A 57,671-nucleotide genomic window follows, 5' to 3' on the forward strand; every position below is an offset into this window, starting at 1 on the left:
GTCGCCCAGTTCGCTGATAATGCCGTAAACCCAGCCAGTAACGCCACTGATGAACATTTCCTGAGTGTTATTGGGGAGTTTTTGAGCTACAATCTGGCGATCGGCTGTGAGATTGGCTGCAAAGGTTTTCTGGGGAACGCGGGAGAGTTGGCGTTCAGTACCGGGTTGGGGCCGGAGGATGATGTTACCTTCGGAGTCTACAAAGACACTGCGATCGGTTGAGTTGGGTAAGTCTGTGCCGCTTTGCTGGTTGCTGAGTACGCGGTTTCTGACTTCGTTGAGATCGACTTGGTTCGTCATAAGTACCTCTGGGTGGGTTGCTATTGTTTAGTCGTGCAGGGTTTTGAGTTTTATGCAGCGATCGCCTGGAATTTTTGCAGGTGGTTTTGTGGCTATTTGCTGTTTGTCCCTGTTGTTGCTTTATCGGTGGGGAGGGAGAGGTTTATGCGGATGGGGGGAATTTTTTGGGGAGTGCGATCGGCGCAGCCAGCCGCAGGCATCGCTACTCGCTTTGATGATATGATCGCGGAATGGTAATCAACACTGCCTGGTTAAGCAATTTTGTGGCTATGATATGTCAGCTAAAGATATCTTTCATAATGCTGTTCGTTCAGCTTTAGAAAAAGAAGGATGGATAATTACTCACGACCCTCTATTTATCAAAGTAGAGGAACTTGATTTTTTTATCGACTTAGCAGGGGAGAAAATTCTAGCGGCAGAGAAAGATGGCTTTAAAATCGCTGTAGAGATTAAGTCTTTTATCGGTGCATCAGATTTAGCCAGCTTTTATATAGCTTTGGGTCAATTTCTCAGCTATCGTTCTGCCCTGAGAAAAAAGCAACCAAATAGAATTTTGTATTTAGCAATAAACCAAGATGTGTATAATGATTTTTTCAGCAATCGTTTTATTAAAGAATTATGGGTTTCTCCGAGTCTCCTTTATTAAACTCGACCAACTTTCTAAGAACATCAATAGCATCAGTTCCAGGTGATAAAGTAATTAACACATTACTCAAAGAACAAGGACTATTTACCATAGAAACAACGCACAAAACAGGTCGCTCCCCAACGCTCCCAGTGGTAATATATTTGAGAACACCATTTTGACTAAAATTCTCCAATCTAGTAGATACTTCTTCACAGCGTTTCTCAAGAGACCAGCCAGAAGTTAACTCCGGGTTTTTCCAGATAATTAAGGGTTTAAATCCTTTTGAAATGCGAACGAATGTTGCTGGTTGTCCCTCACTTAGACCACAATAGAATTTAGTCTGTATGTTAGTCGGTGAAAGCTGAGTAGCTAGAGGAGCAAGTGATACTAGCATATTTCTAAAAGTATTACTGGTAATACCTGCAATTAAATCTGTCCTCCCGGTTCTTGCATCTGGTTTGGCTAATCCATTAATTGCAATTAATTGTCCCTGCTCGTCTAGCACTGGACCACCACTCATACCAGGTTTAATAATATTGAGATTATAAACTAAATCATAACCATCTGTAGAAGCTCGTACATGATCTAAAATTATTCCATCAGCAGTGATAAAAAGTTGCTCGGTAAGAACCAATCCTGTATCATAACCCACTACATAAATTTTCTGCCTTTGAGATACTTTATCGGAATTTCCTAGATTGGCAATTCTGTATTTTTGATTGCTATTAAATTGCAATACTGCTAAGTCTAGTCCTGGTAGTTTTTGGATTTGGCTATAGTTAACTCCATACCGAGTACCGTCAACAGTTTGTACTTGATAGTTACCATTTTTTTGGACAATCTGCTTATTGGTAAGGACGTAGTAAATATTTCCATTACGACGAACGATTACGCCAGAACCATTACTTTTTTTGTCATCCCCAGACCAGTTAATCCTTACTGTAATCTGTTTGGCTTGAATAATCGTGTCTTTAGGATCGGATTGTTGGGATTGGGTTGGTAATGATTTTGATGCTGTTTTTTGTACTTGATATTCCCAAATCGGATAAATAGCAATAGAGATACTGAATATACAGAATCCTACAGCAATCCACTGTTGAGTTTTTAAAGCTTTAAATCTAGCAATTTTTAATTGTAACCGATGACTCTGGCAAATAATAGGCAACCAACTAGCACAAGGAAATTGACCTTCCCAACCTTGCAATCTTTCCCGCGCCTCCCTTACAGCTAAATAAAAAGACTGACCCTCAGAAAAAGAACCCAGAAAATATTTCAAAAATTCCTGTGCCACTTTGTCCTGAACAGGTTCTCGCATGATAATCATTTGAGGGAGATTCAAATCAGCTAAATCCTGAGCCAACCCCAAACCATCACAGGAGTTAAAAATAGCCAGTTGTAAACCTTTTTTGATCGCTTTTTTTAACGCATACCTTAAGTCAGGAATAGTTAAACTCTCAGTCTTATTAATATATATGATTCCTGTCTCTCCTTCCGTGCGGCTATGTCCCGCAAAAAATAGAATATCCCAAGACTGTTCCCATAGTTGATCGTTGAGTGCTTGTCGGTTTGGTTTAACTAAAAACTCAACTTTAGCCCCCGGAATAGAATTTAAGATTTTTCGATCTTCTTCAACATTAATCCCCTCATCATCGCCCAAAATTGCCAAAATATTAACTTGATTATTAGCAACTTTGGCTGATGTTACTTGTCTAAAAATGGGCGCACTGACACTAATTTCAGCTTTAGGGTAACGTTTCAATATATCCCAAAGATGCCAGGGAAGTTTCCGTAGCTGTATATTTGAAGTTTGGATAATCAACCGCACTTCATCATTTTCTGTTAAATGGGCAACTAATTCTTCCCTAACATGACTAAATTGCTGCGATTTGAGCCATTGATTAAATTTTTGGCTCAAATTCTCAGCTTTTGTATTAACATCTCGAATTGAGAAGTTAGTTTTTTGTGCTGCTGGTGGTTCTAATCTAACCTTTACCCCAATAAAGCCATAATAAGTTACCTTCCAACTGGTGTAAGACTCAACCAGTTCTGGGTTTGGCGGTAAAGATCCAATTTCCTGATTAGTCGCAGGTTTCCCCTCGTCCCCTAGTTGTAACGTTACCGGAAAACCTGCTTTGTCTAAGTCTCCCTCTGCAAAAGTCAGCACCACTAACTTTCCCACCGCTTTCTCCTGGTTAGATTAGATCACAAAACCTTCCACAATACTAGCATCCCCTAAAGCCACTTTAACACTAAACCGCTCCCCAGGCTCCCCCCGAAACTCTAATTGAATCCAATTATCAGCACTGCGCGATCGCGCTTCCAAAAACACATCACCCGCATCATCCAACACAATCAATTCCACATCTGGCGGTAAATAAGTTTTACCCCCACCCGGATGCACCTGTAACAAAATGTTACGTTTATTCTCTGATTCCTGAGTGAAATGCACAATTAGCGCCACAGAATTACCCGCCAATTGGATACCCAAGTCAATCACTCGTCCCCGACTAATTCCCGGAGTACGATCTTCATTATCTCGCGATCGCGCTCCACTTCTAACAAGGGAAAGATTGACGTTACACGCTTGCACTAACTCATCAAACATTAGCCACCCATCAGGAAAAATATTTTTACCCAATTTCACAATATTTTGTAGAAAAGGCACTTTTCCCAACCGTCGCTGATACAATTCTTGCCTTGAATTATCAGCAGCTAATAGTGCCCCCCACTGTGCAAAAGGTATTTTCAAACGTGGGGAATAAAGAGAAGGTTTACCTAATTCTGCCAATAGCCTTTCTATTTGGTTAGAAGATAAGGCGGGTAAAGATTCAATAAACGCTTTTTCTCCTTGACAAAGCTTCAAAGAAACCCACAAAGTATTGAGACGATCGAACACATCCTCTACATCGAGGGAATAAGTGCGATCGCCCGCATCATACCTTCCTTCAGTTTTCAGTTTGCGATGGGTGCTGAAACCCCACACCCGCAACCATCCATCCTCCAAATTTACCTGCACAGCCAGATAATAATCAGCCGCTAATTCAGGGATATCCACCCATTCTTGAGGCACGGATAATTCATCAGTATCGATGGTTTCACTGGGAATAATTACTAGGCGACTTTTGCCCAAATTCAAGGCAAAACCAGTCACAAATTCCCACAGGTTTTCTGAGGATGCAAGTTGGACAGAGGTTTCGGATGCGGCTGAAAATTCAGGTAACAAAACTGCCAGGGTTAGCCGATTTAAGAAAGCCCGATGATGTGCTGCTTCATAGGAGTAATCTTGGGTTACAGGCAAAGCTATTTCCTGTGCGCTTTCGGAAAACTCTAGCCAGAGTTGATCGGGACAGGCGAGGCTTAATTGTGCTAAGGTTAATGTCATTGTAATTATCTCCGTTCTAGTGTTAACAGGGCGTAGGGCGCGTTGGCTAAAAATTGTTCTACTAACAACGATGAGGAATTATTAATCGCGCTGAGAGAACAGGGTTTGAGTGCAAGATTTTGATGCAACCAATTGTGTAATTCCGTTTGCAAAGTTGTTTTAACTTGCACTAATTTTCCTTGCAATTCAGTTGGTGTTATGTTAAGATTGTGGGCGATCGCTCTTTCGTCTACTTTCTCACATCCATAGTAGCGGCACAACAGGGTAATTTCCAACTTCAGAGCTGGATGCAGCTTTAAAGTGGTTTGCAAGAACTTGTACAGAATTGCATTTTGGCAATACCAAGTCAGCCATTCATCAAGCAGAATTGATAGGCGATCGACAGTTTCTACACTCAAGGTAACATTTGCTTGGGTTTGACTCCACTTCACCAAACTTGTTAACAGATATTTTTTGTAGCTAGTTAACTGTCGCGAAATTTTATATTGCTTGATGCCAAATTCTTTACCGATGTAACTTTGGTTAAATCCAGTAAAGCCATGTTCCAAGATTAACATTTTTCTGGCATTAGGAAAGTCACGAGAGAGGGAGACGATCGCACTTGCTAATTCAGTTGTCATCTGTTGCAGGCGATCGCATTGCTCCATGTCTTGCTGTCTGTTCGATGCTTGCTGCTCGGATTGCTCAGCGGTTTCTAATTCTAACTCCGGGTTTTCTGCATTCAGGGAATCAAATTGAATGTGAGTAGATGCTCGCAGCGCGTTAACACAAGTTTGCAAGAATGCTTTGATTTCCGGCACTGTGAATGGTTGAATGGAGTGGGGGAATCGTTGTTCGGTGCAAAAAAGGGCGATCGCCTCCCATTGTTCCGCCGTTGGCTTCGGTAATCGCTGATTTGTGCCTGCTTTAACTGGGGCATAAACTTCTAAAAAAGCTTGCCAAGTTAGGAAGCAACAGGATAATTGAGGATCTCGAATTGCGAAGTTCTGTAAAGCAGTTTTCAGACCTTTTTTCGAGGTGCTCCGTAGCAGTCCCCAGTCACTTTGCCTTTGTGTTGGTTCATTTTTACGCACTTCGCTCATAATAGCGTCGCGCAGAGGACGACTGAGATAGGTTTCGATTTTGCTTTGGGTGCGATCGAACTTAGTGCACAATTCTACCACTCTGTCAACCATATAAAGTTTGGCAATTTGCAAATAATCTGCAAAAGTCAGATCCGGTGTTTGGAAGGCTTCGTAAGTGGATTTCGCCGCCGAATAGCAAGCAACATCCACATAAGCAAGTAGATGGCTGAGTGCTAAGGAATCTGAGTTATTCTTAGCAGCTTGGTTGCAGAAATATTTCAGCAAAACTGTTTCATTATTTAGCTTTGGATCGGCATCGAGCAAGTCTTTTACATTTTGTCTTAGCCGAGGATACTGCACTTTACGAGGGTAGGGATTGACTTCATAAGAAGTCGAAAATCGAGCAATAATTATCTCTGTCATTCTATCTGTCATTCTAGTGACTACTCCCAGATCATTTTTGAGTGGCTGAAGTTATATCGATCGCGATCGGGCAAATTATGCGATGAGGAATTAGCCGAGGTTTTTGGCGGCGACTTCAGTTTGAGTAAGGATGGGGAGTTGGGGATTGGGAGGGGTATTTGGAGCAGGGGTTTTCCAGAAACCGGGCTATCTGGAGTAGGGTGGCGCATGAGTACCTCGTTGGGGGGCTGTATGGCTTGCTATATATGTATCGTGGGGATTTGGGAAATTTATGCAGTTTGGTTGGGAAGTTGTTTTTTGGGAGGTGTTAGGGATTTTGGGGGCTAGTACCAGCTTGGGACACCTCGGCAGGGTTTTGACAGATAGGTTGCTATAATTAATTCAGTTGATGAACGCTACCATGAATCACTCACTTTTGCAGCGAGTTACTATCGATCTAAATATCTGTCATGGCAAACCCTGCATTCGGGGATTGCGTTATCCTGTAGAGTTTATTTTAGAGTTACTGAGCTCTGGGATGAGTATGGAAGAGATTTTAGCAGACTATGATGATTTAGAACGGGATGATATTTTGGCGGCTTTACTATTTGCTACTCGGTTAACTCAGGTGAAAAGTATTTATAAAATTGCCCGATGAAGTTTATTGTAGATGCTCAATTACCACTGCGTTTAGCTCGTTTTTTACAAGGGGCTAGTTATGATACGATTCATACCAGGGATTTACCCTTAAAAAACGCAACATCTGATACAGAAATTAATACTATCTCTATTCAGGATTCAAGAGTCGTTATTACTAAAGATTCAGATTTTTTTGATACTTTTTTGATTCGCCAAGAACCTTATAAGTTACTGTTGGTGACTACTGGCAATATCACAAATGCAGAGCTTGAGGCACTGTTTCAAAGTAATTTGCCTCAGTTGGTTCAATTGTTTAGTCAGCACTCGCTGATTGAAATGAGCCGAGACGCGATTATTGTACATCAATAGTTTTACTTGGATCTGACATTATAAAAAGCTTTGTAAGCAACATCGAGCATTAAGATTTATGGCGTAAAGAGTGCCATGTTGGGGGCACTTCGGCGGGGTTTTGACAGATAACCGGCAGCCACGAAGCACAAGGAAAGTGATTTTCTAGACTTTGCAACCTCTCCCGCGCTTCTCTGACTGCTAGATAAAAAGATTTACCGCTGGCGAAGGCGGTGAGGAAGTTTTTCAAGAATTCCTGTGCAACTACATCCGGCACCGGTTCTCGGAAAACAATAATTTGCGGAATGTGCAATTGGGCCAGTTGATTCGCTAATCCTAAACCGTCGCAAGAGTTGAAAATGGCGATTTGCAAGCCCCTTTCAATGGCTGTGCTGAGAGCATTTTTTAGATCGGTAATGCTTAGCTTATCCGTATCGTTGATATCAATATAACCAGTGCTACCATCCATTTCGCTCGAACTGTGACCGGAAAAACAGAGAATATCCCAACCTTTTTCATCCCACAATTGTTCATCTAATTCTTGGCGGCTGGGCTTGACAATAAAAGATGTTTCTGCATCTAAGTGTGTTAGTAACTCTTGGTCTTTATTCAGATTAATTCCTTTATCGTCGCCCAAAATTGATAAGATTCTGATTCTGTCTCTGGTAACAGCAGTTTTTAAAGGTCGATCGTAAAAAGGTGAACTTAAAGCAATTTCAGCTTTGCGGTAAGGCTTGAGAAAATCCCACAAATGCCAGGGTAGTTTCCGCACTTCAGAGCTTTGAGATTGAATGATGATTCGCACTTCATCAGAACGGTTGAATTTTTCGCGCAAGATGCGATCGATGGGTATAAATTGCTCGGCATTGAGCCATTTATTTAGTTTTTCCTCTAACTCTTCAGCTAATTTATGAATTTCTACTTGAGAAAAATTGGTTAGATTACCTTGCTTTCTCTCCATACGACTCGATTGGAGAGGTTCTATAAAACGGTTATATTGTGAATGCCAAAGATGATAAAATTCTACTAGATCTGGTGCTGGTGGCAACTGACCGGAATGTTGAGTAGGCAATCTTTCACCCTCAGTCCAAATTTGAGCGATGACAAAGGGAAATCCTGTTTCAAAATCACCAGATACCAGTGTGAGAATAACTAAATTAACCGCTGTTGGGCCTTCGGCTATAGCTTGAACTTCAGACTCGTTAACGGGAACATTAAGGGCTGGTTTCGCCAGGATATCAATAATTTTTTCCATATTGGAACTTTGCTGAATCTCTCTCTGACGAGAGTCTTCTAGCTGCTGGCGATAAACCGTAATCTGCTCATCTTTACTTTCTAGTTTAGCCTGATATTTTTCCTCTATGGCTTTGAGTGCAACTTCGTAGTTTTGAGTAAATTCCCTATGAATCTTTTCTTTGTTAGTATCTGGGGGAACGCTGACTCTAACAACCACAACTCCATCACCTTTGTTTTCGATGCTTTGGATAGTGAGTTCGGTGTCTTCATTCTCAACTTGCACTTGTTGGAAGGCGGGGATAAAGGCTTTCCAGTCAACGCCGTTGCGGAAAATTAAATCAACAGTAGTTAGGACTTCTTGGAATAATTTGGTAAATTCTCCCGGTGCGAATTCGCCACTGCTGGGACGACGTTCGCGGTCATCTGTTCCAGCTTTGGGAGATTCTAAAAGATAAATATATCGACAATCGACATTATCCAAATTAGTATTACTTTCTATATTCCAGGCTTCAACGGAAGCACCTGTCATTTGAGCGCTGGTGAAGTCAGTGCTAATTGCTTCAGTGAGCGTTAAATTTGCCGCTTCTAAATTAGCGGCTTGGAAATTAGCCTCACTGATATTAGCTCCTTTTAGATTAGCGCTATTTAGGTGAGCGCCTATCAAATTTGCTCCTTTGAGATTAGCGCCAATATAAGATTTTCCAGCGCCATTGCCAGTGACCAGTAAGTCTCGAATCAATGGCTTGGCTAAAATAGTGTTATCTGCTTTAGCCCGATCTAATTTTTGTGCGTTATGAAACCAAGCGCGCGTCAAATTTGCGTTGCTAAAATCAGTATTATTGAGAATTGCTTGAGTAAAATTAGCATGAGTTAAATCGCTTCCTTGAAAGTGAGTACCTTTGATAGCTGCATATTCAACTGCTAGATTTTTTAGCCATAAAAATCTGATATCTTCAGCTTTAGCTCTCCAGCTAATATAAGTGGATATAAAAGTAACACTATAAGTACCAAATAGCATCCCAATTGCAGCCCCAGCCCTCACGTCTGCAAATTTGGGAGCAAAAGTTACAAGTAAAAGCCCGATCGCCGAGCCACACAAGGTCAAAGTCACAGCAAAAGTAAACTTTTCAGCTACAACTTCTGCAAAAGTTAAAGCTAATGCTAAAGCAAAGATAAAAGCCAAAATTAAAATTAAAACTAAAGCAAAACCTACAGGCCCAGCTACTTCTACGGACAAACCAAAACTAAATGTTAAAACCAAAACAAAGGTAAAAGCTATGCCCATAGATAAAGTAAAAACTGATTTAACCTCCTTAAAGACAAGAAGGCTGATAAAACCGATGCAGGCTATAAAATAAAATATGCCCGGATAGGTGAAAAACTTTTCATATTTAGTGGCTAGAAAAGAGCCGACAAAAGCGCCCCCAACGGCTGCGGCAAATCCTGCTAAAAATGCGACAACTAATGAAAATGCTAGTAGTAAAAATTTCCATTGGCTTGGTAATCCTGCTTTAGCATGGCTAAAATTCGCACCTATCAAGATAGAATCAGTAAAATTTGCTCCTCGGATATCTGCATAGGAGAAGTTTGCACCGGTAAAGTCTTGACTTTTGAAATTGCGTCCTCGGAGATTTTGACCAGAAAAGTCTTGAGTCATATTTAGTTACAAATAGGTAAAGAAAACAAGCAGTTATAGAAAACATTAAGTATCATCGCGATCGCACTCGGCTAAGATGCTAAAAACCTCATTAGGACTAATATCTTCTCGGTCTGATTTAGAGTAAATAGTTAGGAGAAGTATGCTCATTTGTGACTCAACTTGATAGATAAGTCGATAACCCGCACTTTTCCCTTTTTGGATGTCGCTATTTTTTACTCTCACCTTGAAGATGACATAATTTTCACCCATCCCAGAAAGGCGATCGCCTGTAAAGTTGCCACCTTGAAATTGTTCAATAATTGGCTGAGTATCTAACCGGATATTGCGATATTTTTTGGATAATTCCCGTAAATTCCGTTTATACTCAGGCGTTAAATCAATCTGGACAAAAGGCGTGTTATTCGACATCTATTCCCTCCCACATTTCAGAAAGGGGGATGCGTTGTCCTGATTTAGCTTCCTTTAATGCTCGTCGGAGACTCGCTTTTACTTCTGCAATGGGAGTATCATCAGGATCGGTTTCAACTTCCTCAGTTACTTCGGGAAAAAGTACGATCACTCGCACTCGACTAGGAGAGAAATTTTCAATGGGGTAGTCAAGGGATAAATGGCCTTTTTCATCCAGGGTTCCTGTGACTTCAACGGCTTTCATTTGGTTGTCCTCAATTTTGGATCTATTCTATCACATCAAGTCAGGAAAAATATCTGCAAGCTGGTTAACCAATCGAGGAGATAGATTATAATAGAACAGTAGTTTCATAGCTCAAAAAAGCTAAAATATCCTCTTGAGTCAGATAAGGAAAATCATCAAGAATCTCTTGGTAAGTCATTCCTGATGTTAGATAAGACAACACATCGTAAACTGTAATCCGCATTCCACGAATGCAAGGTTTACCACTTCGCTTACCTGGTTCGATTGTAATCCGTTCGTGATAGTTCATGGTAAATCTTCCGTTGGTGGTGGCGAAGGGCGATCGGGATTAAGTGATTTTGGAGCAAAAGTTAATAACGCAATCCCAGCCAAGAACGAAAGTACAAACAATGCTACCATTAAGTAAATTCTGATAGAAATATTTGTCCAAACACTTCGATTATAAGTCTTTTTGGTTGAAGGTGTCTGTGTAGGCACAGGAGAAGCTAATACCGTTCCACGCAAGCTCGTCAAATCCTGTAGCACTTCTGTCGCTGACTGATATCTTTCCCTGAAGTTGGAACGCACCATTTTATCTAAAATTCTCGCTAGTTTAGGGCTAACTTGTGTTTGGGTACGCCAATTAATTTCACCTGTAGCAGCGTCTTCTGGTAGGTTATAAGGGTAAAATCCTGTGAGTGCTTGGATACCAATCATTCCTAATCCATAGATATCGCTATTCATTCTTGGTTGACCTCTCATCTGCTCAGGTGCGTAGTAACCTTGTGTGCCAATTGCTACAGTCATCGGCTGATTTTCTGTATTAGCAGCTAGATTTGTAATTTCTTTTGCCGCGCCAAAGTCAATTAGAACTAACTTGCCATCTGGCTTACGTCTAATTAAATTTGATGGCTTAATATCGCGGTGAATTACATTATGCTGATGTACAAATTCTAGTAGATTTAATACATCTCGCAAAAGCTCAATAACGTAGCTTTCAATCATTAGTTTTCCTGGTATAATTTCTTGGCTCAAATCCTCACCATCAATAAATTCCTGAACTAGATAAAATTCTTGATTTTCCTCAAAGTGAGCAAAGAGTCTAGGTATCTGATCGTGTTCTCCTAATTGATGTAAAATTTTTGCTTCAGTATTAAATAGTCGTCTGGCTGTCTGCAAATGCTCTGGATTTTCATAGGGAAGTTTAAGTTTCTTAATAACACAATTGGGATGACCTGGTAGATGTAAATCCTGAGCTAAATAAGTTTCACTAAACCCTCCTTGTCCTAATATCTTTATGATCTGATAACGTCCTTGTAACGTGCCTCCAATACCTATGCTTCCAAAATTTCTGGGAGCAATAATCTTATTACATTGCATATTGGCACTCCATACAGGAGGTGGTTCTACAGGTAGGGATGAATTACCATTTCCTGTCTCTTGCTCTTTCAAAGTAATACCACAGTGAATGCAAAAACGGTTGCCAACAGGATTTTGATGACCGTGACTACAAGTAATCAAAAAACCAGAACCCTTATTCACAACAGTTGAGGGTGGCTGTTGACCTTGATAAGGATTACCAACATTAGTAGGCAACCACAATATCTGACTCTGATCTCCCACTTCTGGCACTTCATAGATTGGATTTGCCTGATTGGAATTTACTCCTGTTGCAATCCGACGAAAATCTTGCCCAGTTAACGGTAATTCTGCGGGATTCTGGAAAACTATTGGCAACCAAGTAACCCCTGGAAATTTTGGCTCCAAAGAATGTATCTTTTCTCTGGCTCGTCGCACAGCAAGACAGACCGATCTTTCCCCAACAAATGCCTCCAGAAAACGCTGCAAAAACTTCTGGGCAACTACATCTGGTATAGGTTCGCGCATCACAATAATTTGCGGAATGTGCAAGTCAGCTAATTCCCGCGCTATGCCCAAACCATCACAAGAATTGAAAATTGCTAACTGTAAACCGCCCTCCACAGCTTGTCTCAAAGCAGGTTTTAAATCATCAATTGTAATGGCCTCATCTTGATTCAGTTCGATTAGCCCTCTTGTCGAATTATCCTCACTTGAACTATGACCGGCAAAGAAAAATAAATCAGGGCTTTTTTCTTCAAGCTGCTCATATAACTCCTCTAATGGAGGCTCGACCATACGAATAAGTTCGGCATCCGATAAATGCTGTTTGAGCAATTCCCAGTCTTTCTCAGTATTAATTTTAGTAGTATTTCCAAAAGCTTCTGTTTTTCCAAAGACTGCTAATATTCGTGTTTTCTCTCTAGTATTTACTCTTTGCTTTTTTTGCACTGGGAGACTCAAAGCTACTTCAGCGCGACGGTAATGCTGAAAAAAATCATTCCAGAGATGCCAAGGTAATCTCTGTAACTCTGGAATTTTAGTTTTAATAATGACTCTAATTTCCTCCGAATCATCCTTCAGATTTCGCGATATACTTTTTGAAATCGAGTGCATTTCTGGAGATTCCAGCCAGTTATTTAGGCTTGATTTCAGTTTTTGGCTCGCAGTTTTAGCTTCTGATATCCTTGAAGAAGGCGTATAACCTGTACCACTAATTCGAGAAGACCTCAAGCTCGATACTATACTGCTATAAGGTTTTTGCCAATCTTCATAGTGTTTGAGCAACTGGGGGGCTGAGGGAAGTTTGCCATCTGCTTCTGCGAAGCGGTAATCGCCGTCATTGGCAATTTCCAGAAATACCGGAAAACCATTCTCAAAATCACCATCTACTATATTGAGAACAACCAATTTGCCCATTGCAACCCCCTTTATATAGAAATTAAATGATAAAATCCTTTGTAATACTAGCTGTTCCCAACTCTACCTTGAGCCTGAACTGTTCTCCCGGTTCACCCTGAATATCTAATTGCATCCAAGGATCGGCATTGTTGGGTTGGACTTCGCAAATAGTTTTGCCAAATGTATCCAACGCAACACTTTTTAGCCCAAGGGGGAAAGATGTCTTCTCAAGAGGATACAATTGTAGCTTAATTTGCCTTTCCTGAGAAGATCCTTGCGTCACAACAACGACCAAGGCAAGATAAATGCTTGTTGGTTTTATTGGAAACTCAATTGATTTAGCTCGTATAACTCCCTCAAAACTACCGCTACGCCTACTTTCCAAAGGTAGCAAGCTTTTTGTATCCAAAATTTCTGTAACTACCTGCCAATCAGCTTCAATGATGTTCTCAAGCCATTGACCTAAATTCACAAGTTTTTCACAATTTTCTCTTGGTATTACTTGTGTATCTTGAACCTCAATCTTACTTTGCTCTCTACCCACAAGTTCTAGCCAACTCACAGGCTCCTCAGCGGGATTTTGACAAAGAACCGGCAACCAAGTTGCACAAGGAAATTCACGCTGCACGATTTCCAACCTTTCCCGCGCTTCTCGTACTGCTAAATATAGCGATTCACCGCCAGCAAACGCCTCAAGAAAACGCTTTAAAAATTCTTGAGCCACTACATCCGGCACCGGTTCTCGCATCACAATTACCTGGGGTATATTCAACTCAGCTAACTGCTTGGCAATTCCTAATCCATCGCAAGAGTTAAAAATTGCCAACTTTAATCCTCTGCCGATTGCCTTTCTCAAAGCAGCTTTCATATCCTTAACTTCTAAACTTTCCCCTTGTTTAATAAAAAGTTTTCCTGTAGTAGCATCAGATGCACTCAGACTATGACCTGCAAAAAACAAAATATCCCATCCGCGTGCATCCCAAATTGCATCGTAAACTTCTTGGCGTTCTGGTTGCGTTACAAACACAATCTCGGCATTGGGTAAATTTCTTTTTAATTCGCCCTTATCCCTCTCTAAATTAATTCCCGTACTGTCACCAATAATTGCCAAAACTCTCACTTGATTTCTATTTCTCTGTGAGTCTATTTGCTGATAAGCAGTAGAACTCAAAGCTACTTGCGCTTTCTGGTAGTCGTCGAAAAACTCCCACAAATGCCAAGGTAAGCGCCGTAAGTTCAAGTCTTCAGTTTGAATAATTACTCGCACTTCTTCATTTTGCGAGACTGTCCTCCCTAAAATATTTATCGCACGAGAAAATCCAGGAGATGTGAGCCAATCATTAAGCTCCTGTTTTAAAGCATCGCTGTCCGCTTCTAAATCGCAAATAGAATAATTTGTTATCTGTCCTGACTTCGGTTCAATTCGCACCCTTGACCCCATTTGACGGTATTTTGACTGCCAAGTATTGTATAGCTGCGGAATCTGCGGTGCCGATGGCAATTTGCCATCAATTTTTTTTAGCGGGCGGTGGTTATCTTCCTTAATTTCCAAGCTGACGTGCTGAAATCCTTGCTCACAATCACCCGCTGTAAAACTCAAGACAACTATTTTACCCATTCCCATTCCCTAGAGATTTTGACTTAAAATTAGATAGCAAAATGTTCAGTAATTTCGGCATCTTCCAGCGCTATCTTAATGCTAAAAGGCTCTCCTACTTCACCGCTGAATTCCAATTGAATCCAATTATCGGCACTGCGCGCTTGAGCCTCCAAAAAAATCTCTCCCGATTCACTATCAATTACAATCAGTTTTATCCCCGCTGGCAGATAGGTTTGTGCAGCAGATAGGGGATACAATCTAATCAGAACTTCGGTTTTTTCGGTATTTTTTTGGCAATTGACAATCAATACAACAGGATTACCCGCCAAGGAGATTTCTCTCACCTTACTTGCGCTAAGGGTTGGCGATTCGGTGTCAGCAGTGCGGGAACGGGGGGCGCTGGCAAATCTAAAAATTAGATTTCCTTCTTGGTTGCTTAAAAATGATTCCAGACTCTGCCAGTTGTATTGAGAATTACTTTCAGATTTTTGCAACCATTCATTTAAACTGATTAGACCAGTAGTAGTTGGGGATGGGGGAACCATTGCAGCTTGTGGAATTTGCCCTGGAGTATCACTGCTTTGATTAGTTGAAGACTCGGAATTAACCGATTCATCTGAGTCATCACCACCCCAGATTTCATCCAACTTTTCTAGCAACTCTTCTGCTAAATCTTGGAGTTCGGTTTGTTGTGAATCATCAAACTCTTCTCGATCTGCAACAGGTGTACTACCTCTGAAAGAAACGCCTTTTGTTGTTGGCAAATAACTCGCTAAAAACTCCCCGCCGGCATACCGTCGCTCGTATTTATTATAGGTGCGATAGATGCGTTCTAATTGAGTGATAATTTCTGAAATTGACTGAATTGCTAATCTGTCTCTAACCTTAATTGCTACCTCTTCGTTTGGTAAAAAAAAATGTGCTGATTCCAAGCGATCTATATAATCAATCAATGTTTCTATCGGTTGCAGACTGGCAATTTCTATTTCGCCCGGTGGTGCTTGTGGATCTATTGTCGGATAAAATCCTAATAATTGCACCTCATTTAACTGTTCTTGGAATTGCACCCCAATATAGGCAATTCTATCCTCTGTCACTTCTGGAGGTAGAGAAATAACTGTTTGTCCTGGTAAAACTGGACGACATTCGAGTTTACCTAAATTGGGAATTACTAAATCCGCTACGTCTTGGAAACATCGGACAACAGAATGCCAACTATCGCCAGCGTTTAAATCAGTTTCAATTCCCAGCCAGTCTAAAAAACTGCGAACGCCTAAAATAGCAAGAGTATTTAAGTAAACTTGCTCACCTTTCTCAACTGTATCTTGTTGTACAGAGAATTTCCGCGCAGTTTCATGGTTTTCTCTGCTTAAAGGCATCGTCAAAAAGTTGATTTGTGTGGTATCCATAAGATTCTCCTTTTAGTCCTCGTATCCTAATTCTCTAGCAATTATTCTAAGTAAAGGAAGACAGTAATTTCGCCAGCGATCGTACACTGTTTGTTCGGGAATTGTTTTTTCGGGAGTCGTTAACTCCCTAGCAACTTGCCTGGGGTTAAGAGGCGGTTCTTCAAGCAGTAGTTTTTGACTCAAAAGTTGGCAGTCAAGATTGGCATTGTTACGCGGGTGACAGTTTCTCAGTCTCATTTCTGGGTCTTCTTCAATATAGCACTTCATTTGTCTAGCAAGAGAACGACGTTCTCGTTCCAGAATCAGCTTGATGCCAGATAGAGTTAAATCATCGGCTATGGTTTCTTCAATTGTTAAGCTGTCTTCTCCTCCAATGGTCTCGCTCGTACTAACAATTCTAGGTCGATTGACACGCCTTTTTACGTCGTAGCAATCTCGTCTTAGAATCATCATTACCCAGCTAATAAAGCATCTCCGAACATTAGCAGCCTCAGAAGGGTTTTGACAGTTAACGCTTTCCAAGTTCAAACGATACATTTGAGGAAATCGGTTAATATTGCGATTAACGTCCCTTTCTGTCATTGGGAGAGCTTCATCATAATAGGGTTGCCAACCTTTATCGAGATATCTCTTAATTTCCGGCAAATGGTCGATCGCGAGTGCTAGTGTCTCTGCCTTTTGAGGAGAGTGCAAGGCTTCTCGGATCAGTTGACATAACGACGCATCATCCATAGGGGCGTGAATCAGAGCAAAAAAGGGATGCCCTCAATTATACTCAGAAAGTACCCCCCACCTCACCCAATCCCGATTCTCTTAAGCCGCGTCGCCCAAGTCGCCCCCAAATTCCTCATGGCCTTCCTTCCAGTTGCGGTAGGCTTCGTCCTACCGATATTATCGATGCCCGTTGCATAAGTCTTGCTTACAAATCTTCCCCTTAATCTCCTCCAAATCCACATAAGAATCCGCCACATCAATCAACGCCTCACTCGTCATCGATCGCAAACTCACCACCTCCACCCTTGCCCTCTGAGCACTTACCTTGTCCAGCGCGCAAGCTAAGTCTCCATCGCCACTCACTAAAACAACTGTGTCGTATTGCCCTGCTAAACTAACAATATCCATTGCCATTTCTACATCCAAATTTGCTTTTTTTGATCCATCGGGCCGCTGCAACACTGGTTTAGAAACCACGCGGAACCCGTGATGCCGCATCCACAACAAAAAGCCCCGCTGTTTCTCATCCGCAGCTTCTACTCCAGTATAGTAAATAGCCCGAAATAAAGTATCGTCTCCTACTAAATATTTCAGGAATTTGGTATAATCAATTCTGATTCCCAATTCCCCGATCGCATAAAACAGGTTAGCGCCATCAATAAATATGGCAACTCGCCCGCGACCTGTTTTTGCCGGTACGGATGTTAACCGTTTGAGTGCGGCTAGTTGCTGCTGCATTTCATCGAGTTTCTGAGTTCGATCGCCCAATTCTTCCACGCGATCGTCCAAATCAGTTACCCACTGTTGCAATTGCGTAATTTGCTGCTGCAACTGTGCTTTTTCTAAGGTCAAAATTCGTTCTTGAATCGAACCGATCGCGATCGCATCCAGCCGATTTTCCATTGTGCGAACAGTCGCTATTTCTGCTGTCGCAGCCGCCAGACGCTGCTGCAAAACTTCCTCAAAACGGCGGCGGTTAATTAAACTCAACCCACAGCACAAAGATAAGGGAATTGCAACCATTGTCTGTTGAGAAACCGCCGCGATCGTCGCTGTGGCCACAGTTCCCCAAAACGCCGTCTGTTCCGCGATTTTGAGCTGCTGGGAGCCGATCGCCCGCAACAGTTGTTTACCCCAAAATTCATTTTCCGACAGTCGCAGCCCCTCAGACGGGGCGGTAACAGATGGGCGGCGAAGTGCGATCGAATTAGCCATTTTTCACAATCCTCAGTAGTTGACAGTTGGTAGGGGCGATGCCCCCGCGATCGCCCTCATAGTTGAAAGTTGACAGTTGTCCTTAGTCAAAAGAGATCCCCCCCAGCCCCCCTTAAAAAGGGGGGAGCAAGAGTCTTAAAGTCCGCCTTTTCAAGGGGTTGAGACTTCTTCAAAGTCCCCCTTCTTAAGGGGGATTTAGGGGGATCGAATTTAATGGGAAATCCCAGAAAAACCCCTAAGTATCGTGTTGCCGGCGATGGGCGATCGCCTCTCCCAGCAAATTCAACAATTCATCTGGCATCCCATCTAACCAATGTGCGGCTAAGCTTTTGGGCCCCGGATCGACTCCCGTGGCTAACACCGCCTTTAATCTAGGCATGGCGATCGAGTCTACCAACTCAATCAAACCACTCAAACACCGATTAAACAAACGTTCCGTTAACTGAGAATCCTCGATCGGCAACTCAATAGAAGCACGAACTTCGCCATCTGTAGGGTCATATTCAAACCGCAGCATCTTGACTTCCCAACTAATAGCTAGCATAGTTTGAAACAGGACACCCTTATGAAGGCAATCTTTCACCGCCAGCAATTGCGGCGCAACAAATTGCAGAAATTCGCCATTTTCGCTAAGCTGGATGCAGATGCCAAAATCATCGACATTTTCGGCTTTGACACCAGTAATAATCCGACATTTATCAGCATCGAAATTGTATTTCCAGCCGCGTTGTTCCAGACAGTGGGCAATAAAAGCAAGGGTGGTAGCCATGAGTTTCGGGTTCCTAATTTATAGTAGATTTTCGGGTGGATAGCAGCGCCTTTTTCCGCTGCTATTTGTATATCGCTCCAGCAATCAAGAATTATGCGATCGATTGCTGTTATTTGCCTGGTGGAGTTTTGGGACATTCGCATTGGGCTGTGGTGGGGATGAGAAGTCGATCGCCCGGTGCGGCCAAAGCAGCGCTCGTTTTCGGCTCTAAGTAGATAGTGCCGATCAAATTGGCAACTAACAGCGAAATCAAGGCTGTTTCTAAGACGGTAAATGGCCTTTGCATAATTGACTCCTACTTCAACAGGGGTAAACAAGCTTGAGGTTTTGCTTCCCTCTGTTTATTTATCGGGAGTGTTTGGAGTTTTTTATGCAAAGATGAGCCTCGCGCCCTGATTTTTCCGTCTATAATCCATATTCCTGGACGCAAAAAACCCGGTTTCTTCCAAAAATCGTCGGTTTTTTCGACAAATATTCAGGCAGAAACCGGGTTTTTGGTCTCCTGTGCGTCCAGGACCGATCCATACAAATCTTTGTCTCTCAAGGTTTTTGGGTAATTGTCACCCCATCAATTCCCTGAACTTCCAAGCGCTTTTTCGTTTCAATCAGCCAATTTTCCACTTCGGGTTGATATTTTTCCTTGGGAGCATATCTCAGACAGTTGCGCCAAGCCCTTAATGCGCCGCTGTTATCTTGTTTAGCTTCTCGCACCCGCCCCAACAGACAGTACGCAGCAGCCCGATCGCCCAAAAGTGCGATCGCGGCATTTAGTTGTATTTCCGCTTGTTCATAATCCCCCAATTCCAACAAAGCCCAGCCCATATTCTTGTGCAAAACCGACTTTAGATCCACTTCTTTAACAAGTTGCAATCCTGTTTCCAATCGGGGAATAGCAGCGGCATATTGTTTATCCAAAATATCCAACCTTGCCAAATTATTCAGAGATTTTTCAGGCAAATCTTTGAGAGATTTTTTATAGCTATTTCGCGCTGAATCAAAGTCCCTATTTATTTCAAAAATCAAGCCTTGAGTATAATGAGCTTCCCCCAAGTCCGGCTCTAAAAAAAGTGCTAAATTTAGATAAAACTGAGCATCTCCTAACCTATCGGCTGTATAATTATCATGAGCGCAATTATTCAAATAAACAGCCCACTGAGGGGCCAAAAATTTAAAACCCATAGCAAAAAATAGCGATACACCTAGCCCTAGGGAAGCCAGACGATAATTAATCCGAGTCGATCTAATATAACGCTTAAAAAAATTAAGTTTACTTCCAGCTTGACTAAAGAAATTACCAACAGTTAAATGACTGCACTCAATTTCAGCTAAACGCTGCAAAACCGTGCTGGGATTTTGGGGGCGACGGTGAGATTCAACGGCCATCATCTCATCTATTAAATCGGCAAACTTTACTGAAATTTGTGTTGCTAAGTCTCGCCACATTAACTTTCCTGTTGCTGTTGTCGCTAAATTATCTGGGCAATACCCAGTTAGTAAATATACAAAAGTCCGCCCCAAAGCAAACAAGTCAGATTTGGGAATTGCAGCGCCATTTTCTTGTTCTGGAGCTGTATAACCTAATGATAAAATCAGCGTAGTATCTCTATTTTCATATTTATCGATATAGGTATCAGAATTTATTTGGCGGGCAGTACCAAAGTCAATCAATACTAGACTACCGTCAGGACGGCACATAATATTACTCGGTTTAATGTCTCGGTGAAAAAAACCTTTTATGTGAACTGATTCTAAAATTTTAGCGCTTTGTCTCAGCCAATCGATCCCTCGTTCTTCAGAAATTGTCCCGTTTTGTTTCAGCCATTGTTCGAGATTTTTGCCTTCTATTTGCTCCATTGCTAAACAGTGGAGATTATTACCATTACTGGTTTCAAAAGTAAAGTAGGCTCCCGGAAAAACTTGAGGTACTGCGATAGATTTCAGATACCGTAATATCATTTCTTCTTCCTGAAACAAGCGAATTACATTGGGATCGCTATTGTGGGTTAGCACTTTCAAAATTTTGGGAATATAGCAACCATACTCGCCATCTTCCAAGTCTTGTAATTCAAAAATTTCGGTGCTATCGCTTCGATGTTGTAGCTTTCTCACCGCTCGATAGCGATTGTTGATTAACAATGAGGTGTTGCAAGCAAGACAATTATCCAAGCCATCAGGGTTTTGACGATGTTTGCACCTAGGATTGATGCAGTATTTAACACTCTCTTCTCCCAACATTGGTTCATCAAAACAGTTCATTTTTGCCTCATCATCAATTTGCTTAAAACAACTAAACCAAGACTTATACCATTTCTCTAAAATCCTGCAACAATCTTTGACCCCCCCTAACCCCCAGGGCTGTTTCATTCTCTTGTAGGGGCAATCCCCCCGTGGTTGCCCTGATGCCTGAAACAACTACAAAATCGTGGATGAGGAGGGTAGGCACGCACCATCCACTACCCCTACAAAACGATGATTTGTTTGAGAATGAAACAGCCCTGCCCTAACCCCCCCTTACAAAGGGGAGGGAGAAGACTACTGTTGCATTCTTTTTTAAAATTGGTATTAGACACTGCCTAAATCTTAGGTAATGGGTAATTGGTAATTGGTCATTAATCATTAATTTACAAGTCATTTTTAGCAGTTTGTAGTTTGCAACCATTACCCATTACCCACCTAACTGAGAAAGGCTATATTATACCATTTTCATAAAGTTCTTACAGATGTAGTTCAAAGCCCCCCCGCGAGTTCGGGGGGGTTGGGGGGGTAGCATTGGTGTCAACTTAAGGTCAAAGGTAGCCACAGACTGCTGTTTGACTATTAAATCTAGATCCCCCCTAGCCCCCCTTAAGAAGGGGGGGATAAGAGTCCGATCTTTCGTCCCCCTTCCCCCATCCCCCCTTGGGGGGGGCAGGGGGGGGTGGGGGGGCTAGGGGGGGGTGGGGATTTAGGGGGATCTAGACTTGGCTATGAACGAGAGATACCAAGGCTTTCAGGCTTAAGTTGACACCAATGGGGGGGTAGATATGTAGCGCTACTTTATGAAATTGGTATTACACAGGTAAGTTTTCCTCTTGTTTGCGATCGCCCGGTGGGAGATTTTTTTCCTCTGGCTGCATCACTGCTAGCAAATTTTGGAAATTCTCTTCAGTGTATCCTCTTTCTAGCCAATCCTGATTTTGGAGCACAGCATAAACTTTATTTAACTGCTCGTAAGCTTTGCTATTAGTTTTAAACAACTTGGTCAAATGCTCCTTGAGAGTAATAGCAATGGAGTCTTCTACCCTAGCAGCTTTGGTATTTGGATTTAGCTGCGGATTTTTAAACACCAGATGACTTTTGAGTATTTCAATTTTATTTCCATCTGGTTTTTGAGTTTTGAGCATCCCCAAAATTTCCCTGCAAGCCTTAGTTGTCAATTGCTCCGTGACGTACTGCATTAAGACTTGGTGCAGCACAAACTCAGTTTGACCTTTGCCCGCGTTTTTATCAATCAACTCCCGGCGCAGCAGGGAAGATAGGGATTCTAAAATTTCCGATTTAGATACCGGGAATAACAGATATTCCACTAACTGTTCTAAGGAAACGGGGGAACCTTGGAGCGCCAACCAATATAAAATTGCTTTTTCTAAATCTTCCAATCGTTCAAATTGGTCGTTTAATAAAGCCTTGATTCCTCCAAATACAAAAGTTTGGCGTTTGAGAAAGTCGGAAACTTTGCCGTTAAACAATTCCCGAATGGCGGGAGCTACAAGTTTTAACTCTAAGGGATTTCCTTGATATATCTTAATGAGTTCTGTCCATTTGTTCTCATCAGACAAGCCTTGAGCTTTAAAAAGTTCTCGTGCTTCTATCTCGTTCAAACCTCCCAATTTTAAAGCTCGCACCGGCGAACGATCGCCCACGAGCAGATCGATCGCCTCCGGTACTTCCCGCGTGACGACGACTAAGCAGCTTTGATGCTGTTGTTCTGCAATTCTTTGGATTAATTCCCCATACTTCTCATAGCCTTCTCGATAATGTCCGGCTAACTTAGTCGGTTCTAAGATTGTTTCCCACCCATCAAACACCATCAGACATCGGAACTCTCGCAACTTTTCTATGAGTTGGGAGATTCTTTGATCTACATCAACAGGTAAGTTAATTTGGGGCGATCGCTCAAAATCTGGCATCAAGGAAGTTAACAAATGAGCGATAGTTGGTGCTTGACGGAGCGATCGCCAAATCACGAACTGAAATTTTCCCTGAATTTGTTGGGCTAACTTTACCGAGAGACTTGTCTTCCCAATCCCACCGACTCCACTCAAAACTACCAACCGACATTGTTCTGCGAGAATCCACGTCGCCAGGGAGTTGAACTCTTTAGTGCGGCCGCAAAAAACGGGAATATCTGGAGCTTCACCCCAATCAACCAGGGTGCTCTGAGGAATTCCCCCAGACATCGAGCCAGAGTCAGACAGCCGTTGTGCTGGAGGTGACATCATGTGGGCTGGTAGTTTGACGAAGGGCGATCGTAAATGTCGCCCCAAAGCGGCACGGAAATTGGTTTTGCTGACTTCTTCTCGAAAAATTTCCGAAAGCAATTTCCAGAACTTGGGCCCGACATCTCGCATCAGGTAATTCATCTTATATTGAGAATTTTCAGCCATTTGCTCGTAGGTCATCCCCAGACACGCCCCGCGCAGAATCGTTACTTCCGGGTCGCTGAGGTGTCTTTCGGTTTCCGCAAAAACCACTATATCCATAAGTTTGAGAGTTTCTTCAAAATCCATTGCTTTATTAGAGGTTGTGCTTTAGTGTCCTGACTGACTTCACCATAACCCTAAGTTAACAATGAGGATTATTGAAGTTTTGTTAAATTCTACGAATACAGTATGCTAAAGTATTCTATTATGGTTATATAGCCCTTCTTACAAAAATGAAGCAGACAAAATTCTCTGAATATCGCAACTTTCACGCCTTATTACATACCTCACGTACCTGAGAAAGGCTATATATAAGTGAAGTATAGCAGTCGCCAAGGGGCTTTAGTCATTGCTCCCTTCGACTTCTCTCAGGGAGCAATGACTAAAGCCCCTTAACAGCCTTGGCGGTTGCTATACGTCCTTTGAAACAGTCACTTAAGGGGTTTCCAGTTGCCCTGAGACTCCTTGCCTGCGATCGCATTATTAACATTCTCTCAAAGCCTGCGGAAAAATGATGAACGACTTGTTGCGGGAAAGTTTATGCAAAATCATTGAACAAGATCCATCTCTGAACGCCGATGCAGGTCGCTGTCGGGGCACGCTCTCCGATGACCTCCGAGGAAAGTATCCTAAAGAGATTCAACTTATAGTTGAAGCTATTAACTATGGTATTCCCGCTAAACTGCTGGCATTAAAAGGTAAAACCTTAACCCAAGTACAGCTAGACAGTTTTAAACAGGAGTTGCAGGACAAGTTGTATCTAGAAAAAGCCGTGGCTCAATGGATAATAGAATCTTGGGCATTGGCACTAGGAGTAATTTTAAATAAAGAGGCTTCTTCCCAGACATCAGGCACTCCTCTTCCACCTACATCAACTATTCGCAAAAAAACATTATTAGGTATCTTAGGATCGGTTACTGCTTTAACATTAATAGCTGTAATTATAGGCTATGCGGCAAACAGAGACAGAGAAACACCCGAGCGTTCTGTACCACAACTAACTTCTACCCCGCCGAGCTCTGTTTCTGTTCCCGAGCCAGTTGTAAAACCTCCACCCACAAAACAATCTAAACCGATCGAAACTCCCACGCCGCCAACCTCTATTTCTGCCGCACCTACTACCGTTCCCACATCTGAACCTACAGCAACAAAAGAAACTCCTAAACCGATTATAAATTCCGCGCCATCAACCTCTGTTTCTGTCGCACCTACTACCGTTCCCACACCTGAATCTACAGCAACAAAGGAAACTCCTAAACCAATTGAAACCCCCACCTCCCCAACCCCTATTTCTATCACCCCTATTCCCCCTCATACCACTCAACCTACAAAAATCAAAAATACTCCTAAATCGACAGGAGTTCGACCATCAACCAGTTCTCCCACTGTCTCGCCTGCTCCCAGTCCCAGCCCTTCAAGAGTCGTTAAATTACCCGCACCACTTCCTACCTCTGATGAAATTAACCAGGCAATCTCTAAATTACAGGCAATGAACCCTAATGAGGTATTGGAGTTCCCTGTAGAAGAAGACCCCAACTACAGGGTAATAGGATTTAGAGATAAAAGTGGTAAATATTACGGTTTGAGTGCAAAAACTGTGGAGGAATTTCTTCAAGATAGCTTGGAGGGCAACGGCCAATTCTCAGAAGCAGATCGGATGACTCTTATTGTCCGCAATCAGTCAACTAATCAGCGATTAATTTTGAAGCCGATTTCTAAAAATAGTCCCCTCGGGCTATTTGTCAGGTCGCTCAATACGAGTTAAGTTCAATCCTTAACTAACTTTGTCCTTGACCATTGGCAACTATAAAAAACACGAAACAAACTAGGAGAATCTCCCGTGAACAAGCTCAAATCGTTTAGAATATTAGGATTGCTGGGGCTGATAATTACAGCTTTTTCTTTATCAGTTTTCTTAGCTCAACCCTCAGATGCGACAATGACCAAGTATCAAAAACTTATAGAGCTAGGCATAGTCGATGCAGTTGTAACGCCCCAAGAGATAGCGCTCGACTATTTACAGCAGGAACCAATTGAGCTTAGTGCAAACCCGGAACTTTTGAACGCAATTAAGCAAGCAGAGGAATCTGTGTCTGTCATGCCTGAAAATATAGCTTTAGAAATTGATGGAGGAACAAACTCACCTATTGGGATTGGACAAATACCAGATGATACTGGTACGCCATCAGACGCAAGAAATGTTGTATTTGAAGGTATTGTTTCTCAAGATGGACAACCTCGCAATCTTACTCCCGGCAATATTTCTCCTATGTTTAACACCGAGCGTAACAACGGCGGAAACTTACCTAGGATAGCCTCAGCGGAACAGATTTTGTTAGCAGATGCTAGCGGAACATTTTTACAAGCAAAAAGAATTCCTGTTCTCGATTTAATCGTTCGCAGAAATAATCGGCGGTATGTAGTCCCCAATGTGAATGCAAATGCAGTATGTCGAGATGCTCTAAATGCAGTTTTTAACGGTAAGCTAAGGAGAGCCAGCCAAGTATTTAGAAGCTAACTCTGAATTCGATATCGAGCATTAATGCGAAATTCAGATGAGATTGCAGCAAAATAATGAAGTGGAAAAAGCGAGCATTTCAGTCTTAAATTATACATGGCTCCTTTAATGATTCAAAACTCCCTCCTCTCTTTGGGAGGATGGGAGTTTTTTATCCAAAAACAAAGCATTTAAAGGATAATTTATCGTGAGAAATATGAAGAAATTCAAAAATATTTTTCTAGTGATAATAGCAGGGCTAGCACTCTCACTATCAGTTGTGTTGGCTCAACCATCAGATGCCACAGGTGCTAAATATCAGACGCTAATCGATCGAGGTTTAGTCAATGGAGTCAGAACCCCTCAAGAGCTAGGTCTAGCCTATTTGCAACAAGAGCCTGTCCAACTTATTGCTGATAATAGTATTCTGAATTCAATATATCTAGCAGAAGAAACAGTAGCAATTTTACCTGAAGATATTCCTCTGCGATTTGATTTAGGCACTAATTACCCAATTCGGACTCGACAATTACAAGATGGGGGCGAACTAACAACTAAAACTGGTTATGACGCCGTGGGATATGTCGATCGCTCTGAAAACGTAAAAAGTTTCAATGCCCCTGTTCTGAGGGCCATGTTTGCGGTTGAAGCTCGCAATGGCGGTAATTTGGCAATGACACCAAAAGCACAGCACATTTTAGTTGCTGATGCTAGCAGGAGATTTTGGCAAGCAAGTAGAATACCTACAATTGATTTAATTGTTCATTCAAAGCAAGCAAACCAACTTTTTGTATTGCGTAATGCGAATGCAAATGCTGTTTGTAGAGACGCCGTTAATTCAGTTCTTAACCGGACTTTGCAGCAAAATAGAGTGTAAAACATTAAAAAACACAGTTTTCAATGGTACTCTCAGGAGAAGCAACGACAGATGAAGCGAGTCCAAGTGAAGTTTAGTTGCGTTTGGTTGCTGATTATAGTATTTTGTCTGAGCAACAGTCATTCAGTTTATGCAGAGACTTTGGATCGATTCTCGTCTTCCAATTCCTTCCAAATTCAAGACTTGTCTTCAATTATAAAAATAGGATATCCGATAACATTGGAAGAACTAGGATTAGAAGATTGGAATCAAACTCCCAAATCTCTACCAACTCAAAATCAATTAATTAGATTGAGCATCCGGTTGCGAGATATAGCCAGATACCTGGGGCCGACGTGGCCGATTGTCGTTGCAATTCCTGATGCTAACACTGAAAATAACGGGACAGAATCTGACAGTCATGCACGACGGAAAATTACTGATTTCAGAACAATTGACGGGAATTGGATAACTCTAACATCCGGTCATGCTTTGAGAATGGTTGCACGGGAACTAGAAATTTTAAAAACCTCTAGCAAGCAGCCATCAGTCGATCTTTTAGTGAACGATGAAGTCACTGACAGCTATCGCCCGCTGCTAAGTGTACCTTTAGTTCAATACTGCTCGGCAATTTTAAAATTGTTTGAGTTGTAAATAATCTGGTTATGATTTGGGTCGCTCCTTAGTTGCTGACTAATACCTGCCATGACACAAGAAAGCGGAAAGGATGAGTTTTGGAAGCATATTAGAGGATATGTAATTAGCCTAGTTCTGACATTGCTTCTAGGTTCTTTATTTTCCTGTTCAATTTATAAATTTTTGCTCGGCTCGGAATTTAGGTTTGCTAAAGGTTTAGCAGAAGCAATTAAAAATGTATTCGGGAACTCTGGTATCTGCTATGTGGAAGATCCTCAAACCTGCGAAAGTTTCAAAGCTCCGAAGCCAAGTCGCGAAAAAGTTTTCAGCGCCATTTCTCAATTGAGAAAGTTAGAAAAACGCCAAACTCTCTCGATCGACTTACAAAATTGTCCTTATAGAGCGATCGGAACTTTTGAAAATTCCAATCGTTACTATGCCCTCTCGGTGGAAAAAACCATAGGGATTTTGAATGAGTATCAAAAAGGTAATTCAAACTTGACAGTCCGACTGATTGTCAAAAACAATACATCCAATCGAAGACTGATTCTCAAACCTTTACCAATCGATGAAATCGTTCCCGAATTAATTAACTCTATCGACCGAGAATACTACACAACGGATTAATCATGAAACTCACAAATTACGTTCAAAAAATTTTATTAATGACAGCGATCGCTGTTTTATTTACCTTTAGCGGAACAGGTTTTGCTTTGGCTCAAAACCAATTAGCAGATGATGCCATTCCTTACCTCAGCACTCGCCTGAAACAACAAGTGAGATTGGCAGCACCCTACGGTCAGGGGCTAGAGTATTTTACCTTACCTGAGTCATTTGATTTAGATAAAATTCCAGCCGAGCCACAAAATCCGCTAACACCTGAAAAAGTGCGTCTAGGACAACTGTTATTCCATGAAACTGCATTAACGATTAATCCTATAAATCTCCAACATTGGCAACAAGGAAGCTGTGCTTCCTGTCATTTTGCACAAGCAGGATTTCGCTCAAATTTAGCACAAGGACTAGGAGTGGGAGGTTTAGGAGCCAATAAATCTAGGCATAGAGATCCTAAAACACCTCCAACAGAAATTGACAAGCTGGATATTCTCGTGCCTTCTGTACTGAATAGCGCCTATCTAGAAGCAGTACCTTGGAATGGTCGAGCTGGTGTAAAAGGTCTCAATGCAAAAGAACCTATAATTCAAGAATTTGATATTAATAGATTTCAGGTTCAAGGTTTAGAAGCTCAAGCGATCGAAGGATTGAATGTTCACCGGATGGGAACAGCCGCGATCGCCACCATACCAGAATACCAAGAATTATTTGCTCAGGCGTTTCCAGACCGTCCTTATGTTGGCGCTGAGGTAGAAGATATCAAGAGGGCAGGTCTAGCGATCGCTGCATACAATCGCACCCTACTCGCCGATCAAGCTCCTTTTCAGAAGTGGTTGAAAGGCGATGAAAATGCTATGTCAGCAAAAGAAATCAGAGGAGGAATTGTGTTTTTTAGTTCCTCTTGTGTTAAGTGCCATACAGGGCCAAACTTAGCCAAGGCTGAATTTCATGCAGTGGGATTTGCCGATCATCCTAACGATCTCAGCGGGTTGAATTTAGGCAGAGGAAGCGCAACCAGACGAGCTAAGGATGACTTTAAATTTAAGGTTCCTCAACTTTACAACCTAGCAGATAGCTCTCCCTACGGGCATGGAGCCTCCTTTAATACTTTGCGAGAGGTGGTCGAGTATTTTAATCGGGGAGAACCCCAGAATTTTGCTGCAAAATATTCAGGAAATCTCAGTAGAATGTTTCGACCGCTAAACTTGACAGAAAAACAGATCGATGACCTTACGGCTTTTTTGGAAACCGGACTGCGCGACCCCAACTTGACTCGTTATACACCAGAGCGCTTACCTAGTGGACTCTGCTTCCCTAACAACGACCCCTTGTCTCGAAAACAACTGAACTGCGATTGAACTTGCTTGAGTCTCGCAGAACCAGCACCACCTTGAAACGGCTGCGCTCAACACCTCGCATCAGCTTATTCACAATTTAGGTAAACAATTATTAAAACTTAAGGTATGTTATCAAGTTATGCTATTAAGTATGTTATGCTATACTACAAGTTAAGTATGGCGTTTAAGGTCGCAAGTCTAGCAACTCGCGATCGCCCATATCTTCTTTGTTGGAGTCGATCGCAGTAGCGATCGCGTCTGTGGCTGTTAGGGTGCGATCGAGCTGATTTATCAGAGAATCGAGCGCGATTTTTGCGATCGGGTTCCCAAACAACCTTTTTAATCAAGCTCTTGTAATTAAAAATTCAATATCAACCTCAGACTGAAATTCTCAAACTATACCCCCTTTCAACTCAACAGGAGAGTTTCTGATATGCAGCTAACAAATGTAGTCGAACCATTCGGTGAAGTCAATGTCTACAAACAAAATAACGGTGAAATTAAAATAGTTACTACCATTCTCACAGTACCTGATATTGAAGGAGCCAGAATGGGTCTAGCACTTGACGGTTCTGCATCAATGAAAAAGATGTACGGAATTAGTGGTGTTGTTGGTGGAGTTTTTGGCAATGCAGCAGGCGCTCCTAACGTTGTCGAACCCGTTACCAGAACGATGGTTAATTATTTAGCTAATTTTTCTTCTAATGGCAAAGTCGATCTAATTTATTGGGCTTGCAGTCCCGATGGATCGCAAGTAGAAGCAGTAGGAGAATTTAGCGATCGCGATATCCAAAATGTAGCAATTATTGGACCAAAAAAACTTGCTTGGGGGAGAGGTACTAAATTACTGCCCCCCTTAAAATACTTCATTGACAAGTTTAAAGGAGCTGAGGCGCTGGGAGTCAAAAAGCCTGCTGCTCTTTGCGTATTTGTCACGGATGGGATTATCGAAGATTTAGCAGACCTCAAACAATATTGCTTTCAGTATGCTCAAGAAATCACCCAGAAACAAAAACCTTTTATGAAGCTGATCCTAATCGGCATCGGAGACGAAGTAGACGAAGGGCAGATGGAAGAGCTTGACAATATGTTTGAAGATAGTGGCATCAAGGATAGCTTTGGGCAAGATATCGATCTTTGGGATCACCAGTTAGCCAGCGATATGAATAAACTGGAACAGGTATTTAAAGAACTTGTGTCAGAAGACATGATTGTAATTGGGTCAGGTCGCATCTTAAATCAAGCTGGAAAAGTTTGTAAAGAATATGCCGATGGAGTACCTGCCTTGCTCCGATTTACTCTGCCAAATAGCTCAACTTCATTTACTTTAGAGTTTCCAGGCGGAAGTGTAACTCAAGATATTTCTGAAGCAATATCAAAACTCTAACTATTTTTACAGCAATGGGTGATAAACATGACTGCACAAAGCCAAAAACACGGGTCATTTAACAAACCTCGAAGCCAGCAGTTACCTAGCAGTATTGTTGCCAAAGAATTTGGTGAGGTAAACGTTTGGAATACTGGTCAGGAACTTCAGATAGTATTTACCATCCTAATGGAACCTCAAGGTGCTGTTGCTGAAGGCTGGAAAACAGGTGTAGCTTTAGATGCCAGTGCATCTATGAAAAGCTCTTATGGGCGAAGGTTAGAAGGAAAAGTCCCTCCAGATGTGATGGAAGATTACGAAAAAAAAGGATGGGTTGAATCTCGTGTTGAAGACGGAAACCGCGTCAAATCATTTCAAAAAGCAGGCTATGAAGATGCTATTAAGCAAGGGTATTTCAAACCTACTACTAATATTGTTCAACCCCTTGCTCGAAATTTTATGGCTTACTTAGCAAGTAATTTAGATGCAGATGGGGGAACCACAGTCATTTATTGGGCTTGCGGTAAAGGAACAGAAATCGAATTTTTAGGAGATTTTACCGAAACCCAATGCCACACCTTAGATGTGAGTGGTCCGGCCAGTGTTTGTTTGGGAACGATCACAAGACTCATGCCAGCAGTTAAATACTTTGTCGATCGCTTTGTAAATGCCAAGCGAGGTATGTATATTTTCATTACTGACGGTCGAATAGATGATTTAGATGATGTCAAAAAATATACAGTGCAGCTTGCCAAAGAGATAGCATTTGGGAAGCGGAATTATGTTAAATGCGTTCTCATTGGCATCGGGGATGGAATTGACGCTCACCAATTGGAAGAGTTAGACGATCTCGATACCGGAAGTAATGTTGATATTTGGGATTATAAAATAGCTAGCGAAATGCAAGGATTAGTACAAATCTTTGCCGAGGTAGTTGATGAAAATCAGATCGTAGCACCGACAGGAATTATTTACGATTCAGATGGAAATGCCGTCAAAAAATATACAGATGGGCTGCCCGCCAAAGTATCTGTTTCTCTCCCTTCTACTTGCCAGTGGTTTGAACTGGAAGTTTACGGTCAAAAAATTCGTCAAACAGTCATTTTTCCCCAAGGATAAAGAGAGGTAATTATGGACGAGCAGGAAGATATGTATGTGATGGCAGATCCGCCGACTACTACTAACATTACACCGATCGCACCGCCGAATCGCGGTTTTAAATTGATCGGTTTGGCAGTAGCCGGCATCATCATTATTGTTGGAGGTATAGCTACTTATGTTGCGATCGCTAGAAAGCCAATCTCAAATCAAGCAACTGTTTCTGTTCCTGCTGCTGTAGTTTCTGCACCCCCAGTATCTCCAACACCAACTCAGCCCGTTCAAAAGGAGAAAACAAGCTCGACATCAAAGCCCCAACCAGCCCAAAGTAATACTATAAGCCCTACTCAAGCTAGGGCAGAAAAAATTATTATCTACTTTCCTTATGATGATACCGAAATTACTCCGCAGCAAACTTCTCAGATCAGTTCATTCTGGTCAAAAATTCAGGGAAAAACAGGGACAATCACAGTCGAAGGACACACCGATGATTTAGGGGAAAAAGATTACAACGTCAATCTTTCTCAAGACAGAGCAGTGGCAGTAGTTAAAATATTAGAAACAATGGGTTTGAATAATCAATCTCAAATTTACCTGAAGGCGAGGGGGGAAACAATACCAGTGGCCAACAACAATACAGAAACGGGAAGAGCCTTAAATCGACGCGCTGTAATTTATTTTAGTATTGACAAGTAGTTCCATAAAAACCGAGTGTAAATATTTCGTAAATTAGGGTTTAATTCAATGAAAGTCTGGAATAAAATTGCTATATTTATTATCTGGGGGGGCGTTGGTGCTTTTATAGGTTCCCTCTTAGGATATCCCATCGGACATAATCCGCGTGGCCTAATCCCAACTTTTATGGGTGTAGGAATATGGGATGCGATCATCGGGATTGGCATAGGACTGGCTTTGGCACTTTCACAAAACTGGTATCTCAGAAGAATTAACGCCGGATACAAAGATATAGCCAAATCAACATTGCGATGTGCCGGAGCGGGATTTGCTGGAGGGATAGCCCTTGTTACTTGCAAAATCATTCTAGGTCAATCCAACTTTGCTACCACTATAGCTTGGGGATTCGAGGGATTAATGATGGGATATTTTATTGCTCCTATCATTCCCAACTTACCCCAAAAAATCGCCTTAATTGCAGGGGGTACATCAGGGATAATCGGCGCAACTTTGATGATTTTATTGACCTCGGGTTTCGGCGTACAAGCTATTATTAGCGTAGCGATCGGCGATTCTTTAAAAGGAATGCTTTTAGGAGCTATGTTGGCTGTTGCAGAAACCTTAGTCAAAGAAGCGTGGCTGGTAGTCCATTGGGCACCCAAGGAAGAATCAATTATTCTTTTAGGACAGCAACCTATCCTTATAGGCAGTTCTTCTGAATGTCAAATATATTTGAAAAAGTCTCTAGGCTTCCCCCCTGTTGCGGCAACTATAGCCTTAATACAAGGTCAGATCGTATTGGAGGATAAGACATCAGGCAGCCACCGCCCTTTGGCAGATGGAAACAAAGTTCAGATGGGCAATTTATCTATTGAAGTTCGAGCTAAAAAAACTTAATATTTTTTAGCATAAAACAGTGTTGCCTGTACTGAGCAATTTACAACCTTGCCCAATCAACAAACGGAGTTTTCAGATGGTTGGTCTATTTAATCGCTTTTGGAATATTGCCCCCAAGCCTTTGTTATTTGGCTTGTTAGCATCGATTGGATGCTTAATTGGTGCTATTTTAGGAGAAGTATGGCTCGCTGCTACCCAACCTCCACCTCCACCGTCGCCACCATCTAATGCAGTGTCCTTACTCATCGATACTTCTAGCAGCATGAACGGTGCAAAATTACAAGAAGTAAAATCAGCGGCTATGCAGTTCATTCAACGCCGCAATTCTTCTAATTTGTCTAACTTGTCGCAAGACAGTATTGCTGTGGTAGGATTTGGAGATAAGGCTTATGTGGTAACGGCGCTAACAAGCAATCTAACAGAACTTGAACAACCGATTAATCAGTTGACAACTAATGGAGGGACAAGAATGGATCTTGGGTTGCAGGCTGCTTCCCAACAACTTCCTTCTAGTAGTGCTGGAATCGATCGCACCATTCTTTTATTTACTGACGGTCAACCTGACGAGCGCAAATTAACCTTAGATGCCGGACAATCAGCGAAAAGCGAAGGCATACGCATTGTAGCCGTAGCTACTGGCGATGCTGACATAAATTTGCTCTCTCAAATAGCCGATAATTCTTCTTTAGTTTTCTCAACTAGCGTTGGCAGCTTTGAACAAGCTTTTCAGAAAGCTGAGGCAGCAATTTACGGCGATGTTGTCACTGGTGTTGCTCCTATCGATCCTAGCAAAAAGCCTTCTCAAGAAGACTCCGTGCGGCGTATCGGCGTATGGACAGCCCTGTTATCCTTGGGGACTGGATTAGCCCTCATCATCAGTCAAAATCTTTACTTGCGGAGCCGTCTTTTAAAATTTATCCGACAAGGAACTATTGGCTTTATAGGCTGCTTGGCTGTTGGTTTTGTAGCAGGTTCTGGCGGCCAGTTGCTTTACGCGGTCGCGCCTAATTTATTAATTTTAGCCCCTGGAGAAACCAGCAGAATCATTATATCTTGGACTATTTTAGGTGCATTGCTAGGCTTGGGATTGGCTTTCTTCGTGCCGAATCTCAACCCAGCTAAAGCACTCTTAGGCGGTAGTTTGGGCGGTATTCTTGGCGCTATTAGTTTTTGGTTGGCAGTAGCAGCATATGGCGCGTTTGTCGCTCGACTGCTTGGTGCCACCATCTTAGGATTTTTTATCGGTTTAATGATTGCCTTCTTCGAGTTAGTTCGAGAAGCGTCGCTGGTTGTCCATTGGGGGCCAAAAGAAAAAAGTATTATTGGATTGGGAGGGCAGCCTATTATACTCGGCAGTTCAGATCGAGCAGATATCTACTTACCCAAAGAGCAGAACTTTCCATCCATCTATGCCACAATCTGTTTGAAACGAGGCAAGATAGAGTTTGAAAACAAACTGAATGGGCAACAACAAACTTTAAAAAATGGCAACAAGTTGCAAATAGGTAATTTAACAATTGAAATCAAATCTAGTAAGTAAAAATAGATGTAATGTTATTTTACATAATATAAAATTTATTTCCAAAAAAATACAAATATTTACGCTAGCGAGGTAATAAAGTGAAACAAGACGATCGAGTCATACTATCTATATCCGGTACAGAATACGAAATTCATCAAGTAATTAATCAACAGAGGCAAAAGTATGGATTAGCAAAATTATCCTTTGATGCAAAATTGTCTGAAATAGCAAGGGAGCATAGCAAAGATATGGCCCAAAGAAAATTTTTCAGCCATGAAAGTCCCGAAGGTAAAACTCCTACAAACAGAGGAGCGATCGCAGGTTATAATTGTCGTAAGAATTATGGCAGTTACTATACTGAAGGGTTGGCTGAGAACATCTTTAAAAGCCATCTTTACAAGTCAATCACCTACTACAATGGCGTGCCTTCCTATGACTGGATGATTCAAAGTGAAATCGCTCAGTCTACAGTTAGCGGGTGGATGTCCAGCCCCGGACACCGGAAGAACATACTCACAGCAACTTATGACAAGGAGGGAATCGGTGTAGCAATATCTTTAGAGCGAAATGAAATTTACGTTACTCAAAACTTCTGTTGAAGTCAAAAGTGTATTTGGCTGACCGCACGGTTAATATTAGGGTTAATCGGTCGCCTTCCTTGGCACAGTTAAAACCCTTAGAATCATCAACAAATTTGTCCATTTCTTTCAGGAGAAAAACTATGTCATCCCGTCGTTTACCCGTTTATCTCGTATTGGATACCTCTGGGTCAATGTCGGGCGAGCCAATTCAAATGGTTAACCAAGTAGTCAAAGCACTCTTAGCAGAGTTGAAAAGCGATCCTCAAGCAATAGAGACAGCCTACCTTTCAGTAATCACCTTTGGTGATTGCGCTCAACAGGTGTCTCCGCTCACAGAACTTTGTGCATTTCAGCAACCTAACCTTGTAGCAGGTGGAGGCGTTGTTCTAGGTGCCGCACTGAGACTTTTAGCAGAGTGCATCGATCGGGAAGTTCAAAAGCCAACTGCTACATCGAAAGGTGACTGGAAACCATTAATGTTCCTCTTTATCAGTCAGCAGCCTACCGATAGTTGGCAGCAAGCGGCAGCCGAACTTAAGCAAAAAAAGCTATGTAGTATTATTGCCTGTGCGCTTGGCGATGGTGCAGACGAGTTTATGCTCAAACAGATTACCGAAATCGTTGTCAAACTCAAAACCCTACAACCAGATGACCTAAAAAGATTCTTCGAGTGGGTATCTCAGTCAATTAATAACCAAATATTCCAGACTGTAGATATGTCCCGAAGTGTGGATTGGGTGAGGACAGAAAACCAATCAATCAATCTGTCACTACCACTATCAATGTTTAAATCATCAACAGATTTGTCCATTTCTTTCAGGAGAAAAACTATGTCATCCCGTCGTTTACCTGTTTATCTCGTACTAGATACCTCTGGCTCAATGTCGGGCGAGCCAATTCAAATGGTAAATCAAGGAGTCAAAGCACTCTTAGCAGAGTTGAAAAGCGATCCTCAAGCCATAGAGACAGCCTACCTCTCAATAATCACCTTTGAAAGTACGCCTAAACAGGTATCTCCGCTCACAGAACTTGGTGCATTTCAACCGCCTAATCTTTCCGCTGGCGGAGGTACTTCTTTGGGAGCAGCACTCAAACTCTTAGCGCAGTGCATTGACAAAGAAGTTCTGAAAGCAGGCGAAACCCAGAAAGGTGATTGGAAGCCTTTAGTATTTTTAATGACTGACGGCCAGCCTACCGACAATTGGCAGCAAGCGGCAGCAGATCTAAAGAATAAAAAACCAGCACCCGCTAACATTATTGCTTGTGCTGCTGGTGACGGTGCAGACGAATTTATGCTGAAGCAGGTAACAGAGATTGTTGTCAAACTCAAGAGTCTTCAGCCAGACGATCTGAAGGCATTTTTCAAGTGGGTAACGCAGTCAATTAAACAGACATCGCAGAGTGTAGCTCAGGTTATGGCAGACAATCAACCAATTAATCTGCCACCGCCACCACCTCAGATTACCATTATTCCTTAAGGGATGTCCGCTCAAAAATTAGTGTGGTTTAGCTCAAATATTTCTTTTCTTAAGATTGTATTTAAAGGAGCTATAATACACGCTAATTTTTGAGCAGTTACTAGATCATTGCTATCCCCAATCTACCAGTTGATTGTTTAGCAATGTTTAGATTTTTTTCAGAAACACTCTCAATCGAAACAATAGGAAAAATCATGAACAATGAAAGAGACTTGGAAGAATTGGCAAAAGCTATTTCTTGGAAACTTTATGTTGAACACGATCTTGATGATTATAAACAAAAATGGAAAGATTTTGCCCGCGAACAAACTCATCAAGATGTTATGAGGACTCTCTGCCAACATTTGGGAAAAATTTTTTCTCAAATGTTGGCAGAGCGGTTGAATATAAATTCGATTGATGAAATATGTGAAAAACAACGCGAAAACATTAAATTTTTTGAAGAATTGTGGCAGCGTTTTGTGAGGGTTGGGTCTAGTATTGAACCTCGTCAACAAGATAAGTTTCGTCAACTTATCCGGGAGTTGATAAAGGAGCTTTTATCGTCTGAAATCTCCTCTGATTCAGATTTGGCTGCTCCTACGGGTTCGGGAACTCAAGAAAGAAACGATGAAATTGTGACTGACAATCAGCAACAGCGAGAAGCTAAGCCTACATCAGTTAGCGATGAAGGCAATAGGAATACTGAGTCTGTGAATCAAGAGGTTAGCCAAAGAGATATACTTCTACCTCCCTCTCTGTGGAAGTATCAGTCGGTGTCAGATAAGCTTGAGCCGCATTCTGAATATGATTGTAACAACTCTGATAAACCCCCAGATGGGATGAAGCTAATCGGCGCAAGAGTGCGTGGAAAATCACACAAACATAATGGAACTAACTGTGATGATTGGTTCGAGTTTGCTGTGAGCAATAATTGGACAATTATTGCGGTATCGGATGGTGCAGGTTCCAAAAAGTTTTCTCGTGTTGGAGCTAAGGTGTCTTGCCAAGCAGCAGTCAATTATTTGGCAGACTTTCTCAAGGATTGTAAGATAAACGATCGAGAGATTTGGTCTGTAGATAGTTTTAAACGTGACGAACTCACAGGTGCCTTTTCTGAATCGGATTTAGAGCAGGTTCAAAAGGCGTTACACGAAGCTATGAAAGTAGCTTACAATGCTATAAAAGAAAAGGCAGATGAATGTTACAAATTGGCAGATTACTTGGAGGCTTTGGGTAGGAGAGTCGATATTAACGATTTTTCGGCAACTCTGCTACTCACCGTACACACAACTGTCAAATACAAAGAAGCTGACTATAGTTTTGTTCTTACTTGTCAGGTTGGTGATGGCATGATAGCTGCTGTGAATCAAGATACTGTCCTTAATTTGTTAGGTCAGCCAGATAGGGGAGAATACAGTGGTCAGACTGAGTTTATAACGTCTCAGAAAAAACTAGAGAAACACAATCTTATGCGAAAGACATTTCCATTCTTTAGCCCTATAAAAGCTTTAATGGTGATGACAGATGGCGTGGCGGACGATTACTTTCCTAATGACCCAGGAATGTTGCAACTGTATGGCGATCTGATTCTCAATCAGGTGATTGAAATTAAAAAACCAGAAGATAGCGAGATTAAGAAACAGTTAGAACAGACAAAACTGCTTGATAGCGATGGTGTAAAAGAAGCTAAACCCAAGTTTCTGATACCGGAAGAAGTAATTACCAAAGATGATACTAAACAAGTACGCATCAGCTATGTTGAGCGTTACGCACAAGAACTTGAGCGCCCAATGTTAGAGTTTATAGCTTCTCCTGCCCTGTTGTGGGCTGGCGCTTATCTGGGAGAAGGAATGTGCAATGAAGCCGATTCTATGCAGCCGGAAGAAAAATTACAACTTTGGCTTGATTCCTATTATCGGAGAGGTTCATTTGACGATCGCACCCTAGTTGTCCTTTATCGGGAGGAAGTTTAATGAATACACTGACAGCAACTCTCGCCGATGGCAGCACTGTTGACTATCTCCCGCAAGTAATTGGGGAAGGTGGCATGAAGCAAGTTTACTTTACCACTGACAAATCATCGGTCATTTGCTTCTACAAAGATGCGAATGCAAGCTTCGATGCTAATCGACGGGAACGATTAGAAAAAATTTTGAAGGGCTACAATCCCACAATCGGTAAAACTGGCGACTATTTTAAGCAGTTATTCTGCTGGCCGACGGGTATTGTAGTTAAACCTCAATTAGGAATCATCACACCTACTTATCCAGGAAACTTCTTTTTTGCAACCGGCTCATTTGCAGGTAAGGAGAAGGAAAGTACCTGGTTTGTCAGACCAAAACTCCGTCCTATGTTGCCGGAATCCGAACGTGGCAGATGGATTAATTATTTTCAAATTTGCATTCGTTTAGCCCGTGCAATTGGGTGGATGCACAAAGCCGGTCTAGCTCATTCCGACTTATCGAATAAAAATGTCTTGATCGATCCCACATCCGGACAATGTGTTGTTATTGATATCGACTCATTAGTGGTGCCAGGATTGTACCCCCCAGATGTTTTGGGAACCAGGGGATACATCGCACCAGAAGTGCTGGCGACAATTCATTTACCCCTCGATAATCCGCACCGACAGAATCCATCTGCCGCTACAGACCAACACGCCTTAGCAGTTCTCATCTATCAATATTTACTGGGCAGGCATCCCCTTGAAGGGCCTAAAATCCATCCAGCAAAATCTGCTGAAGAACAGGAGTGTCTGGAAATGGGGTCGATGGCTCTTTTTGTCGAACATCCTATTGACTTCTCTAATCGACCTTTAGATTTAAAAATACCATATACGACGCTCGGACCAGACCTAAGCAATCTATTTCAGAGGGCATTTGTTAAAAGCTTACACTCACCTAACGACCGCCCCATAGCACAAGAATGGGAGCGCGCTCTCGTCAAAACTTGGGATTTACTTATCCCCTGTCACAACAATTATTGTCCCAGTCATTGGTTCATTTTACATGACACTAATAATGTACAATGTCCCTTCTGTGGAGCTAAACCCAAGGGTACAATACCGATTCTGAGGCTGCGTTCAGAACGTCGCCCCGGTCAGTGGACTCTGGATAAGCAATTGGTTGTATACAACAATTTATTCCTGTATAAATGGCACGCCTTTGATAATGTATTTCCGGGTGAAGAAGCTGATAAAACTACTCAAGCTTATTTTGTATTGTTTAATGGACAATGGCTGCTGATCAACCAAAATCTTACTTCGCTAACTTCTCCAGGCGGTAATAAAGTTGCACCGAGTTCTCAGTCAGGACAGCCCGGGCAAGCTATTGAGTTAAAAGATGGAGTTACATTCAAACTTTCTCAAGAGCCTCACGGGAGGATGGTCGAGGTACAGATGATTAATTTGTCTAGCTGAATGGTGTTGAGTTTTTTTAGAGGCACGGGATTCACTACTGCTAATCTATGCTAATCTCTGTTAAAAAATATACTTGCGATCGCGTAAAAAACGTAAGGTGACTGTCAATGGTAAAAGTGGTTGTTCTCAAAATAGGAAATGGTGATTTTGAACGCGGTTTTCCAGTCTCTCTACAAATTGGAGAAGATGGTTTTCATCCTTTTACTGAACCCAGGGGTCAATTACCCCCGGCTCCAGATATTGTCGCGCATTACACCTGTTGGCAGTCAACTTATCGGCGGATAGTAGATCCTTTTGGAGTAAGACTTGGGGCTAAAGAGGGACAACCAACTAATCCTCAAGAGCTTAACAAACAGAACGCCACAGCTAGCGAACAGTTGGGAGGCAGCATCAATAAATGGCTAAAATCTTGGGAGTTTAGCTCCATCAGGGAAAAACTAAAACAAGTATTAAAAACAGATGAAGAAGTTCGGTTTATTGTTGAAACTGACGATATTAGATTACAGCGTTTGCCCTGGCATCTTTGGGATTTTTGGGAACAATATCATCAGTCAGAAGTGGCTTTGTGTTTACCAGAATATAACCCCATATCAAGAATAGCAAAAACAACTATTAAAGAGCAAGTAAGGATTCTAGTTATTTTTGGAGAGCCTTCAAATAAGAATTTTTCACAAATCAATACTGATGCTGATTGGGAAATTCTGAAAGCACATTTCCCCGATGCCGACATGATGCGGTTGAATCAGCCAAAATTCGAGGATTTAGGCAATCTCCTTTGGCAAGAACAACTGGATATCATCTTTTATTCAGGTCACAGTTCTAGTCTAGCCGACGGCTCAAAAAGTTGGCTGGTGATTAATGAGGAAGAAAATATAGAAATTCGAGATTTAAAGTACGCTTTTCAAAAGGTAGTTCGGCGAGGATTACAACTAGCAATTTTCAACTCTTGTGACGGCTTGGGAATAGGAAGACAACTGGCTGATTGGCACATTCCACAAGTAATTGTAATGCGGGAGCCTGTACCAGATTATGTTGCTCATAAATTTTTACAGTATTTTCTTGAGGCATACGCCCGTGAGGGAAAATCTCTCTATCTAGCAGTAAGAGTGGCACGGGAAAAGTTATCGTTTTTAAAGTACCAATGTCCTAGTGCAACTTGGTTGCCTGTCATTTTTCATAATCCAGCAGAACGCCTTCTAAGTTGGCAAGAAATTTGCAGTGTCAGCATGAGCAGTCAATCCAAGACTTCATCTCCATCGGCTGTGGAGAGTGACATAACGAATCAGGCGATACAAGAGCGATCGCCCAAAGATATTAGTATTGTAGATGATACTCAGGTAGTTGCTCCTACAGGATTGTTCGCAGTATTCACCAGCGTACTTGCAGGCTGCTATAAATTTCTCAAAAACTTCACCCAAACAGGATATAAATTAATGTTTAAAATTATCGACAAAGTAAAAGATTTTTTTGGCAACACGCGGGAACATAAAAATGAGGAAGAAGTCCCAAAATTGAATTCAGAAGTTCCTGCGCCAACAAAACAAGTTACTAACCCTCAGCAACAACTTGATTCTCAATTAGATAACGCAACGCTGACAGCACAAAAAATAAAAGTTACTAGCCTCCAGCAAGAAATTGATTCCCAACCCGATAACGCAACGCTGACGTTGCGACCTCGCGGTTTTGAATGCGAAGGACCGCTTGTTATTAACCGTTCGATTATTTTAGACGGACAGGGCGCAACTATTTGGGTGCTTAAAGGGCCTGTGGTATCAATTCAGTCCGATGGAGTTAGCCTGAGAAATCTGAGAATTGAAGTTACAGGAGAAGAAGGCAGTAGTAATCCTGAAGAGAATTGTGCCATTCTGGTTAAATCAGGAGAAAACTTACAGTTTGATGATGTTGAAGTGCGAGGAACAGTCATGGGATTACCAGCAGAAGAAGGCGAGTGGAAGTATCCAAACCCACTGCATATCGGGCAACTTGCTCACGGCAGCGAACACGATTTACTCCTGCGAATTATAGTTCCAGTTGCTTGTAAAATCGTGTCAGATGTATCGGGAATAGAAATTGAACCGCGCAATCTTACTCCAGGACTTAATGAGATTCGGATTCATATAGAAAAACTTCCTAAAGATACCTTTATCGATGGCAGTATTTTTCTGGTTTCAGCATCTTTGAAGCGACGCATCGCTTTAACTGCCCATATTCTCTCTTTGCCGAACAGTCAAATTTTGCCCATTCCGAATATTGTTTGGGAACCGGAAGATTGGTCAAATTTTGTAGCGGGTCAACTAACTCAATCTTTTGATTCTGAGCCGATTATGGTTGTATCGCAGCCATTAACCTCTCCTTTGCCATCCGCTGATATTACAATACCCCCAACATATCCTGAATCCGAAGAGGAAGTGCTCTCGAGCCAGCCTTCAGATATGCGACAACCTAAAATACGTAGGGGCGATCGACCTAATCCTGAGATTTTTAAGTCGCCGGAGCAAAATAGGGCTTCTGTAGATATCGATCGGGATGTAATCGATACCCCTAGCTTCGAGAAACCGCAAATTTCTGACATATTTATTCAAAATCAAAAAAATATCGAGAGTCAGCCTTTTTCTTCAGACTCTCCCAGTATTTCAAAGCCTACTTCATCTTCATCTCGTCGGGCGCGGTCGCAACCGATAAACCCTATATTTAACTCAACTCCTACCTCTAGCCTTCCTCTGGAAAAGTCAGAAAGTGATTCGGATGCATCTGTTGAAGGGCGATAGACACTCAGACACTATCACTCGCCCTAGAAAATTGTGCCCCTATATAAGCCCTTTAACTGAGCTGGTAATTGCAGTCTAATTCTCAGGGCGATCGCGAATTGCTACGCTGGGCATATCCTTGTCTAATTATCGCCTTAGATAGAGCAGTAATTACTCAACAAGCGCGAGATATAGAGCGACGCACCCAAGAGTTTATTACTCAGGTTCCTGACAGCAGTTTTGCCTGGGGTTTTATAGGCTGGAAACAAGCTTTGCAGGGGCTATGGACTGATGCTATTCCTAATTTTGAAAAAGCGGCGCGCTATCCACAAGCCGCTGCTTGGGTATTGAAAAATTTAGGCATTGCTCGCGAACAAGTCCAAAATATTCCTGGTGCTATCCAAGCTTATGAAGCTTACAATCAGAAATTTCCACCCCATGCTTTTATCCAATTTCGTTTAGGTACATTGTTGGGGCGGCAGGGACAGTGGCGGCCAGCGCAGTCCTATTTGGAAAAAGCGGTTCAGCTACAACCGGATTATGCTGAGGCTCATCATAATTTAGCTTGGGTTTTGTTCAATCTTAAAGATAGAAAAGGTCAAATTGAGAATTTGCGGGAGATGCGATCGGCTTATCGGACAAGTTTTGAACTCTATAGCCAACAACAAAAATTTGCTTTAGCTCAGGGGATTAAACAAGCTTTTCAAGTAATCGACGTTGAGATGTAGTGCTATTAAGGGCTATATCGCAATCCTTCTAGACACCAAAAAAGAATTTTCCTCTAAACACTTGACAAAGTGACGCATATACCATAAATTAGTAAATCGTGGTTGATGCGGAACTGGCGGAATTGGTAGACGCGCATGATTCAGGTTCATGTGGTGCAAGCCTTCCGGGTTCAAGTCCCGGGTTCCGCATTCTCAAGGCAGGCAGTAGTTTGGGGTGATGCCGAGGCAGGCAATAACCCCATCCACTCTGCTAAATTAAACAATGCTGACAAGTATTCAAAATCCCCTAGTCAAGGAAATCCGCAAGCTCCATAGCTCGAAGGGACGCAGGGAACAACAATTATTTTTACTGGAAGGGACTCATCTGCTGGAGGAAGCTTGTGGGGTGAATTACCCCCTGGCTACGGTTTGCAGCACTCCTGAGTGGGTTGAGCAACATGGGAAATTGTGGGAGCTGGCTTGTAGTTTGGCCGATCGCACAGAATTAGTCAATAGGAAGGTGTTGGAGTCGATCGCCACTACAGTCCAACCCGATGGTATAGTCGCCACCGCACGTCGCACCGCTACTCCACCAGCAGAATTCTCCACTTTGGGGATAGCTTTAGAAACCATTCAAGATCCTGGTAACTTGGGGGCGATCGTCCGCACGGCTGCGGCTGCTAACGCTGACGGTTTGTTACTGAGTGCAGATAGTGCGGATCTGGATCATCCCAAGGTGCTGCGAGCTTCCGCAGGAGCCTGGTTTAAGCTACCCATGACAGTTACTCCCGATTTAATGGCGTCCGTTTCTCGATCGAAAAATCGAGGGATGCAAATTTTAGCCACAGTCCCTGATGCGACTTTAACTTATTGGGAAGTAGATTTGCGGTTGCCGACTCTGATCGTTTTGGGCAATGAAGGCTCTGGTTTGTCGGGCCAATTGAGGAATTTGGCCGATCGACAAATCCAAATTCCTTTGAGTCGGGGCGTAGAATCCTTGAATGTGTCGATCGCTAGTGCCCTGATTTTGTACGAAGCTCAAAGACAAAGAAGTTATTAGTCAACAGTCCACTCTCAACCGTCAACTCTCCTCAGTCCAAAAATTCTGCCATTTTGTACACTTTGATGCAATTTTTCAGCTAGGAAAGCCGATACTCTCCTAGCATTGCAACTCATGCTCAGAGAAAATAAATGTAAAGAAATATAGCCAACCACTCTCAGAAATGTTAAGATTCTTAACATAAGTAGCATTGTTAACCCCCCAAGCAAAACCCAACCTGAGACGGGGGCGGCAGGGAGTAGCAGCTAGCTACCATAAAACGAAGCCTGTTTAAGTCCAAGGAAAGCGCAAGTCCCCGCCCGCTTTCCGTACCAGAAGAAACTAGGGGTTTGCCGCACAGCAAACCCTTAGAGGCACTGATCCTCAGCGGGAAAAGCTCATGAAAACTCTTAAGTCCTCAGATACAGATTCTGTTCGCGCTTACTTGCGAGAAATTGGCCGCGTTCCCCTGTTGACCCATGAGCAAGAAATACTCTATGGGAAACAGGTACAGCGATCGACTGCACTGAATCAGGAGAAATATATTCTCGCCGAAGAGTTAGGCCGCGACCCAACGACGGCCGAATGGGCACAGGCAGTTGGGCTGTCTGAGGCACAGTTGCAGCGGACAATCGAGCACGGGGAAAGAGCCAAGCGGCAAATGGTGGAAGCCAATCTGCGGCTGGTGGTGTCTGTTGCTAAGAAATATATCAAGCGCAACGTAGACTTACTCGATCTAATTCAGGAAGGCACTATTGGAATGCAGCGAGGAGTTGAAAAATTTGACCCGACTAAGGGTTATAGATTTTCTACTTATGCCTATTGGTGGATTCGTCAAGCGATTACGCGGGCGATCGCCGAAAAAGGCCGCACCATCCGCTTACCAATCCACATCACCGAAAAGCTCAACAAAATTAAAAAAGCCCAACGCCAACTTGCTCAACAGCTAGGCCGGGCTGCCACTGCTGCGGAGTTGTCCCAGGAGTTAGATTTAACTCCCAAACAAATTCGCGAATATCTCGATCGCGCCCGTTTACCACTTTCCCTTGACTTGCGCGTGGGAGACAATCAAGATACTGAGTTGGGCGATTTGTTGGAAGATACTGGTACTTCCCCGGAAGATTTTGCTCTGCAATCTTCCCTGCGGACGGATTTGGATCATCTGATGGCAGAATTGACTCCCCAACAGCGGCAAGTGCTGGCCTTGCGGTTTGGTTTGGAAGATGGGCAAACTCTCACCTTGGCAAAAATAGGCGATCGGCTTAACATCAGCCGGGAACGAGTGCGGCAAATAGAACGAGAAGCTTTGACTAAACTCCGCAAACGAAAGCAAGATATCAACGATTATCTAGCCAGCTAGGTAGATTGGGGACTGGCGATCGGCTTAGACTTTCGCCATCCCCAATCTAACATCGTAAAAACCGTCTCCTTGAATTCGGTTGTACCCACTTCGTTATGATCACCGTCCTGCTACATTAGTAATTACTTGGTAAGAAAGATAAGCAGCCAGTAAATAAGGTTATTGAAATTAACCGGGCTGTCTGTAAAATCAACAACTGTCTCTGAAACGGAGGTTCTCGTGAGTAATTCATCTAACAAATCCCCAGAATTTTTTGAAGAAGACGGAGAAAATTCTAATTTACTTTGGCAATACGTGCAGTCCATGGCTCCAGACACCGTTTCTCAGTTGTCTAAGCCAAATTCTCACGAAGTTTTTCAAGTAATGGAGCGAAATATTGTCGGACTATTGGGCAATTTACCTTCGGAACACTTCGGGGTTACAGTCACTACCAGTCGCGAGCATTTGGGTAGATTGTTGGCTTCGGCGATGATTAGCGGTTATTTTCTCAAGAATGCCGAACAACGAATGACTTTTGAAAAGTCTATGCAAGCTAGTGAAATACACGGTTCTGATGATTAAATTGTTAACAGTTAAATAGTCGAAGACTCAAGCCCCCCATCACCAGATGGGGGGCTATTGTTAGTTGTTATTTGTTATTTTTTACAAATAACAACTAATATCAAATCCGGTAACATCGTCCTGTATTCATCTCTCTTATCTCCCTCTGTGTTCTCTGCGTTCTAGGTCCGGTTAAATCATTCCGATGCAGCCGGAAACGATATAACAAATAACCATTAACCATTAAATTAATATGTCTCTTTCTTCTTTACCTCACAAAGTCATCGGCGTTGCTGTCATCTGGAACGAACAAGGAAAAATTTTGATTGACAAAAGACGCGCACAAGGACTACACGGCGGTTTTTGGGAGTTTCCCGGTGGTAAAATAGAGCCTGGGGAAACCATGGAAGCTTGTATTGAACGGGAAATTATGGAGGAGTTGGGGATCGTCATCGCAGTTGGTGCGAGCTTGATGACGATCGAACACGACTACACTAATTTTACAGTGACGCTTTGCGTACACAACTGCCGCTACCTCAGCGGTGAACTGCAAACCCTCGAATGTGATGAAATTCGCTGGGTGACACTAGAGGAGATTGACCAATTTACTTTCCCCAAAGCCAACGAACAAATTATTGCTGTTCTCCGTAAAAATTATGGTGTTAACTGAAAACTAATAACTGATAACTGTTAACTAACTTTTATTTTTGAACGGGCAAAGTAAAGTGAAAACAACTGCCTTTGTCGGGGACTGAATCTACCCAAATTTGACCGTAGTGGGCGCGGATGATGCCCTGACAAAGAGACAGTCCAATGCCGTAACCGTCTTGTGATTTGTCTCGCTGCAAGCGGAAGCTGTCTTCAAAAATGCTTTCGCAATTTTCTTCAGGAATTCCCGGCCCGCTGTTACCAATGCTGACTTGGACTTTGTAAGCAGTGCGGTGGAGCATGGAAATAGTCACAGTTCCTTGCTCTGGGGTATACTTGCTGGCGTTGTCGAGGAGGTTGGCTATCACTTGTTTGATGCGATCGGGATCGGCATAAACCAAGGGCAAATCTGGAGGAATGTCTGTCTCCAAGTTGAGACTTTTAGCTTGAAATTTGTCTTGAAACTGAAGCAGTACATCTTGACAAATTTTCCCCAGTTCGATTTTTTTGGGTGCCATGTGCAGTTGGGCGTTGGTACCCCTAGCTGCTTGCAGGATATCTGTAATCATGCGATCGACAATCCGAATTTGCCGCCGAGCTTGTTTCATCAAATGAGTCGCCAGAGTGGGTGTCAAACGTGATATTTCCCCCTTTTTCACCTTCTGATGCGACTCCAAAGTTTCCAAAGCCAAAGAAGCAGCCGTCAAAGGATTGCGGAGATCGTGAGCGAGCATGGCAATAATGCGGTCTTTCAACTGCAACTGTTCTTGCAGGTGTTCTGTTTCCTGTTTGAGGCGAAAAACTTCATCCGAAAGTTGCACCAGTTCCACGGCGCAAGCAACCGAATAAATCGGTTTTGGCTCTGCCCCAGTGTCAGGCGGAGATGTTGGAGACTGTTGCTGAGCGGTGTATTCTTCTACAGACAACAACCAACGGGGCCACCAGTGCTCCAATTGGGCGCTCAAATTACTGCCGGTGAGGGTTTGTCGCGGAGTGGGATGGATTTTGAGCAGGGAAGGAGTGGCTAGGACTTTAAAGTGTTCCGCCAAATCAGGCTGTTCCCCGACGTCGATGATTTGAAGTTCAAAGTCCCACTCTGCCTTCAAATCTGTTAGGGATTTGCGGATGTGTCTGGTTTGTTCCTTGGAAGAGGGACGCTTGTCTACAAACAGCAGAAGCTGTAGCACCGATTCGGAAGTGGCAGACTGTTCACGAGAAGAGTCTGTGTCACTTGTGCCGATGGTCGGAGGAACGCTATGGATCTTTTTAATCGGGTGAAAATAATTGACCATTGCCGAGCCGAGTTATTTCACTTCTACTTTAATTTAATACCTCCTTTAGATTTATGCTAATCTCCGATAATTTGATGAGGGCGGATGGATGATATTTTTGAGTGGCAAGCAAAATTCGTCGCTGCATCAGGTGATGAAGGTGGCGGCGGGGTTTTTTGTGCTGTGCTTATTACTGACGCTGCACCGCTACTACAGCTTTTATGCCACTTACGACCAAGGCATTTTTAATCAACTGTTTTGGAATGGTAGTCACGGTCGCTTGTTTGAGAGTTCTCTCTCTTCGGCTTTGTCTACTAACGTGGTTCACCAAAATCAGCTCCCTGAAGTATTTTACTACCGGTTAGGGCAGCACTTCACTCCGGCGCTGATGCTGTGGCTGCCAATTTACTCCCTGTTTCCCTCTCCTGTGACTTTGACGGTGTTGCAGGTGACTTTGATTACGGCGGCTGGTTTAGTGCTCTACGCTCTTGCCAGACACTATTTAGAGCGCCGGCTATCGGCTGCAATTGTGGTCAGCTATTACTGTGCTAATGCGGTAATTGGCCCGACTTTGGGCAATTTTCACGATGTTTGCCAAATTCCGCTTTATGTTTTTAGCTTGCTACTGGCGATGGAAAAGCGCTGGTGGCCGCTGTTTGGGATTTTGGCAACTTTAATTTTGGCCGTGCGGGAAGATGGGGGTGTGGTGTTATTTGGGGTGGGAGTTTACCTGATTTTGAGTCGGCGCTATCCCCGGACTGGCTTGGCTGTCTGCCTTCTGAGTTTTGGTTACATGATTGTGTTGACCAATGCGATTATGCCCTTATTTTCTGCTGATATTTCCCAGCGGTTTATGATAGAACGCTTCGGTCAATATGCCGATGGAGAAGAAGCTTCGACTCTTGACATTATTTGGGGAATGGTGAGCAATCCTTGGCGGTTGGTTGAACAATTATTTACGCCGTTTTTTGGTAAAATCAAATACCTGCTTGGTCAGTGGTTGCCCTTAGCTTTGGTTCCTGCTTTCGCACCCGCTTCTTGGACGATCGCTGGATTCCCCCTGCTGAAGCTATTTTTAGCTAAAGGAGAGTCGGTATTGGCGATCAATATTCGCTATGCGATGACTGTGGTGCCTGGGCTGTTTTATGGGACTATCCTCTGGTGGGCTAGTCGCCAACAGGAAGAAGATAAAATTAGAAGGGGAGAACAAACCATCTTGCGTTTTCCTTCTGCGGTGTTGCCTTTCCCTTCCTCTGCAAAATTTCGCCGATTTTGGGCGTTTTGTATCTCTTTGTCACTATTTTTCACCTTCACCTCTAACCCAAATCGGACTTTTTCGTTTATTTTGCCCGATGCGATCGCTCCTTGGGTGCAGGTTCCTTTGTTCAGACAGTGGCAACACGTTTTTGAGGTGCGCCCTCTGTTGGCTCAAATTCCTGCGGATGCTAGTGTGTCAGCCACTAACACGATTGTGCCGATTTTGTCAAGCCGTCGAGAAATTCTTAGGTTTCCGATGTTGGAATTGCGGAATGATGCCAGGGAGATAGTGAAGATGGAATATGCGATCGCGGATATGTGGCAGTTACAACAGTATCAGGCGGCATTTCGCGCGGAACGGGGACAGTTGCAGGCGATCGTTCCTCAAATCGATCGAATGTCCAACTCTGGAGAGTACGGCATTATTGGCTTTGAAGACGGCACGATTTTGATGCAAAAGGGTGCTGCTTCTAACTCTGCATCGGTGACGGCTTGGGCTACTTTTCGTGGCCAATTGGAGCCGATTTTGAACAAAAAGTAGGCACGGACTGGTGCTCGCCATGGCTGTGTCTGTGGCAAAAATCTGGCATCAACCTGTTTTTTAGTCCTGGACCCATAAATGCCAAATCAACCTGGTTTTTCACGAGCATTAAAGGCTCAAAAGCAGTATTTCCGTAAAAAACCAGGTTTTTGAGTCCAGGATGATTGTTCAGGTCATGGGTAGGGCGATCGACCAACCAATCAAAGCTTAAAATTATACAATAAATTAGTCAACCATAAACATTAAGATCTATAAAGTAAAGTATGTGGAGGGAAGAGAGATGAAAATTTTGGTATTGGCGTGGGAGTTTCCTCCCAGAATCGTAGGTGGGATCGCCCGCCACGTATCCGAATTGTATCCAGAATTGGTGGAGCTGGGCCACTCCATTCACTTGATTACTGTAGAGTTCGGCAACGCGCCGATGTATGAAGTGGTGGAAGGAATACAGGTACATCGGGTGGTGGTGGGACACGCCCGCGACTTTTTCCACTGGGTAGCCAACCTCAACCAAAGCATGGGCCATCAAGGTGGCAAACTGATGCTAGAAGAAGGGCGTTTCGATCTGATTCACGCTCACGATTGGCTAGTGGGAGATGCCGCGATCGCCCTCAAGCATACTTTTAAAGTACCCCTAATTGCCACCATCCACGCCACCGAATACGGACGCTTCAACGGTCTCCACAATGACGGACAGCGCTACATCAACGCCAAAGAAAATAGCCTCGCTTACAATGCTTGGCGGGTAATTGTGTGCAGCGATTATATGCGGCGAGAAGCCGAACGGGTACTATCTACCCCATGGAACAAAATAGAAGTAATTTATAACGGAATTAGGTCAGAAAAAAAGCCACGCTTGCACGAATTCGATGCCAGAGATTTTCGGCGAAAATTTGCAGCAGATGATGAAAAAATTGTCTATTATGTGGGCAGAATCAGCTACGAAAAGGGCATAGCTGTATTTTTGAGTGCTGCACCAAAAGTAATTTGGGAAATGGGGGGAAAGACCAAGATTATAATTGTGGGTGGTGGCAATACTGACCATCTCAAAGATCTGGCTTGGAACTTAGGAATTTGGAATAAATGTTATTTTACTGGCTTCATGTTTGAAGACGACCTCGATAAATTTCAAACGGTGGCTGACTGTGCTGTTTTTCCTAGTCTTTACGAACCTTTTGGGATTGTAGCTTTAGAAAGTTTTGCAGCCAGAGTACCTGTGGTAGTTTCTGATGCCGGTGGACTTCCCGAAGTGGTACAACACACGAAAACCGGCGTTGTTACTCAGGCAAATAATTCTGATTCTTTAGCCTGGGGGATTTTGGAGGTGTTGAAAAATCCGGGTTATGGACAGTGGTTAGTTGATAATGCTTACTCAGACTTGGAACGCCGATTTAGCTGGCCGAAGTTGGCCATGGAAACAGAGTGGGTTTATCAACGGGTGATGGCAGAAAGAACCGAGGTTGATTGGTAAGAATGTTGAGAGTTGACTGTGAGTCAAATATTAACTTTTTTAGTTGCAGATGTTAAAAATTTGTAACACAATGTATTGTAAAACTTCATTGAGTTTATAAGCAATTATAAACAATAATGGTATTATATTGTTGTGAGTGTTGAATCAGGAATACGCATAACCCAAAAAACGCAAGTCTCAAATGCAACTAACAGAGAGGCACATCATTAAATCAACGTCACACCGTTTCGCCCAAATTGACGAACTAGCTTTCAAGTCCAAAAACCTCTACAATGCCGCCAATTACGTCATTCGTCAGAGTTTTATTTATGGGTGGGGCTATGTCAACTACAACGAAATGAACCGATTGATGAAGTCTCACGAAGCATATAAGGCAATGCCAGCTAAAGTAAGTCAGCAAATCTTGATGGTGCTAGACAAGAATTGGAAATCGTTTTTTGAAGCCGTTAAAGCTTACAAAGTTGATTCTTCAAAATTCACGGGTCGCCCAAAATTGCCAAAGTACAAAGATAAGACTAAAGGGCGAAATCTTCTCGTCTACACGATTCAAGCAATTAGCAGCAAACAGTTGAAAAAAGGAATCATTAAACCTTCCGGCACTGAGCTTTCAATTAAAACCCAACTCAATCCCAACCAGATTTGTCAAGTTAGAGTGGTTCCGAAATGTGATTCCTATGTAATTGAGGTGATTTATGATGCTTGTACTGCCCTTCGACTACGCTCAGGAACCGCGATTCGAAGTGAACCGGAGTCCACCCTTGGCAATGCCAACTCTGTAGCTAGTATTGATTTGGGACTAGATAATTTAGTGGCGTTAACTTCAAATCAGCCGGGATTTATCCCTTTGTTGATTAACGGGCGACCATTAAAATCGATTAACCAGTTCTATAACAAACGCAAATCCCGATTACAATCCCAATTGAAAGGGAATCGTCAAACCTCACCCAGAATTCAGCGATTAACTCGCTGTCGTAATCAGAAAGTTGATAATTACTTGCATCATGCTAGTCGTGTGATTGTTGCGATTTTAAATACCAAACAAATTGGGACGCTAGTAATTGGCAAGAATGCACAGTGGAAAACTGAAATTGCTCTCGGTTCGCAAACCAATCAAAACTTTGTTAGTATTCCTCACTCTCGATTAATTGAGATGTTGGAATACAAAGCTGGGTTGGTGGGAATCACAGTAATTGTGCAGGAAGAATCCTTTACATCGCGGGCAAGTTTTTTGGGTTTAGACTCAATCCCTGTCTACGGGAAAACAGAAAAAGAGCCAATGTTTACAGGGAAGCGTATTCAGCGAGGTTTGTACAAAACATCGACTGGTCAGTTAATCAATTCTGATATCAACGCTTCGTACAACATCCTCAGAAAAGCAATCCCAAATGCCTTCAGCGATGGGATAGGGAGCTGTGTAGTTCAGCTTAAGAAGGGTTAATCCGCTCAAAGTAAAAGTGAAGAGGGAGGGACTTGAAGCCTCCCATGCCTATAAATGACTATACTTTTACCAGCTATAGATACACTCGACCTTAGCTTGAGTGGACTTGGAATATTGATTTCACGGAATTAGCATCTTGAATATTTTTAGGGATATCGAACCCCAACCCAAACGCAACTTGCTGACTTTGTTCGCAACAGGTTTGCTATTCTGGTCTAGTTTGGCTTCACTGCTGCCGACTTTGCCACTGTATGTCCAATTTGTAGGTGGTACAAAACAGCAAATTGGCTTTGTCATGGGTGCATTTGCGATCGGGCTTTTGTTTTCGAGACCGCAATTAGGTAAAATGGCTGATAGCAAGGGTCGAAAACAAGTTTTGCTTTTAGGTACTTTGGTAGCTGCGATTGCACCTCTCTGCTACTTATTTGCTAAATCTATTCCTTTACTGTTATTGATCCGGGCTTTTCATGGCATTAGCATCGCCGCTTTTACCACAGCTTACAGCGCTTTGGTAATAGATTTGTCGCCACCAGGAAAGCGGGGTGAATTAATTGGTTACATGAGTTTAGTCAGTCCGATTGGGATGGCAGTTGGCCCGGCGATGGGCGGATTTTTGCAAGCATGGGTGGGGTATACTCCTTTGTTTTTAATGTCTGCATCTTTCGCTACAATGGCTCTATTTTGTACCAGACAAATTGTGGAACCTAGTTGGGGAGATTTAGCAAAGCAAAAGTTATTATCTGAGGATAAAGACCAAAAAAAATATTGGCAAATGCTGTGGAATCCCCGCGTTCGGATTCCCGCTTTAGTCTTATTTTTGGTAGGTTTAGTTTTCGGAACTTTAAGCACTTTTATGCCTTTGTTTGTGCAAGAAACTGAGGCTAGTTTTAATCCGGGATTATTTTACTCTACGGCAGCCATTGCTAGTTTTAGTATGCGATTAGTCACGGGAAGGGCTTCCGATAAATACGGACGAGGCTTGTTTATTTCTGGTGGTTTAATCTGTTACTGCTTTTCTATGTTTTTGTTGTATTCTGCTAACAACAGCGCTGCTTTTTTAATTGCAGCTTTGGTGGAAGGTTGTGCTGGTGGTACTGTTTTACCGATGATGGTAACGCTGATGTCTGACAGGTGCGAACCTCAAGAAAGGGGCCGATTGTTTTCGCTTTGTATTGGCGGGTTTGATTTGGGAATCGCGATCGCAGGGCCGAGTTTAGGTTTTGTGGCTGAACAAGTTGGCTATAGAAATATGTTTGGTTTTGCGGCTGGACTTGCTTGTTTGGCTTTGGTAATTTTTGTTACTCAGTGTAGTAAAGATTTATCTCATTCGGTCAGGTTTGCGATCGGTCGAGGCAAAGATGTTTATGCTTTGAATGGTTGAATGAAGAAATTAAAAAAGTTATGAGTTTTGAATCCTGATTTGGAATCCAAAACTCATAACTTTTGATGATGGGCTTGGAGGGATTCGAACCCCCGACCTCATGGTTCGTAGCCATGCACTCTATCCAACTAAGCTACAAGCCCCTGTTAAGTCCAGATTTAATCTAAGATTGATTAAGTTCTTTTCCCACAGAATCTAACAGTAACACCATTTTCAAAATAATGCAAGACCTTTCGCAAACTTTTTCTAAATTGCCCGATCGCCCACAGCTAACTCACCTTAATAATAGCGGTGAAGCCCAAATGGTGGACGTTTCAGCTAAGGTGGCTACAGCCCGTCAAGCGGTGGCGGCTGCGAGGGTGCGGATGTTACCGGAGACTTTCGCGGCGATTGAAGCTGGGAATGCACCCAAGGGTGATGTGTTGGGTACTGCAAGGTTGGCCGGAATTATGGCGGCGAAGCAGACGGCGAATTTGATTCCTCTATGTCATCCTCTACCGCTGAGTAGTGTGGAGGTGGTGGTGATACCGGATGCTGAGTTGCCGGGGTATGAAATTCGGGCTACGGTGAAAATTAAGGCGGAAACTGGGGTGGAAATGGAGGCGCTGACGGCGGTTTCGGTGGCGGCGCTGACTTTGTATGATATGGCGAAAGGTTTAGAAAAGTCGATCGTCATTGAATCAATTCGACTTGTGAGTAAAACTGGTGGCAAATCTGGCGATTATCAGAATTTAGAGGCATGAATTTTCTGTCGGGAGAGGGATGCAGCATTCAAAATGCTGCATTTATGCTTAAAATAGGCACAGAACTACTAACATAAAGTGAAAAACTATGCCTCCTCGTTGGCCCCGTAAACCCGATCGCCAAGACCCAGAATACCGTCGTTTAGATGACCGGATGAATTTTGCGATTCATGTAGGTCTTTTTTCGGCTTTAAATTCTGGTTTGTGGTTTGTTCACAATTTGCAGAAGGCTGATTGGCCTTGGGCGGTTTCGGTAACGGGTGGGTGGGCACTGTTAGTCTTAGCCCACGGAATTTACATTTTTGCGATCGCCGATTATTCGCCCCTAACTAAAGATTCTGGTTGAAGGGAGTTGTCGGCGATTTGTTAACTGTTGTGAATGATAACAAATTAAGTTTTGGGTTTTTAATATGGCTAATACTACGACAAGGGCGATCGAATCCTTAGCAGCCGAAATCGGCGAAAATGTCTATATTGACATTGCTAAGTGGCATTTATATCTGAAAGATGCCCACCTCGATAAGGTGGTTGCTGAACAACTTTATTCCTTGCTGGAAGATGGCAATTTAGATGCCGACAGAGTTGCACAAGTTTTGCAAAGTATTCCCGTTAAGTTAGGTGCTGGGAAGCGGGAAGTGCCGTTAGCTGATTTGATTCCGATGCAGTGTCAAGTTCAGTTAATGGATGTTTTGGAGGAATTTCAGCGGAAGATGTGATATCAATTCTGGTGCAACCGGAATGATATAGAGGAGACGGCACTGCCGTCTCCTCATGTCGGGTAATATTAATTTCGATGCTATCGAAATTGATGTGATTTAAGTGCGATCGCTCTTTTTTACTAAAGGGCGATCGTCATTTTTTTATGTCGCGCAAGTATGCTAGGATTAGTTTATAAAATAAATTTTAATTTATATGACGCGATTTATTCACGATCGCTTTGCCAAAGAATTCCTGGAAGAACTGCTGTCCCCCATCGGCACGGTTAATATCGGTCGTGATGTGACTTCGGAAGTCCGAGAAATCGATGTTTATTTCATTCCAGGTGTCGAAATTCCTGAATACTCAATCAGTCTGGGATTGTTGGGAAAAATGGCTGGTACAACAGCAATTTTTGAGCCGTTTCGCAATCCCGTAACCATCAAGGAAGTATGGAGCTGTATGAGTAAGTTATGGGGTTTGCAAAATGAATTAGAACGACAGGCGAGAAGAGAAAATACTCGATTCAATGACGGGAAGTTACCAAAACTATGGATTTTGACACCCACGGCATCAAAATCACTGCTAGAAGGTTTTGGTGGGGTAGAAAATCTGGAAAATTGGATGGAAGGAATCTATGTTTTCTCGGAGCACTGGCGAGGGGCAATTGTAGTCATCCACCAGTTACCGGAAATCCCAGAAACCCTGTGGTTGAGGATTTTGGGGAAAGGGAAAGTCCAGGAAAGGGCGATCGGCGAATTAGGCGCTTTAGCAATGGACGATCCATTGCGGATGATTGCGCTAGAATTATTGTATCGTCTACAGTCACATTTAGTAGTCGAAAACCAACGGGAACCTGAACCAGAAGAGCGGGAGTTAATTATGGCGATCGCACCACTTTTTCAACAACAATTACAAGCAGCAGAGCAACAAGGACTGGAACGAGGACTGGAACGAGGACTTGAGCGAGGACTTGAACGAGGACTCGAACGAGGACTTGAGCAAGGACTTGAAAAAGGACTTGAAAAAGGACTTGAGCAAGGTAGACAAGCACAACAACGCTTAATCTTAGAAAACTTTTTGCAAGTTAGATTTGGAGAATTAACCCAGAGAATGGCAGTGTTTATATCTCCAATATCCACATTGCCTGCTGCGGATTTCACGGTTCTGCTGCTGGCAATCTCGATGCTAACAGTTGATGAATTAGGGCGGGAACAAGCGGTAAGATTATTGGTAGAAAAAGTCTTGACAATGCGCCAAAGTGAATTGGGTGATATTCTGTCTACAGCCATTACCAATTTGCTAGCATTGCCCGTGACAGAATTGACCTTGTTGGTAGAACAAATGCCACAGTTATCGGCTGGTGAATTGAGGGAAAGGTTAGGGTGAATCCCTGAATGAAGACTGTTTGAGTATCCATAAGATCAATTCCGGTTGC

The 57,671-nt window shown here is 42.7% G+C and carries 50 protein-coding genes, 2 tRNA genes and 2 pseudogenes (1 of these 54 cut by a window edge); 34 read left to right on the plus strand and 20 right to left on the minus strand.

Translation table 11 applies throughout. From position 1 onward, the window contains the following. On the minus strand, positions 1-300 hold the 5' portion of the coding sequence (locus tag AAFP11_RS01000; protein WP_341735327.1) for a hypothetical protein. The gene continues 243 nt to the left of window position 1, outside the view; the window shows 300 of its 543 coding nt (coding positions 1-300); its start codon is at positions 298-300; its stop codon lies off the left edge, out of view. On the opposite strand from AAFP11_RS01000, the gene AAFP11_RS01005 reads away from it, so the two are divergent. Then, entirely contained in the window at positions 289-537 is a 249-nt protein-coding gene (locus AAFP11_RS01005; protein WP_341735328.1) for a hypothetical protein, read from the plus strand. The two genes, AAFP11_RS01000 and AAFP11_RS01005, sit on opposite strands and share 12 nt — an antisense overlap. A gap of 37 nt (positions 538-574) precedes the next feature. Further along, entirely contained in the window at positions 575-946 is a 372-nt protein-coding gene (locus tag AAFP11_RS01010; protein WP_341735329.1) for a XisH family protein, read from the plus strand. On the opposite strand, the gene AAFP11_RS01015 is transcribed toward AAFP11_RS01010, so the two are convergent. From AAFP11_RS01015 to AAFP11_RS01025, 3 genes are read right to left on the minus strand one after another with little or no spacing between them, the layout of a single operon-like run. Further along, a complete protein-coding gene (locus tag AAFP11_RS01015; RefSeq protein ID WP_341735330.1) occupies positions 909-3,107 on the minus strand; it encodes a COP23 domain-containing protein in 2,199 nt (732 codons plus the stop codon). The two genes, AAFP11_RS01010 and AAFP11_RS01015, sit on opposite strands and share 38 nt — an antisense overlap. An 18-nt stretch (positions 3,108-3,125) precedes the next feature. Beyond that, positions 3,126-4,310, minus strand: coding sequence for a DUF1822 family protein (locus AAFP11_RS01020; RefSeq protein ID WP_341735331.1), 1,185 nt, complete (start codon positions 4,308-4,310; stop codon positions 3,126-3,128). 5 nt (positions 4,311-4,315) lie between these two features. Next, complete coding sequence (locus AAFP11_RS01025) at positions 4,316-5,809, minus strand: hypothetical protein (protein ID WP_341735332.1); 1,494 nt, start codon at positions 5,807-5,809, stop codon at positions 4,316-4,318. 388 nt (positions 5,810-6,197) lie between these two features. Between AAFP11_RS01025 and AAFP11_RS01030 the strand changes: the two genes are divergently transcribed. Next, entirely contained in the window at positions 6,198-6,434 is a 237-nt protein-coding gene (locus AAFP11_RS01030; RefSeq protein WP_341735333.1) for a DUF433 domain-containing protein, read from the plus strand. Beyond that, positions 6,431-6,784 (plus strand): DUF5615 family PIN-like protein, encoded by a 354-nt coding sequence (locus AAFP11_RS01035; RefSeq protein ID WP_341735334.1) that lies wholly within the window; start codon positions 6,431-6,433, stop codon positions 6,782-6,784. Before AAFP11_RS01030 ends, AAFP11_RS01035 begins: the two co-directional genes overlap by 4 nt. A 49-nt stretch (positions 6,785-6,833) precedes the next feature. On the opposite strand, the gene AAFP11_RS01040 is transcribed toward AAFP11_RS01035, so the two are convergent. The 13 genes and pseudogenes from AAFP11_RS01040 to AAFP11_RS01100 form a co-directional block, all read right to left on the minus strand. Then, positions 6,834-9,656: a pentapeptide repeat-containing protein gene (locus AAFP11_RS01040; protein WP_341735335.1), complete on the minus strand. Its 2,823-nt coding sequence runs from the start codon at positions 9,654-9,656 to the stop codon at positions 6,834-6,836. Between the two features lie 45 nt (positions 9,657-9,701). Then, the gene (locus AAFP11_RS01045) at positions 9,702-10,067 is read right to left on the minus strand and encodes a type II toxin-antitoxin system RelE/ParE family toxin (protein WP_341735336.1); all 366 of its coding nucleotides are present in this window, start codon (positions 10,065-10,067) and stop codon (positions 9,702-9,704) included. Continuing rightward, entirely contained in the window at positions 10,057-10,311 is a 255-nt protein-coding gene (locus AAFP11_RS01050; protein ID WP_341735337.1) for a hypothetical protein, read from the minus strand. The genes AAFP11_RS01045 and AAFP11_RS01050 overlap by 11 nt, the downstream gene beginning before the upstream one ends. An 85-nt stretch (positions 10,312-10,396) precedes the next feature. Further along, the gene (locus AAFP11_RS01055) at positions 10,397-10,600 is read right to left on the minus strand and encodes a DUF433 domain-containing protein (RefSeq protein WP_341735338.1); all 204 of its coding nucleotides are present in this window, start codon (positions 10,598-10,600) and stop codon (positions 10,397-10,399) included. Beyond that, a complete protein-coding gene (locus tag AAFP11_RS01060) occupies positions 10,597-13,068 on the minus strand; it encodes a protein kinase (RefSeq protein WP_341735339.1) in 2,472 nt (823 codons plus the stop codon). The genes AAFP11_RS01055 and AAFP11_RS01060 overlap by 4 nt, the downstream gene beginning before the upstream one ends. 22 nt (positions 13,069-13,090) lie before the next feature. Further along, positions 13,091-14,668, minus strand: a complete 1,578-nt coding sequence (locus tag AAFP11_RS01065) for a DUF1822 family protein (RefSeq protein ID WP_341735340.1) — start codon at positions 14,666-14,668, stop codon at positions 13,091-13,093. 29 nt (positions 14,669-14,697) lie between these two features. Then, positions 14,698-16,059: a DUF1822 family protein gene (locus AAFP11_RS01070; RefSeq protein WP_341735341.1), complete on the minus strand. Its 1,362-nt coding sequence runs from the start codon at positions 16,057-16,059 to the stop codon at positions 14,698-14,700. 12 nt (positions 16,060-16,071) lie between these two features. Next, a complete protein-coding gene (locus AAFP11_RS01075; RefSeq protein WP_341735342.1) occupies positions 16,072-16,791 on the minus strand; it encodes a hypothetical protein in 720 nt (239 codons plus the stop codon). Between the two features lie 201 nt (positions 16,792-16,992). Continuing rightward, positions 16,993-17,511, minus strand: a pseudogene (locus AAFP11_RS01080) (NYN domain-containing protein); the annotation flags it as partial. A 712-nt stretch (positions 17,512-18,223) separates the two neighbouring features. Further along, a complete protein-coding gene (locus AAFP11_RS01085) occupies positions 18,224-18,757 on the minus strand; it encodes a hypothetical protein (protein WP_341735343.1) in 534 nt (177 codons plus the stop codon). 109 nt (positions 18,758-18,866) lie between these two features. Next, a complete protein-coding gene (locus AAFP11_RS01090) occupies positions 18,867-19,043 on the minus strand; it encodes a hypothetical protein (RefSeq protein ID WP_341735344.1) in 177 nt (58 codons plus the stop codon). A gap of 254 nt (positions 19,044-19,297) precedes the next feature. Next, positions 19,298-21,013, minus strand: coding sequence for a serine/threonine-protein kinase (locus tag AAFP11_RS01095; protein WP_341735345.1), 1,716 nt, complete (start codon positions 21,011-21,013; stop codon positions 19,298-19,300). Between the two features lie 794 nt (positions 21,014-21,807). After that, a complete protein-coding gene (locus AAFP11_RS01100; RefSeq protein WP_341735346.1) occupies positions 21,808-23,526 on the minus strand; it encodes an NB-ARC domain-containing protein in 1,719 nt (572 codons plus the stop codon). A 424-nt stretch (positions 23,527-23,950) separates the two neighbouring features. On the opposite strand from AAFP11_RS01100, the gene AAFP11_RS01105 reads away from it, so the two are divergent. The 6 genes from AAFP11_RS01105 to AAFP11_RS01130 all read left to right on the plus strand — a co-directional run bounded on the left by AAFP11_RS01105 (position 23,951) and on the right by AAFP11_RS01130 (position 29,401). Continuing rightward, positions 23,951-25,204: a hypothetical protein gene (locus AAFP11_RS01105; protein ID WP_341735347.1), complete on the plus strand. Its 1,254-nt coding sequence runs from the start codon at positions 23,951-23,953 to the stop codon at positions 25,202-25,204. A gap of 75 nt (positions 25,205-25,279) precedes the next feature. Continuing rightward, complete coding sequence (locus AAFP11_RS01110) at positions 25,280-25,957, plus strand: hypothetical protein (protein ID WP_341735348.1); 678 nt, start codon at positions 25,280-25,282, stop codon at positions 25,955-25,957. Between the two features lie 196 nt (positions 25,958-26,153). After that, positions 26,154-26,813 (plus strand): hypothetical protein, encoded by a 660-nt coding sequence (locus AAFP11_RS01115; protein WP_341735349.1) that lies wholly within the window; start codon positions 26,154-26,156, stop codon positions 26,811-26,813. A gap of 51 nt (positions 26,814-26,864) precedes the next feature. Then, entirely contained in the window at positions 26,865-27,446 is a 582-nt protein-coding gene (locus AAFP11_RS01120) for a hypothetical protein (protein WP_341735350.1), read from the plus strand. Positions 27,447-27,497: 51 nt separating this feature from the next. Further along, positions 27,498-28,055 (plus strand): hypothetical protein, encoded by a 558-nt coding sequence (locus AAFP11_RS01125; RefSeq protein WP_341735351.1) that lies wholly within the window; start codon positions 27,498-27,500, stop codon positions 28,053-28,055. A gap of 2 nt (positions 28,056-28,057) precedes the next feature. Then, entirely contained in the window at positions 28,058-29,401 is a 1,344-nt protein-coding gene (locus tag AAFP11_RS01130; RefSeq protein ID WP_341735352.1) for a cytochrome c peroxidase, read from the plus strand. 163 nt (positions 29,402-29,564) lie between these two features. Here the strand turns inward: AAFP11_RS01130 and AAFP11_RS01135 are convergent, their stop codons facing one another. Then, the gene (locus AAFP11_RS01135) at positions 29,565-29,714 is read right to left on the minus strand and encodes a hypothetical protein (RefSeq protein ID WP_341735353.1); all 150 of its coding nucleotides are present in this window, start codon (positions 29,712-29,714) and stop codon (positions 29,565-29,567) included. 99 nt (positions 29,715-29,813) lie between these two features. Here AAFP11_RS01135 and AAFP11_RS01140 point away from each other — a divergent pair, with 99 nt between their 5' ends. From AAFP11_RS01140 to mutT, 16 genes are all read left to right on the plus strand, one after another. After that, positions 29,814-30,767 carry a vWA domain-containing protein gene (locus AAFP11_RS01140; RefSeq protein ID WP_341735354.1) on the plus strand — a complete coding sequence of 318 codons (954 nt, stop codon included), beginning with the start codon at positions 29,814-29,816 and terminating at the stop codon, positions 30,765-30,767. A gap of 27 nt (positions 30,768-30,794) precedes the next feature. After that, on the plus strand, positions 30,795-31,865 hold the full coding sequence (locus tag AAFP11_RS01145; protein WP_341735355.1) for a vWA domain-containing protein: 1,071 nt from the start codon (positions 30,795-30,797) through the stop codon (positions 31,863-31,865). 12 nt (positions 31,866-31,877) lie between these two features. Further along, entirely contained in the window at positions 31,878-32,540 is a 663-nt protein-coding gene (locus AAFP11_RS01150; RefSeq protein WP_341735356.1) for an OmpA family protein, read from the plus strand. A 48-nt stretch (positions 32,541-32,588) separates the two neighbouring features. Continuing rightward, positions 32,589-33,416: an FHA domain-containing protein gene (locus AAFP11_RS01155; protein ID WP_340550153.1), complete on the plus strand. Its 828-nt coding sequence runs from the start codon at positions 32,589-32,591 to the stop codon at positions 33,414-33,416. 76 nt (positions 33,417-33,492) lie between these two features. Then, entirely contained in the window at positions 33,493-34,956 is a 1,464-nt protein-coding gene (locus AAFP11_RS01160; RefSeq protein WP_340550152.1) for a VWA domain-containing protein, read from the plus strand. 80 nt (positions 34,957-35,036) lie between these two features. Next, positions 35,037-35,537 carry a CAP domain-containing protein gene (locus AAFP11_RS01165; protein ID WP_341735357.1) on the plus strand — a complete coding sequence of 167 codons (501 nt, stop codon included), beginning with the start codon at positions 35,037-35,039 and terminating at the stop codon, positions 35,535-35,537. 122 nt (positions 35,538-35,659) lie between these two features. Continuing rightward, positions 35,660-36,997, plus strand: coding sequence for a VWA domain-containing protein (locus tag AAFP11_RS01170; RefSeq protein WP_340550150.1), 1,338 nt, complete (start codon positions 35,660-35,662; stop codon positions 36,995-36,997). 194 nt (positions 36,998-37,191) lie between these two features. Beyond that, on the plus strand, positions 37,192-38,952 hold the full coding sequence (locus tag AAFP11_RS01175) for a PP2C family serine/threonine-protein phosphatase (protein ID WP_341735358.1): 1,761 nt from the start codon (positions 37,192-37,194) through the stop codon (positions 38,950-38,952). Beyond that, complete coding sequence (locus AAFP11_RS01180) at positions 38,952-40,397, plus strand: serine/threonine protein kinase (protein ID WP_341735359.1); 1,446 nt, start codon at positions 38,952-38,954, stop codon at positions 40,395-40,397. The genes AAFP11_RS01175 and AAFP11_RS01180 overlap by 1 nt, the downstream gene beginning before the upstream one ends. A 107-nt stretch (positions 40,398-40,504) precedes the next feature. After that, complete coding sequence (locus AAFP11_RS01185; RefSeq protein ID WP_341735360.1) at positions 40,505-43,165, plus strand: CHAT domain-containing protein; 2,661 nt, start codon at positions 40,505-40,507, stop codon at positions 43,163-43,165. A 68-nt stretch (positions 43,166-43,233) separates the two neighbouring features. Then, the gene (locus AAFP11_RS01190; RefSeq protein ID WP_341735361.1) at positions 43,234-43,872 is read left to right on the plus strand and encodes a tetratricopeptide repeat protein; all 639 of its coding nucleotides are present in this window, start codon (positions 43,234-43,236) and stop codon (positions 43,870-43,872) included. Positions 43,873-43,979: 107 nt separating this feature from the next. Beyond that, positions 43,980-44,061 (plus strand) — tRNA-Leu (locus AAFP11_RS01195). A gap of 73 nt (positions 44,062-44,134) precedes the next feature. After that, a complete protein-coding gene (locus AAFP11_RS01200; RefSeq protein ID WP_341735362.1) occupies positions 44,135-44,911 on the plus strand; it encodes an RNA methyltransferase in 777 nt (258 codons plus the stop codon). Between the two features lie 379 nt (positions 44,912-45,290). Next, positions 45,291-46,250 carry an RNA polymerase sigma factor, RpoD/SigA family gene (locus AAFP11_RS01205; protein WP_341735363.1) on the plus strand — a complete coding sequence of 320 codons (960 nt, stop codon included), beginning with the start codon at positions 45,291-45,293 and terminating at the stop codon, positions 46,248-46,250. 219 nt (positions 46,251-46,469) lie between these two features. Next, on the plus strand, positions 46,470-46,811 hold the full coding sequence (locus AAFP11_RS01210; protein ID WP_340518474.1) for a DUF760 domain-containing protein: 342 nt from the start codon (positions 46,470-46,472) through the stop codon (positions 46,809-46,811). Positions 46,812-47,037: 226 nt separating this feature from the next. Further along, entirely contained in the window at positions 47,038-47,460 is a 423-nt protein-coding gene (mutT, locus tag AAFP11_RS01215; protein WP_341735395.1) for an 8-oxo-dGTP diphosphatase MutT, read from the plus strand. A 31-nt stretch (positions 47,461-47,491) separates the two neighbouring features. Here the strand turns inward: mutT and AAFP11_RS01220 are convergent, their stop codons facing one another. Beyond that, positions 47,492-48,730 (minus strand): histidine kinase, encoded by a 1,239-nt coding sequence (locus AAFP11_RS01220; RefSeq protein ID WP_341735364.1) that lies wholly within the window; start codon positions 48,728-48,730, stop codon positions 47,492-47,494. Positions 48,731-48,818: 88 nt separating this feature from the next. Between AAFP11_RS01220 and AAFP11_RS01225 the strand changes: the two genes are divergently transcribed. The 4 genes and pseudogenes from AAFP11_RS01225 to AAFP11_RS01240 all read left to right on the plus strand — a co-directional run bounded on the left by AAFP11_RS01225 (position 48,819) and on the right by AAFP11_RS01240 (position 54,794). Then, positions 48,819-50,507 (plus strand): DUF2079 domain-containing protein, encoded by a 1,689-nt coding sequence (locus AAFP11_RS01225; protein ID WP_341735365.1) that lies wholly within the window; start codon positions 48,819-48,821, stop codon positions 50,505-50,507. A gap of 280 nt (positions 50,508-50,787) precedes the next feature. Continuing rightward, positions 50,788-51,975: a glycosyltransferase family 4 protein gene (locus tag AAFP11_RS01230; RefSeq protein WP_341735366.1), complete on the plus strand. Its 1,188-nt coding sequence runs from the start codon at positions 50,788-50,790 to the stop codon at positions 51,973-51,975. 181 nt (positions 51,976-52,156) lie between these two features. Further along, positions 52,157-53,471 (plus strand): annotated as a pseudogene (locus tag AAFP11_RS01235) (transposase). Positions 53,472-53,549: 78 nt separating this feature from the next. After that, complete coding sequence (locus AAFP11_RS01240) at positions 53,550-54,794, plus strand: MFS transporter (protein ID WP_341735367.1); 1,245 nt, start codon at positions 53,550-53,552, stop codon at positions 54,792-54,794. A 69-nt stretch (positions 54,795-54,863) separates the two neighbouring features. On the opposite strand, the gene AAFP11_RS01245 is transcribed toward AAFP11_RS01240, so the two are convergent. Beyond that, positions 54,864-54,937 (minus strand) — tRNA-Arg (locus tag AAFP11_RS01245). A gap of 78 nt (positions 54,938-55,015) precedes the next feature. Here AAFP11_RS01245 and moaC point away from each other — a divergent pair. From moaC to AAFP11_RS01265, 4 genes are all read left to right on the plus strand, one after another. After that, positions 55,016-55,537 carry a cyclic pyranopterin monophosphate synthase MoaC gene (gene moaC, locus AAFP11_RS01250; RefSeq protein WP_341735368.1) on the plus strand — a complete coding sequence of 174 codons (522 nt, stop codon included), beginning with the start codon at positions 55,016-55,018 and terminating at the stop codon, positions 55,535-55,537. 88 nt (positions 55,538-55,625) lie between these two features. Continuing rightward, positions 55,626-55,883: a 2TM domain-containing protein gene (locus AAFP11_RS01255; protein WP_340518461.1), complete on the plus strand. Its 258-nt coding sequence runs from the start codon at positions 55,626-55,628 to the stop codon at positions 55,881-55,883. Between the two features lie 64 nt (positions 55,884-55,947). Next, a complete protein-coding gene (locus tag AAFP11_RS01260; RefSeq protein ID WP_341735369.1) occupies positions 55,948-56,253 on the plus strand; it encodes a DUF3181 family protein in 306 nt (101 codons plus the stop codon). A 196-nt stretch (positions 56,254-56,449) separates the two neighbouring features. Beyond that, positions 56,450-57,622: a flagellar assembly protein H gene (locus AAFP11_RS01265; RefSeq protein WP_341735370.1), complete on the plus strand. Its 1,173-nt coding sequence runs from the start codon at positions 56,450-56,452 to the stop codon at positions 57,620-57,622. Positions 57,623-57,671 lie beyond the last annotated feature (49 nt).

The organism is Microcoleus sp. CAWBG640, assembly GCF_020883015.1.
In the GTDB taxonomy this organism is placed as follows: domain Bacteria; phylum Cyanobacteriota; class Cyanobacteriia; order Cyanobacteriales; family Microcoleaceae; genus Microcoleus; species Microcoleus anatoxicus.

Excerpts from the sequence above, each read along its gene's own strand:
- AAFP11_RS01150 (WP_341735356.1), top strand. The coding sequence starts at position 31,878 with ATGGACGAGCAGGAAGATATGTATGTGATGGCAGATCCGCCGACTACT.
- AAFP11_RS01050 (WP_341735337.1), bottom strand. The coding sequence starts at position 10,311 with ATGAAAGCCGTTGAAGTCACAGGAACCCTGGATGAAAAAGGCCATTTA.
- AAFP11_RS01025 (WP_341735332.1), bottom strand. The coding sequence starts at position 5,809 with ATGACAGATAGAATGACAGAGATAATTATTGCTCGATTTTCGACTTCT.
- AAFP11_RS01100 (WP_341735346.1), bottom strand. The coding sequence starts at position 23,526 with ATGGATTTTGAAGAAACTCTCAAACTTATGGATATAGTGGTTTTTGCG.
- AAFP11_RS01045 (WP_341735336.1), bottom strand. The coding sequence starts at position 10,067 with ATGTCGAATAACACGCCTTTTGTCCAGATTGATTTAACGCCTGAGTAT.
- AAFP11_RS01160 (WP_340550152.1), top strand. The coding sequence starts at position 33,493 with ATGGTTGGTCTATTTAATCGCTTTTGGAATATTGCCCCCAAGCCTTTG.
- AAFP11_RS01020 (WP_341735331.1), bottom strand. The coding sequence starts at position 4,310 with ATGACATTAACCTTAGCACAATTAAGCCTCGCCTGTCCCGATCAACTC.
- AAFP11_RS01130 (WP_341735352.1), top strand. The coding sequence starts at position 28,058 with ATGAAACTCACAAATTACGTTCAAAAAATTTTATTAATGACAGCGATC.
- AAFP11_RS01230 (WP_341735366.1), top strand. The coding sequence starts at position 50,788 with ATGAAAATTTTGGTATTGGCGTGGGAGTTTCCTCCCAGAATCGTAGGT.
- AAFP11_RS01125 (WP_341735351.1), top strand. The coding sequence starts at position 27,498 with ATGACACAAGAAAGCGGAAAGGATGAGTTTTGGAAGCATATTAGAGGA.
- AAFP11_RS01185 (WP_341735360.1), top strand. The coding sequence starts at position 40,505 with ATGGTAAAAGTGGTTGTTCTCAAAATAGGAAATGGTGATTTTGAACGC.
- AAFP11_RS01055 (WP_341735338.1), bottom strand. The coding sequence starts at position 10,600 with ATGAACTATCACGAACGGATTACAATCGAACCAGGTAAGCGAAGTGGT.
- AAFP11_RS01120 (WP_341735350.1), top strand. The coding sequence starts at position 26,865 with ATGAAGCGAGTCCAAGTGAAGTTTAGTTGCGTTTGGTTGCTGATTATA.
- AAFP11_RS01075 (WP_341735342.1), bottom strand. The coding sequence starts at position 16,791 with ATGGATGATGCGTCGTTATGTCAACTGATCCGAGAAGCCTTGCACTCT.
- AAFP11_RS01180 (WP_341735359.1), top strand. The coding sequence starts at position 38,952 with ATGAATACACTGACAGCAACTCTCGCCGATGGCAGCACTGTTGACTAT.
- AAFP11_RS01105 (WP_341735347.1), top strand. The coding sequence starts at position 23,951 with ATGATGAACGACTTGTTGCGGGAAAGTTTATGCAAAATCATTGAACAA.
- AAFP11_RS01220 (WP_341735364.1), bottom strand. The coding sequence starts at position 48,730 with ATGGTCAATTATTTTCACCCGATTAAAAAGATCCATAGCGTTCCTCCG.
- AAFP11_RS01260 (WP_341735369.1), top strand. The coding sequence starts at position 55,948 with ATGGCTAATACTACGACAAGGGCGATCGAATCCTTAGCAGCCGAAATC.
- AAFP11_RS01090 (WP_341735344.1), bottom strand. The coding sequence starts at position 19,043 with ATGCAAAGGCCATTTACCGTCTTAGAAACAGCCTTGATTTCGCTGTTA.
- AAFP11_RS01065 (WP_341735340.1), bottom strand. The coding sequence starts at position 14,668 with ATGGGTAAAATAGTTGTCTTGAGTTTTACAGCGGGTGATTGTGAGCAA.
- AAFP11_RS01115 (WP_341735349.1), top strand. The coding sequence starts at position 26,154 with ATGAAGAAATTCAAAAATATTTTTCTAGTGATAATAGCAGGGCTAGCA.
- AAFP11_RS01060 (WP_341735339.1), bottom strand. The coding sequence starts at position 13,068 with ATGGGCAAATTGGTTGTTCTCAATATAGTAGATGGTGATTTTGAGAAT.
- AAFP11_RS01265 (WP_341735370.1), top strand. The coding sequence starts at position 56,450 with ATGACGCGATTTATTCACGATCGCTTTGCCAAAGAATTCCTGGAAGAA.
- AAFP11_RS01085 (WP_341735343.1), bottom strand. The coding sequence starts at position 18,757 with ATGGCTACCACCCTTGCTTTTATTGCCCACTGTCTGGAACAACGCGGC.
- AAFP11_RS01140 (WP_341735354.1), top strand. The coding sequence starts at position 29,814 with ATGCAGCTAACAAATGTAGTCGAACCATTCGGTGAAGTCAATGTCTAC.
- AAFP11_RS01175 (WP_341735358.1), top strand. The coding sequence starts at position 37,192 with ATGAACAATGAAAGAGACTTGGAAGAATTGGCAAAAGCTATTTCTTGG.
- AAFP11_RS01095 (WP_341735345.1), bottom strand. The coding sequence starts at position 21,013 with ATGAACTGTTTTGATGAACCAATGTTGGGAGAAGAGAGTGTTAAATAC.
- AAFP11_RS01155 (WP_340550153.1), top strand. The coding sequence starts at position 32,589 with ATGAAAGTCTGGAATAAAATTGCTATATTTATTATCTGGGGGGGCGTT.
- AAFP11_RS01255 (WP_340518461.1), top strand. The coding sequence starts at position 55,626 with ATGCCTCCTCGTTGGCCCCGTAAACCCGATCGCCAAGACCCAGAATAC.
- AAFP11_RS01030 (WP_341735333.1), top strand. The coding sequence starts at position 6,198 with ATGAATCACTCACTTTTGCAGCGAGTTACTATCGATCTAAATATCTGT.
- AAFP11_RS01035 (WP_341735334.1), top strand. The coding sequence starts at position 6,431 with ATGAAGTTTATTGTAGATGCTCAATTACCACTGCGTTTAGCTCGTTTT.
- AAFP11_RS01170 (WP_340550150.1), top strand. The coding sequence starts at position 35,660 with ATGTCATCCCGTCGTTTACCCGTTTATCTCGTATTGGATACCTCTGGG.
- moaC (WP_341735368.1), top strand. The coding sequence starts at position 55,016 with ATGCAAGACCTTTCGCAAACTTTTTCTAAATTGCCCGATCGCCCACAG.
- AAFP11_RS01205 (WP_341735363.1), top strand. The coding sequence starts at position 45,291 with ATGAAAACTCTTAAGTCCTCAGATACAGATTCTGTTCGCGCTTACTTG.
- AAFP11_RS01225 (WP_341735365.1), top strand. The coding sequence starts at position 48,819 with ATGATATTTTTGAGTGGCAAGCAAAATTCGTCGCTGCATCAGGTGATG.
- AAFP11_RS01070 (WP_341735341.1), bottom strand. The coding sequence starts at position 16,059 with ATGGATACCACACAAATCAACTTTTTGACGATGCCTTTAAGCAGAGAA.
- AAFP11_RS01200 (WP_341735362.1), top strand. The coding sequence starts at position 44,135 with ATGCTGACAAGTATTCAAAATCCCCTAGTCAAGGAAATCCGCAAGCTC.
- AAFP11_RS01040 (WP_341735335.1), bottom strand. The coding sequence starts at position 9,656 with ATGACTCAAGACTTTTCTGGTCAAAATCTCCGAGGACGCAATTTCAAA.
- AAFP11_RS01010 (WP_341735329.1), top strand. The coding sequence starts at position 575 with ATGTCAGCTAAAGATATCTTTCATAATGCTGTTCGTTCAGCTTTAGAA.
- AAFP11_RS01145 (WP_341735355.1), top strand. The coding sequence starts at position 30,795 with ATGACTGCACAAAGCCAAAAACACGGGTCATTTAACAAACCTCGAAGC.